The 56,033-nt window shown below is 49.5% G+C and carries 55 protein-coding genes and 3 tRNA genes; 39 read left to right on the top strand and 19 right to left on the bottom strand.

The window, feature by feature from the left end; translation table 11 throughout:
• Nucleotides 1–79 precede the first annotated feature (79 nt).
• Nucleotides 80–154 (top strand) — tRNA-Gln (locus MD588_RS23765).
• A gap of 57 nt (nucleotides 155–211) precedes the next feature.
• Nucleotides 212–296: transfer RNA gene (locus MD588_RS23760), tRNA-Leu, on the top strand.
• A 186-nt stretch (nucleotides 297–482) separates the two neighbouring features.
• On the opposite strand, the gene MD588_RS23755 is transcribed toward MD588_RS23760, so the two are convergent.
• On the bottom strand, nucleotides 483–1,643 hold the full coding sequence (locus MD588_RS23755; RefSeq protein WP_265700334.1) for a 2-octaprenyl-3-methyl-6-methoxy-1,4-benzoquinol hydroxylase: 1,161 nt from the start codon (nucleotides 1,641–1,643) through the stop codon (nucleotides 483–485).
• A gap of 229 nt (nucleotides 1,644–1,872) precedes the next feature.
• Between MD588_RS23755 and mtgA the strand changes: the two genes are divergently transcribed.
• The 7 genes from mtgA (at nucleotide 1,873) to MD588_RS23720 (ending at nucleotide 9,245) form a co-directional block, all read left to right on the top strand.
• On the top strand, nucleotides 1,873–2,559 hold the full coding sequence (gene mtgA / locus MD588_RS23750; protein ID WP_265700333.1) for a monofunctional biosynthetic peptidoglycan transglycosylase: 687 nt from the start codon (nucleotides 1,873–1,875) through the stop codon (nucleotides 2,557–2,559).
• A 237-nt stretch (nucleotides 2,560–2,796) separates the two neighbouring features.
• A complete protein-coding gene (gene miaB / locus MD588_RS23745; protein WP_265700332.1) occupies nucleotides 2,797–4,221 on the top strand; it encodes a tRNA (N6-isopentenyl adenosine(37)-C2)-methylthiotransferase MiaB in 1,425 nt (474 codons plus the stop codon).
• An 81-nt stretch (nucleotides 4,222–4,302) separates the two neighbouring features.
• Nucleotides 4,303–5,385 (top strand): PhoH family protein, encoded by a 1,083-nt coding sequence (locus tag MD588_RS23740; protein ID WP_265700336.1) that lies wholly within the window; start codon nucleotides 4,303–4,305, stop codon nucleotides 5,383–5,385.
• Nucleotides 5,385–5,849, top strand: a complete 465-nt coding sequence (ybeY, locus tag MD588_RS23735) for an rRNA maturation RNase YbeY (RefSeq protein ID WP_265700330.1) — start codon at nucleotides 5,385–5,387, stop codon at nucleotides 5,847–5,849. The genes MD588_RS23740 and ybeY overlap by 1 nt, the downstream gene beginning before the upstream one ends.
• A gap of 134 nt (nucleotides 5,850–5,983) precedes the next feature.
• Nucleotides 5,984–6,856, top strand: coding sequence for a CNNM family magnesium/cobalt transport protein CorC (corC, locus tag MD588_RS23730; protein WP_265700329.1), 873 nt, complete (start codon nucleotides 5,984–5,986; stop codon nucleotides 6,854–6,856).
• Nucleotides 6,857–6,859: 3 nt separating this feature from the next.
• A complete protein-coding gene (lnt, locus tag MD588_RS23725) occupies nucleotides 6,860–8,413 on the top strand; it encodes an apolipoprotein N-acyltransferase (RefSeq protein ID WP_265700328.1) in 1,554 nt (517 codons plus the stop codon).
• A gap of 178 nt (nucleotides 8,414–8,591) precedes the next feature.
• A complete protein-coding gene (locus MD588_RS23720; RefSeq protein ID WP_407676612.1) occupies nucleotides 8,592–9,245 on the top strand; it encodes a lipid-binding SYLF domain-containing protein in 654 nt (217 codons plus the stop codon).
• A 79-nt stretch (nucleotides 9,246–9,324) separates the two neighbouring features.
• On the opposite strand, the gene MD588_RS23715 is transcribed toward MD588_RS23720, so the two are convergent.
• Nucleotides 9,325–9,807 carry a zinc ribbon-containing protein gene (locus tag MD588_RS23715; RefSeq protein WP_265700325.1) on the bottom strand — a complete coding sequence of 161 codons (483 nt, stop codon included), beginning with the start codon at nucleotides 9,805–9,807 and terminating at the stop codon, nucleotides 9,325–9,327.
• 210 nt (nucleotides 9,808–10,017) lie between these two features.
• Between MD588_RS23715 and leuS the strand changes: the two genes are divergently transcribed.
• The 12 genes from leuS (at nucleotide 10,018) to lipA (ending at nucleotide 22,814) form a co-directional block, all read left to right on the top strand.
• Nucleotides 10,018–12,594: a leucine--tRNA ligase gene (leuS, locus tag MD588_RS23710; protein WP_265700324.1), complete on the top strand. Its 2,577-nt coding sequence runs from the start codon at nucleotides 10,018–10,020 to the stop codon at nucleotides 12,592–12,594.
• Between the two features lie 138 nt (nucleotides 12,595–12,732).
• Nucleotides 12,733–13,407 carry an LPS-assembly lipoprotein LptE gene (locus MD588_RS23705; RefSeq protein WP_265700323.1) on the top strand — a complete coding sequence of 225 codons (675 nt, stop codon included), beginning with the start codon at nucleotides 12,733–12,735 and terminating at the stop codon, nucleotides 13,405–13,407.
• Nucleotides 13,404–14,435 (top strand): DNA polymerase III subunit delta, encoded by a 1,032-nt coding sequence (holA, locus tag MD588_RS23700; RefSeq protein WP_265700321.1) that lies wholly within the window; start codon nucleotides 13,404–13,406, stop codon nucleotides 14,433–14,435. Before MD588_RS23705 ends, holA begins: the two co-directional genes overlap by 4 nt.
• Nucleotides 14,436–14,620: 185 nt before the next feature.
• On the top strand, nucleotides 14,621–14,938 hold the full coding sequence (gene rsfS, locus MD588_RS23695; protein WP_160657480.1) for a ribosome silencing factor: 318 nt from the start codon (nucleotides 14,621–14,623) through the stop codon (nucleotides 14,936–14,938).
• Between the two features lie 6 nt (nucleotides 14,939–14,944).
• Entirely contained in the window at nucleotides 14,945–15,415 is a 471-nt protein-coding gene (gene rlmH / locus MD588_RS23690; protein WP_265700320.1) for a 23S rRNA (pseudouridine(1915)-N(3))-methyltransferase RlmH, read from the top strand.
• Nucleotides 15,416–15,421: 6 nt separating this feature from the next.
• The gene (mrdA, locus tag MD588_RS23685; RefSeq protein ID WP_265700319.1) at nucleotides 15,422–17,377 is read left to right on the top strand and encodes a penicillin-binding protein 2; all 1,956 of its coding nucleotides are present in this window, start codon (nucleotides 15,422–15,424) and stop codon (nucleotides 17,375–17,377) included.
• Nucleotides 17,374–18,495, top strand: coding sequence for a rod shape-determining protein RodA (gene rodA, locus MD588_RS23680; protein ID WP_265700318.1), 1,122 nt, complete (start codon nucleotides 17,374–17,376; stop codon nucleotides 18,493–18,495). Before mrdA ends, rodA begins: the two co-directional genes overlap by 4 nt.
• Nucleotides 18,496–19,302, top strand: coding sequence for a septal ring lytic transglycosylase RlpA family protein (locus MD588_RS23675; RefSeq protein ID WP_265700316.1), 807 nt, complete (start codon nucleotides 18,496–18,498; stop codon nucleotides 19,300–19,302).
• Nucleotides 19,303–19,463: 161 nt separating this feature from the next.
• Entirely contained in the window at nucleotides 19,464–20,639 is a 1,176-nt protein-coding gene (locus MD588_RS23670; protein ID WP_265700315.1) for a serine hydrolase, read from the top strand.
• Between the two features lie 161 nt (nucleotides 20,640–20,800).
• Nucleotides 20,801–21,076, top strand: a complete 276-nt coding sequence (gene ybeD / locus MD588_RS23665) for a DUF493 family protein YbeD (protein ID WP_128786360.1) — start codon at nucleotides 20,801–20,803, stop codon at nucleotides 21,074–21,076.
• Between the two features lie 110 nt (nucleotides 21,077–21,186).
• The gene (gene lipB, locus MD588_RS23660; RefSeq protein WP_407676611.1) at nucleotides 21,187–21,846 is read left to right on the top strand and encodes a lipoyl(octanoyl) transferase LipB; all 660 of its coding nucleotides are present in this window, start codon (nucleotides 21,187–21,189) and stop codon (nucleotides 21,844–21,846) included.
• The gene (gene lipA / locus MD588_RS23655) at nucleotides 21,846–22,814 is read left to right on the top strand and encodes a lipoyl synthase (RefSeq protein WP_265700313.1); all 969 of its coding nucleotides are present in this window, start codon (nucleotides 21,846–21,848) and stop codon (nucleotides 22,812–22,814) included. Before lipB ends, lipA begins: the two co-directional genes overlap by 1 nt.
• Before the next feature lie 120 nt (nucleotides 22,815–22,934).
• On the opposite strand, the gene bamC is transcribed toward lipA, so the two are convergent.
• Together bamC and dapA are read right to left on the bottom strand one after the other, a co-directional pair.
• Complete coding sequence (bamC, locus tag MD588_RS23650; protein WP_265700312.1) at nucleotides 22,935–23,963, bottom strand: outer membrane protein assembly factor BamC; 1,029 nt, start codon at nucleotides 23,961–23,963, stop codon at nucleotides 22,935–22,937.
• Nucleotides 23,964–23,993: 30 nt separating this feature from the next.
• The gene (dapA, locus tag MD588_RS23645; protein WP_265700311.1) at nucleotides 23,994–24,875 is read right to left on the bottom strand and encodes a 4-hydroxy-tetrahydrodipicolinate synthase; all 882 of its coding nucleotides are present in this window, start codon (nucleotides 24,873–24,875) and stop codon (nucleotides 23,994–23,996) included.
• A gap of 302 nt (nucleotides 24,876–25,177) precedes the next feature.
• On the opposite strand from dapA, the gene MD588_RS23640 reads away from it, so the two are divergent.
• Nucleotides 25,178–25,717, top strand: coding sequence for an ACT domain-containing protein (locus MD588_RS23640; protein WP_265700310.1), 540 nt, complete (start codon nucleotides 25,178–25,180; stop codon nucleotides 25,715–25,717).
• Between the two features lie 11 nt (nucleotides 25,718–25,728).
• Complete coding sequence (bcp, locus tag MD588_RS23635) at nucleotides 25,729–26,199, top strand: thioredoxin-dependent thiol peroxidase (RefSeq protein WP_265700309.1); 471 nt, start codon at nucleotides 25,729–25,731, stop codon at nucleotides 26,197–26,199.
• Between the two features lie 56 nt (nucleotides 26,200–26,255).
• Here bcp and MD588_RS23630 read toward each other — a convergent pair whose 3' ends face one another.
• Nucleotides 26,256–27,044, bottom strand: coding sequence for a DUF4198 domain-containing protein (locus MD588_RS23630; RefSeq protein ID WP_265700308.1), 789 nt, complete (start codon nucleotides 27,042–27,044; stop codon nucleotides 26,256–26,258).
• A gap of 46 nt (nucleotides 27,045–27,090) precedes the next feature.
• Complete coding sequence (locus tag MD588_RS23625; RefSeq protein WP_265700307.1) at nucleotides 27,091–27,405, bottom strand: hypothetical protein; 315 nt, start codon at nucleotides 27,403–27,405, stop codon at nucleotides 27,091–27,093.
• 259 nt (nucleotides 27,406–27,664) lie between these two features.
• Here MD588_RS23625 and MD588_RS23620 point away from each other — a divergent pair, with 259 nt between their 5' ends.
• Genes MD588_RS23620 through MD588_RS23610 form a run of 3 tightly spaced genes read left to right on the top strand, consistent with a single transcriptional unit; the run spans nucleotide 27,665 to nucleotide 30,736 of the window.
• The gene (locus tag MD588_RS23620; RefSeq protein WP_265700305.1) at nucleotides 27,665–27,907 is read left to right on the top strand and encodes a FeoA family protein; all 243 of its coding nucleotides are present in this window, start codon (nucleotides 27,665–27,667) and stop codon (nucleotides 27,905–27,907) included.
• A 22-nt stretch (nucleotides 27,908–27,929) separates the two neighbouring features.
• Nucleotides 27,930–30,467 (top strand): ferrous iron transport protein B, encoded by a 2,538-nt coding sequence (feoB, locus tag MD588_RS23615; protein ID WP_265700304.1) that lies wholly within the window; start codon nucleotides 27,930–27,932, stop codon nucleotides 30,465–30,467.
• Nucleotides 30,467–30,736, top strand: coding sequence for a hypothetical protein (locus tag MD588_RS23610; RefSeq protein WP_265700303.1), 270 nt, complete (start codon nucleotides 30,467–30,469; stop codon nucleotides 30,734–30,736). The genes feoB and MD588_RS23610 overlap by 1 nt, the downstream gene beginning before the upstream one ends.
• Nucleotides 30,737–30,828: 92 nt before the next feature.
• On the opposite strand, the gene MD588_RS23605 is transcribed toward MD588_RS23610, so the two are convergent.
• Nucleotides 30,829–31,905, bottom strand: coding sequence for an AI-2E family transporter (locus tag MD588_RS23605; protein WP_265700301.1), 1,077 nt, complete (start codon nucleotides 31,903–31,905; stop codon nucleotides 30,829–30,831).
• Between the two features lie 7 nt (nucleotides 31,906–31,912).
• The gene (locus tag MD588_RS23600) at nucleotides 31,913–32,140 is read right to left on the bottom strand and encodes a sulfurtransferase TusA family protein (RefSeq protein WP_265700335.1); all 228 of its coding nucleotides are present in this window, start codon (nucleotides 32,138–32,140) and stop codon (nucleotides 31,913–31,915) included.
• Nucleotides 32,141–32,327: 187 nt separating this feature from the next.
• On the opposite strand from MD588_RS23600, the gene bepA reads away from it, so the two are divergent.
• The 4 genes from bepA (at nucleotide 32,328) to MD588_RS23580 (ending at nucleotide 35,389) form a co-directional block, all read left to right on the top strand.
• On the top strand, nucleotides 32,328–33,782 hold the full coding sequence (gene bepA / locus MD588_RS23595) for a beta-barrel assembly-enhancing protease (RefSeq protein WP_265700300.1): 1,455 nt from the start codon (nucleotides 32,328–32,330) through the stop codon (nucleotides 33,780–33,782).
• A gap of 134 nt (nucleotides 33,783–33,916) precedes the next feature.
• Nucleotides 33,917–34,267, top strand: coding sequence for an arsenate reductase (glutaredoxin) (gene arsC, locus MD588_RS23590; RefSeq protein ID WP_265700299.1), 351 nt, complete (start codon nucleotides 33,917–33,919; stop codon nucleotides 34,265–34,267).
• Nucleotides 34,267–34,872, top strand: a complete 606-nt coding sequence (gene wrbA, locus MD588_RS23585) for an NAD(P)H:quinone oxidoreductase (RefSeq protein ID WP_265700298.1) — start codon at nucleotides 34,267–34,269, stop codon at nucleotides 34,870–34,872. The genes arsC and wrbA overlap by 1 nt, the downstream gene beginning before the upstream one ends.
• Before the next feature lie 70 nt (nucleotides 34,873–34,942).
• Nucleotides 34,943–35,389, top strand: a complete 447-nt coding sequence (locus MD588_RS23580; protein WP_265700297.1) for a DUF2069 domain-containing protein — start codon at nucleotides 34,943–34,945, stop codon at nucleotides 35,387–35,389.
• A 69-nt stretch (nucleotides 35,390–35,458) separates the two neighbouring features.
• Here the strand turns inward: MD588_RS23580 and MD588_RS23575 are convergent, their stop codons facing one another.
• Nucleotides 35,459–36,685 (bottom strand): DUF2066 domain-containing protein, encoded by a 1,227-nt coding sequence (locus MD588_RS23575; RefSeq protein WP_265700296.1) that lies wholly within the window; start codon nucleotides 36,683–36,685, stop codon nucleotides 35,459–35,461.
• Nucleotides 36,686–37,008: 323 nt separating this feature from the next.
• Between MD588_RS23575 and MD588_RS23570 the strand changes: the two genes are divergently transcribed.
• On the top strand, nucleotides 37,009–38,259 hold the full coding sequence (locus MD588_RS23570) for a uracil-xanthine permease family protein (protein ID WP_265700295.1): 1,251 nt from the start codon (nucleotides 37,009–37,011) through the stop codon (nucleotides 38,257–38,259).
• Between the two features lie 135 nt (nucleotides 38,260–38,394).
• On the opposite strand, the gene upp is transcribed toward MD588_RS23570, so the two are convergent.
• Nucleotides 38,395–39,021 carry a uracil phosphoribosyltransferase gene (gene upp, locus MD588_RS23565; RefSeq protein ID WP_265700294.1) on the bottom strand — a complete coding sequence of 209 codons (627 nt, stop codon included), beginning with the start codon at nucleotides 39,019–39,021 and terminating at the stop codon, nucleotides 38,395–38,397.
• A gap of 196 nt (nucleotides 39,022–39,217) precedes the next feature.
• Between upp and purM the strand changes: the two genes are divergently transcribed.
• Both purM and purN read left to right on the top strand, forming a co-directional pair.
• Nucleotides 39,218–40,258 (top strand): phosphoribosylformylglycinamidine cyclo-ligase, encoded by a 1,041-nt coding sequence (purM, locus tag MD588_RS23560; RefSeq protein ID WP_265700293.1) that lies wholly within the window; start codon nucleotides 39,218–39,220, stop codon nucleotides 40,256–40,258.
• A gap of 4 nt (nucleotides 40,259–40,262) precedes the next feature.
• Entirely contained in the window at nucleotides 40,263–40,904 is a 642-nt protein-coding gene (gene purN, locus MD588_RS23555) for a phosphoribosylglycinamide formyltransferase (protein ID WP_265700291.1), read from the top strand.
• 86 nt (nucleotides 40,905–40,990) lie between these two features.
• On the opposite strand, the gene MD588_RS23550 is transcribed toward purN, so the two are convergent.
• From MD588_RS23550 to dauA, 3 genes are all read right to left on the bottom strand, one after another.
• A complete protein-coding gene (locus tag MD588_RS23550; RefSeq protein WP_265700290.1) occupies nucleotides 40,991–41,770 on the bottom strand; it encodes a class II glutamine amidotransferase in 780 nt (259 codons plus the stop codon).
• Between the two features lie 53 nt (nucleotides 41,771–41,823).
• Nucleotides 41,824–42,405 carry a D-sedoheptulose 7-phosphate isomerase gene (lpcA, locus tag MD588_RS23545; RefSeq protein ID WP_265700288.1) on the bottom strand — a complete coding sequence of 194 codons (582 nt, stop codon included), beginning with the start codon at nucleotides 42,403–42,405 and terminating at the stop codon, nucleotides 41,824–41,826.
• Nucleotides 42,406–42,475: 70 nt separating this feature from the next.
• Complete coding sequence (gene dauA / locus MD588_RS23540; protein WP_265700287.1) at nucleotides 42,476–44,194, bottom strand: C4-dicarboxylic acid transporter DauA; 1,719 nt, start codon at nucleotides 44,192–44,194, stop codon at nucleotides 42,476–42,478.
• A gap of 430 nt (nucleotides 44,195–44,624) precedes the next feature.
• Here dauA and fadE point away from each other — a divergent pair, with 430 nt between their 5' ends.
• Entirely contained in the window at nucleotides 44,625–47,075 is a 2,451-nt protein-coding gene (fadE, locus tag MD588_RS23535; RefSeq protein WP_265700285.1) for an acyl-CoA dehydrogenase FadE, read from the top strand.
• Nucleotides 47,076–47,276: 201 nt separating this feature from the next.
• Here fadE and MD588_RS23530 read toward each other — a convergent pair whose 3' ends face one another.
• Together MD588_RS23530 and dnaQ are read right to left on the bottom strand one after the other, a co-directional pair.
• Complete coding sequence (locus tag MD588_RS23530) at nucleotides 47,277–48,518, bottom strand: TIGR03503 family protein (protein ID WP_265700283.1); 1,242 nt, start codon at nucleotides 48,516–48,518, stop codon at nucleotides 47,277–47,279.
• A gap of 7 nt (nucleotides 48,519–48,525) precedes the next feature.
• The gene (gene dnaQ, locus MD588_RS23525) at nucleotides 48,526–49,257 is read right to left on the bottom strand and encodes a DNA polymerase III subunit epsilon (RefSeq protein ID WP_265700282.1); all 732 of its coding nucleotides are present in this window, start codon (nucleotides 49,255–49,257) and stop codon (nucleotides 48,526–48,528) included.
• A 51-nt stretch (nucleotides 49,258–49,308) separates the two neighbouring features.
• On the opposite strand from dnaQ, the gene rnhA reads away from it, so the two are divergent.
• Nucleotides 49,309–49,770 carry a ribonuclease HI gene (rnhA, locus tag MD588_RS23520; RefSeq protein WP_265700281.1) on the top strand — a complete coding sequence of 154 codons (462 nt, stop codon included), beginning with the start codon at nucleotides 49,309–49,311 and terminating at the stop codon, nucleotides 49,768–49,770.
• A gap of 47 nt (nucleotides 49,771–49,817) precedes the next feature.
• Here the strand turns inward: rnhA and MD588_RS23515 are convergent, their stop codons facing one another.
• Nucleotides 49,818–50,552: a class I SAM-dependent methyltransferase gene (locus MD588_RS23515; RefSeq protein ID WP_265700279.1), complete on the bottom strand. Its 735-nt coding sequence runs from the start codon at nucleotides 50,550–50,552 to the stop codon at nucleotides 49,818–49,820.
• 40 nt (nucleotides 50,553–50,592) lie between these two features.
• On the opposite strand from MD588_RS23515, the gene gloB reads away from it, so the two are divergent.
• The 3 genes from gloB to MD588_RS23500 all read left to right on the top strand — a co-directional run bounded on the left by gloB (nucleotide 50,593) and on the right by MD588_RS23500 (nucleotide 53,685).
• Nucleotides 50,593–51,351, top strand: a complete 759-nt coding sequence (gloB, locus tag MD588_RS23510; protein ID WP_265700278.1) for a hydroxyacylglutathione hydrolase — start codon at nucleotides 50,593–50,595, stop codon at nucleotides 51,349–51,351.
• Nucleotides 51,352–51,421: 70 nt separating this feature from the next.
• The gene (locus tag MD588_RS23505) at nucleotides 51,422–52,999 is read left to right on the top strand and encodes a lytic transglycosylase (RefSeq protein WP_265700277.1); all 1,578 of its coding nucleotides are present in this window, start codon (nucleotides 51,422–51,424) and stop codon (nucleotides 52,997–52,999) included.
• On the top strand, nucleotides 52,996–53,685 hold the full coding sequence (locus MD588_RS23500; protein ID WP_265700276.1) for a Yip1 family protein: 690 nt from the start codon (nucleotides 52,996–52,998) through the stop codon (nucleotides 53,683–53,685). Before MD588_RS23505 ends, MD588_RS23500 begins: the two co-directional genes overlap by 4 nt.
• Here MD588_RS23500 and MD588_RS23495 read toward each other — a convergent pair.
• Together MD588_RS23495 and MD588_RS23490 are read right to left on the bottom strand one after the other, a co-directional pair.
• Nucleotides 53,672–54,517: an endonuclease/exonuclease/phosphatase family protein gene (locus tag MD588_RS23495; RefSeq protein WP_265700275.1), complete on the bottom strand. Its 846-nt coding sequence runs from the start codon at nucleotides 54,515–54,517 to the stop codon at nucleotides 53,672–53,674. The two genes, MD588_RS23500 and MD588_RS23495, sit on opposite strands and share 14 nt — an antisense overlap.
• Nucleotides 54,518–54,606: 89 nt before the next feature.
• The gene (locus MD588_RS23490; RefSeq protein WP_265700273.1) at nucleotides 54,607–54,942 is read right to left on the bottom strand and encodes a DUF1904 domain-containing protein; all 336 of its coding nucleotides are present in this window, start codon (nucleotides 54,940–54,942) and stop codon (nucleotides 54,607–54,609) included.
• Between the two features lie 400 nt (nucleotides 54,943–55,342).
• On the opposite strand from MD588_RS23490, the gene MD588_RS23485 reads away from it, so the two are divergent.
• Nucleotides 55,343–55,678, top strand: a complete 336-nt coding sequence (locus MD588_RS23485; RefSeq protein WP_265700271.1) for a hypothetical protein — start codon at nucleotides 55,343–55,345, stop codon at nucleotides 55,676–55,678.
• A gap of 245 nt (nucleotides 55,679–55,923) precedes the next feature.
• Here the strand turns inward: MD588_RS23485 and MD588_RS23480 are convergent.
• Nucleotides 55,924–56,000 (bottom strand) — tRNA-Trp (locus MD588_RS23480).
• Nucleotides 56,001–56,033 lie beyond the last annotated feature (33 nt).

The following is a 56,033-nucleotide window of genomic DNA, read 5'->3' as shown; positions in this document are numbered from 1 at the left end:
TGTGAGAGTTCAAGTCTCTCCTTCCGCACCATTCTCTCTAAAACCTCTTTTCGAGGCAGTCTCTAAGAAAGACACCTGTAGGGCTATCGCCAAGCGGTAAGGCAGCGGCTTTTGATGCCGCCATTCCCTGGTTCGAATCCAGGTAGCCCTGCCACATTTTACTTAGCGTTTTATCTCTTGATGCTATGATCAAGATAAGACGAAAGGTATTGCGGAAGTGGCGGAATTGGTAGACGCACCAGATTTAGGTTCTGGCGCCGCAAGGTGTGAGAGTTCAAGTCTCTCCTTCCGCACCATCGTTTAGAAACCCACCTTTTGGTGGGTTTTCTTTTATCTGCAGCAAATTAACTCTGTTGCATAAAACTGTTTTTACAACCTACTCAATGATCGTATCTCTCTGGTTGTTAAGCCGAATGTTTTTATTAACATTCGGCTTTTTCTTTATTGGTTGGCGCCAAATACAGTTATACCCGTTGGTGCCACTACATACCCATTGCGTATTTTAATGCCTGCTTCTTCAACGGACCGGTGTGCTCGGCCAACTTAAGGCCGACGTTACGCATCAGCTTCACTGGCAGCAAAGAGTTACTGAACGTGGTATAGAAGAAATCCATACCGCTTTGCATTAGCAGGTTATCGGGACGGCGACGGCACTCATAAGCTTTTAATACCGAAGGGACAGCCCACTCTTTGCCGGCTTTCTCAATTTCATGCAATAGCACATCGACATCCTTGAAGCCAAGATTCACGCCCTGTCCAGCAAGAGGGTTTATTGTATGGGCGGCATCACCAAGCAAAACGACTCCAGGTTTATAGTAATTCTGGGCGTGGCGGCGGGTCAGCGGGAAGCTGCCGTGGCTTAATACCTTGAACTCCCCTAGTTCTTTGGGGAAGTTGACACTGATCTGTTCATGCAACTGCTCTGCACTCATAGCACTAAGCTGCTTGATCCTCTGCGGGCTGTCATACCACACCAATGATCCCTGATGTCCCGGCAACGGCAGAAAAGAACGAGGCCCCCGAGGAGTAAACATCTGCCAGGTCATATCCTGCTGTGGCAAGGCCGTTTCTACATTAATGAGCATGCAATGCTGACGATAGTCCCAAGCCGTAATACCAATGCCTGCCTGCTGACGCACCTGAGAGTTCGCCCCGTCGGCACCAACTAATAACCGGGTGCTGATCTGTCGACCATCATCAAGCTCGACCAGGTAGCCCGCTTCAGTCGCCTCTGCTCTTATCATTCTGGTAGGACATAGTAGTGATAAGTTCGGGTAATCATCAAACTGCTGCCATAGGCCCAGCTGGATAATTCGATTCTCCACAATATAGCCCAAGCGATCTAAGTTCATTTCGTCGGCATTAAAGCGAGTACGGCATTCGGGATGCTCCCAGGTTTCAAGTCGCTTGAATGGACACACTCGCATCTGCAAAATACTGGCCCAGGCACCTAGGCGCATCAGAAGAGCTACAGAGTTTGGTGAGATAGCAGAAACCCGCAGATCCATTGGCTGTTCGGATTGGAAGCTCTTCGGCTCCGTCCCTTCCAATACGGCTACAGTTAGTCCCTGCTGTGCTAAACCCAATGCAGTCGCAGCACCAACCATGCCACCACCAGCAACCACTACATCATATTGTTCCATATCTGGTCTCATCTCTGTGCTTATCTATACGCTTATCTATAAGCGCTTGGACATAAACAAATAACTCTCTGATCTGACATCTAATTCGCTGAGCCAGATAAGTATTGTGTTGACCGTATGTTACCTGATTCCCTCTCAGCCATCAGCGATAATTCCCCGAACTCTGCCACTTGGCATATTAATCTATTATGATTGAAGCCAAGATAAACTCTAAGAAGTAACGAGATCCGTGATAGCAACGTTTAAACGCTGGTTATTCAGGTGCATCCTTCTGGTTATGGTTACGCCAATACTGCTAGTCATGACCGGAAAATATATCGACCCTCCGATTTGGGGCTGGAAAATCCACCGCAGTTTATATCCGCCAATCGGTTACCCAGAGCTGTCGACACACCTTTGGGTCGATATACAACACATCTCGCCAAACGCCCAGCTAGCCGTTATAGCCTCAGAAGATCAGCGCTTTGCCAGCCATTACGGGATCGACATCAATGCCATTCTGACCATCCTAAAGCAAACCGGAGCTGATGGTCCGAGCCGTGGGGGAAGTACCATCACCCAACAAACAGCGAAAAATTTGTTCCTCTTCCCTACCCGCTCGTTTCTTCGCAAAGGGGCTGAACTCTACTTTGCCCTACTGATGGAGCTATTGTGGGACAAATCTCGCATTATCGAAGTCTACCTCAACATCATTGAGTTCGGCCCTGGGTTGTACGGTATTGAAGCCGCCAGCCAGAACTATTTCGCTATTCCGGCTCGCCAACTTTCACCTCAGCAAGCCGCCCAACTGGCAGCTGTCCTCCCCAACCCCTATAAAATAAAGGCCAACCCGATGAGCGAGTATGTCCGCCAGCGAAGCCGCTGGATCACCCAACAAATGCGACAGCTCGGCAACCAGACTCTTGACCAGCTCTAAATTGATTATTCACTAATAGCCCCCGTCCAAGCCCCCGGTGAAACATCAATAAATACAACCCGTCATCTCCCAGACTAAAAACCATATTTTATTCGGGGTGGTGATGATCTAGTCAGGCAGGGTTTTAAGCAGTACAATACGCGGCTTGCTACAGCCAACAGTCTCTAAATCATAGTTGTTGGCCGAATGAAGCAATGTTGAATGCAATGAATAAACACTACGAGTGAAGAGTTAGACATGGCTAAGAAACTGCTTATTAAAACCTGGGGCTGCCAGATGAACGAATACGATTCATCAAAAATGGCCGATCTTCTTAATGCAGCCAATGGCTTCGAGTTAACGGAAGAACCAGAAGAAGCAGACGTTCTGCTACTGAACACCTGCTCAATCCGTGAAAAGGCGCAAGAAAAAGTTTTCCACCAGCTAGGCCGCTGGAAAACGCTGAAAGACAAAAAGCCAGACCTGGTGATTGGCGTAGGTGGTTGTGTAGCAACCCAGGAAGGCGACTCGATTCGTCAGCGTGCACCTTACGTTGATGTCATTTTTGGCCCACAGACCCTGCACCGCCTGCCAGAGATGATCAAACAGTCACAATCTGATCACGCTCCGGTCATGGACATCTCCTTCCCGGAAATCGAGAAATTCGACAGCCTGCCAGAGCCTCGTGCCGAAGGTGCAACGGCATTCGTTTCGATCATGGAAGGTTGTTCTAAATACTGTACTTACTGTGTTGTTCCCTACACACGTGGTGAAGAAGTTAGCCGCCCGCTGGATGATGTACTTTTTGAAGTCGCTCAACTGGCAGATCAAGGCGTACGCGAAGTCAACCTACTTGGCCAAAACGTGAATGCCTACCGTGGTGCAACTCACGATGACGAGATTGCCACATTTGCCGAGCTTCTGCGTCTGGTTGCGGCTATCGACGGTATCGACCGTATCCGTTATACCACCAGCCATCCTATCGAGTTCACTGATGACATCATCGAAGTGTACGAAGATACGCCGGAGCTGGTTAGCTTCCTGCACCTGCCGGTACAGAGCGGCTCAGACCGTATTTTGTCGATGATGAAGCGTCCGCACACCGCCATCGAATATAAGTCAAAAATCCGTAAACTACGCAAAGCGCGTCCGGACATCACCATCAGCTCTGACTTTATCGTGGCATTCCCGGGCGAAAGCGATCAGGACTTCCAGGATACCATGAAGCTGATCCGTGAAATCGACTTCGATATGAGCTTCAGCTTTATTTTCTCGGCACGTCCGGGAACACCGGCGGCAGACTATCCATGTGATCTGCCAGAGGAAGTGAAGAAAGAACGCTTGTACGAACTGCAGCAGCAGATCAATACTCAAGCAATGCGTTATTCACGCCAGATGCTGGACACTGAGCAGCGTATTCTGGTTGAAGGCCCATCGAAGAAGAACATCATGGAGCTTCGCGGCCGTACCGAGAACAACCGTGTCGTAAACTTTGAAGGCTCTGCCGAGCTGATTGGCCAATTCGTTGATGTCAAGATCACCGACGTATTCACTAACTCGCTACGCGGTGAACTTGTACGCACCGAAGCCGAAATGGCTCTACGTGTAGCGATGTCACCTACCGAGGTGATGGAAAAAACACGTAAAGAAGATGAATTGGGTGTAGGCGTATATACTCCTTAGTAAGACGCCAGTCTGAAGACTAGTAGGACGCGCCCTAACTAATGGTCGCCCGCCCCCGCGGGCGATCGCAATGAGAGGCAAATCTTGAGCAAAATTATCACTGTAGAATTCAATCTGGAACCCGCCAATAACCAGCGCCTTTCCAGCCTTTGCGGCCCTTTCGACGATAATATCAAACAACTTGAACGCCGTTTGGGTGTAGAAATCAACCACCGCAGCAACGGTTTCAGCGTTGTCGGCCAATCCCACACCGCACAAGCCACCGCTGAAATCATCAAAAACCTTTACGTCGATACGGCACCAGTCCGCAACAATATCCCTGATATTGATCCCGAGCACATTCATCTGGCTATCAAAGAGTCTGGGGTGCTAGAACAAGCTACCGAGTCATCTATCCCCTATGGTAAAGAAGTCACCATCAAAACCAAGAAAGGGGTGATCAAGCCACGTACGCCAAATCAGGCCCAGTACATCACCAACATGGTCACCCACGATATTACCTTCGGTGTGGGCCCTGCAGGTACCGGTAAAACCTATCTCGCGGTTGCCGCTGCCGTCGATGCACTTGAGCGCCAGGAAGTTCGCCGTATTCTACTGACTCGTCCTGCGGTTGAAGCCGGTGAAAAGCTCGGCTTCCTACCGGGGGACTTAAGCCAGAAAGTCGATCCTTATCTTCGCCCGCTCTACGACGCCCTATTTGAAATGCTAGGCTTCGAGCGAGTAGAAAAGCTGATTGAACGTAATGTCATTGAAGTTGCACCGCTGGCCTACATGCGCGGTCGTACCTTAAATGATGCCTTTATCATCTTAGATGAAAGCCAGAATACCACGGTAGAGCAGATGAAAATGTTCCTGACCCGTATTGGCTTCAACTCCCGGGCAGTGATCACCGGTGACGTTACCCAAATAGACTTACCGCGCGGTGCCCGTTCAGGTCTGCGCCATGCCATCGAAGTGCTGTCGGATGTCGACGAGATCAGCTTCAACTTCTTCCAGGCTGATGATGTTGTTCGTCATCCTGTGGTTGCACGCATCGTACAGGCATACGAAGTGTGGGAAAATGAAGATCAAAAGCAACGTAAACTGATGGAGCAACGACGTCGCGACGAACAAGCGGCGCAACAAGTTGTCTCCCCACAAGCTGAACCGGAAAAAAGTAACTAATGGCGATTTATCTTGATCTGCAATATGCCACTGAAAGCCAGGCTGGCATGCCAACCGAAGTCGATTTTCAACACTGGCTAGATGCTGCTATCACCCCGTTTCAGGCTGATGCAGAAGTGACGGTTCGTCTGGTCGACGAAGAAGAAAGCCATGCTCTGAACCATGAGTACCGCGGCAAAGACAAACCAACCAATGTGCTGTCGTTCCCGTTTGAGGCTCCTCCTGGTGTAGAGCTAGATCTTCTGGGCGACTTAATTATCTGTCGCCAGGTTGTCGAAAAAGAAGCCAAAGAACAGAATAAACCGCTAAATGCCCACTGGGCACATATGGTTGTACACGGTAGTCTTCATCTGCTAGGTTATGATCATATTGACGATAATGAAGCAGAAGAAATGGAATCTTTGGAAACGGAAATCATGGTAAACATGGGTTTTGCCGATCCGTATGTCGAAGAGAAGCTGTAACATTATCGAAAAATCGTTGTCGTAGTACTTGATAATACCAATCAGGATAAATCAGTATCCAGAAACTAATGCTGATTGGTATAACATCCCGTGGCATGGCCACTTAATTGAGAGAGAGATTTTTTCTTAAAACAATGAACGAAGATAACTCACAAAATTCTGAAGGTCCGAGTAGAAAGTCCTTCTTTGAACGTATTGGCCAACTGTTTCAAGGTGAACCGCAAAACCGTGAAGAGCTGGTAGAAGTATTCCGTGATTCGGAAGAAAACGATTTAATCGACCACGACACCCGCGACATGCTCGAAGGTGTTATGGAAATCGCTGAAATGCGTGTTCGTGACATCATGATCCCTCGCTCTCAGATGGTTACCATCGAACGTTCTCAGAAGTTAGAAGACCTGATTGATTTAATTGTTGATGCCCAACACTCCCGCTACCCGGTGATCAGTGATGACAAAGATCATGTAGAAGGCATATTGCTGGCTAAAGATCTGCTGCGTTACCTCCTTCCGAATAGCGAGCCATTTGATATGGACAAAGTGCTGCGCCCGGCTGTTGTAGTGCCGGAAAGCAAGCGTGTTGACCGCCTGTTGAAAGAGTTCAGAGAAGAGCGCTATCACATGGCGATCGTTGTCGATGAATTTGGCGGGGTATCAGGTGTTATCACCATTGAGGACATCCTGGAACAGATCGTCGGCGAAATCGAAGATGAATTCGACGACGAAGAAGAGCAGGATATCCGTCAGTTAAGTAAGCATACTTTTTCGGTAAAAGCACTGACAACCATCGAAGACTTTAACGAAATGTTCCAGACCTACTTCAGTGATGAAGAGGTCGACACCGTTGGCGGATTGGTCATGACCAGTTTTGGTCACCTGCCAGCACGCGGTGAGATCGTAGAGCTTGAAGGCTACTCATTCAAAGTGACGTCAGCCGACAACCGCCGGGTTATTCAGTTGCAAGTGACCGTGCCTCACGAAGCACCTCAACCGACAACTACTTCATAGATAATGAAAAAAAAATCATTAATGACGTTGGGACAGCTATTTTTAGCTGTCCCTTCGGGTGCACTCGCCACCCTCTCGTTTGCCCCCTATAACTACTGGTACCTAGCACCAGTTTCCATTTTTGCTTTTCTCTACCTGCTACAGAACCAAACTATCAAGCGCTCTGGCCTGATCGGCTTCCTTTGGGGCCTGGGCCTATTTGGTACTGGGATCAGCTGGGTCCATGTCAGTATTGATACCTTCGGCGGCATGCCGAAAGTTGCCAGTATGTTCCTGATGGGCTTGCTGATCAGCTACCTGGCCTTGTTCCCCGCCGCATTTGGCGCCCTGTTTAACCGCTTCAACCGCGGGCGTCCATTCCACCAGCTATTGCTGAGCGGGCCGGTGATCTGGCTGTTGCTCGACTGGTTCCGTGGCTGGTTTCTAACCGGGTTTCCCTGGCTGTGGATGGGCTATAGCCAGGTTGATAGCCCATTTGCGGCAATTGCACCGATCCTCGGGGTTGAAGGCATTACCCTTGCCCTTATGTTGTGCAGTGGCGCATTCGTTGCAGCATGGTGCGATCGCAACTGGAAACCACTTCTAATCCCGGTCTTGATCATCGGGTTAAGTGGGCTAGCAGGCAGTATCCAGTGGGTTACTCCTGCCCCAGAGAAAAGCGTCGAAGTCGCCCTGATCCAGGGAAATGTGCCACAGGAGCTCAAATGGCTACCGAGCCAACGCTGGCCAACCTTGATGAAATACACCGATCTGACCCGTGAGAACTGGGATGCCGATCTGATCGTCTGGCCGGAAGCGGCAATCCCAGCGCTGGAAACTCAGGTACCAACATTCCTGCAAAACCTCGATAGTGCCGCCCGCAATAACAACAGCACCGTCATCACCGGAGTGCTCGATCAGAAGGAAGACGGCCAGTATTTCAATAATATCCTAACTTTAGGTATGAATACCGACGGTCCCTACAACTATGAGAGTGCCCACCGCTACAGTAAGCATCAATTACTGCCATTTGGTGAGTTCGTGCCTTTTGGCGATTTGCTGCGCCCAATAGCGCCATTCTTCAACCTGCCGATGTCATCATTCAGCCGTGGCGATTTTGTCCAACCCAACCTTGAAGCCAATGGCTATTCGCTGGCTCCTGCACTGTGCTACGAGATCGCCTTCAGCGAACAGGTCCGCCAGAATGTGAACATCGATACCGAGCTATTACTGACACTGTCCAACGATGCCTGGTTTGGCACCTCGATAGGACCATTCCAGCACATGGAAATTGCCCAGATGCGCTCACTTGAGCTCGGCAAACCGCTACTGCGCGCAACCAATAACGGGGTAACAGGTGTTGTCGACCACACCGGAAAAATTACCGACCAGATCCCGCAGTTCGAAACCGCCGTACTGAGAGCGACTGTCGTTCCAACCGAAGGATTAACTCCTTACACAAGCCTGGGAAGCTGGCCACTATACTTCTATATCCTATGGTCCCTGACCCTGTCGTTTATTCTGTTCAGACGCCAGGCGGGCCATTTCCGCGATCATCGGCCGCAGGAAAGTGAGTAATACCAACCAGAATAAGTAACTATTGATGATTTGAACCAGCGAGAATGAACAAATACTTGTCTTGGTTGGTATCCAGCTGAATAGAAACTGAAAAGGCGAAGATAAACTCTTCGCCTTTTTTTTCATATTGCTAGTATAAAAACAATGTGAGTCCCCCTGTTACTACAAGGAAGCGTGAATGAAAACCATCAACCGACTATTCGCCATGCTGAGCACGCTTGCGCTGCTGTGTGTCGCCTCCGGCTCTGTCGCCAAAGAAGACATTGATACCCAGGCCAGCCTGAGCCATTTTCGTGCCGCAGAGCAAACCCGGCCATTCTTCAAGTCGGCATATGGTTACGCGGTATTCCCATCCGTGGGCAAGGGCGGTTTCTGGATCGGCGGGGCCTATGGCAGCGGCACTGTCTATAAAAATCATATTGCTACTGGTTCAAGCAAACTCTACCAGGTGTCGTTTGGCCTCCAGTTCGGTGGCCAGTCCTACAGCGAAATTATTTTCTTCCAGGATAAGCGGGCCTACGAACGTTTCACCAGCGGCAGTTTTGAGCTTGATGCTCAGGCATCGGCGGTAGCCCTGACAGAAGGGGCGCAGGCAAAAGCTGGTACCGCCGGTCTCAGCGCCAGCTCTGGCCAGCAGTTTATCGATGCCAGCTACACCAACGGAATTGCCGTGTTCACCTACGCCAAGGGGGGAATGATGATTGAAGCCTCGCTGGCAGGGCAGACGTTTAGCTTCGAGCCACTTGTTATGTCACAGGCGCAGGAAACCGACACACAGCACAATAACGAACCTGCGTCCGTCGTAGTCAAAACGCTCGAGCGTCCAGAATAACCCACCGGCTCACATGAAAGACGAGTCACTGGCCTACCGCCCGTGACTTGTCGATAAAGATACCGCAGCTAATTCGAAATTAAGGTGACAGCGGTCGGCGGGTAAACTGAGTGTGTCCGCACTTGAGGCACGGCTCAATTTTCTTTACATGAGTGATCATTTCGTGATGACCGCACTTTTCGCACACTAAGTTACCAAGGCCAATGATTTCTCCCGCCTGGTAGACCCCCTGGTGCTGCAGATCGTCCATCACCTCACGCCACTCGATCTGAGTTTTGTCAGTAATTTCGGCCAACCCTTCCCAGATAGTTTCAGCCACAACACGGTAGAACGGGCTCTCGCTGAAGGGCTCTGGGCTCTCTTCGACATTTTGACCGAACTCTTTGAGATCCCGCTTCAGATAAGCAGAAATCAGTGCCCATTCATCCTTGGTCATATCGCTGGCGGCCTCACGGTATTTCGCCATAACTTCCGCCACGTGCTTCAGCTCGTCCGGGCTATGCTTCAAGGTTTCAGTTACCTGCTCCAGTAGCGCTTCATAGTCCTTTTTTTGCTTAGCCATGGATCACCTCCTATTTCTGTGGTGCGATTGGGGCTGATATACCAAACAGGCCAATAATCTGACTGGCATTAACTCCAACAATAGAGACAAGAACTAACAATTACTCTCCGAATTGGCCTCAGCTATTGTTGACACCTCTACCTTTAGTTATTCTATGTCGATTATATTGAATGTGTTTGTACTCAACTCACAAAATCCTGGATGTCATCGATGCAAGAACAATATCGCCCACAGGACATTGAACAGAAAGTTCAAGAACACTGGGACAACAACAAGACCTTTGTTGTAAGTGAAGACCCTAATAAAGAAAAATTCTACTGTCTCTCCATGTTCCCGTACCCAAGCGGTCGACTGCACATGGGCCACGTTCGTAACTACACCATCGGTGATGTTGTTTCTCGTTACCAGCGTCTGCAAGGCAAGAATGTTATGCAACCAATCGGTTGGGATGCATTTGGCCTGCCAGCAGAAAACGCTGCGGTTAAAAACAACACCGCACCAGCGCCATGGACTTATGAAAACATCGAGTACATGAAGAACCAGCTTAAATCACTAGGCTTGGGTTACGACTGGAACCGTGAATTCGCAACATGTACCCCTGAGTACTACCGTTGGGAACAAGAGTTTTTCACTAAGCTGTACAACAAAGGCTTGGTTTACAAGAAAACCTCTTCAGTAAACTGGTGCCCTAACGACCAAACTGTACTGGCTAACGAGCAGGTAGAAGATGGTTGCTGCTGGCGCTGTGATACCCCGGTAGAGCAAAAAGAGATTCCACAGTGGTTCATCAAAATCACTGAATACGCACAAGAGCTACTAGACGATCTAGACAACCTGGACGGCTGGCCTGAAATGGTTAAAACCATGCAGCGCAACTGGATCGGCCGCTCTGAAGGTGTTGAGCTGTCTTTTAACGTTGAAGGTCAAGACGCACCGCTGGAAGTCTACACAACTCGCCCTGATACCCTGATGGGTGTTACGTACGTGGGGATTGCCGCGGGTCATCCTCTGGCTGAACTGGCGGCTCAGAACAACACTGAGCTAGCAGCATTTGTCGAAGAATGTAAGAACACCAAAGTTGCTGAAGCAGAACTCGCAACCATGGAAAAGAAAGGCATGGCAACAGGCCTATACGCGATTCACCCGCTAAACGGCCGTCGCGTTCCTGTCTTCGTGGCTAACTTTGTCCTGATGGATTACGGCACAGGTGCGGTAATGGCGGTACCAGCCCACGATCAGCGTGACTTCGAATTTGCGACCAAATACAGCCTGGACATCGTTCCGGTTATCAAACCAGAAGACGGCAGCGAGCTTGACGTATCAGAAGCGGCTTACACCGAAAAAGGTGTCCTGTTCGATTCTGGCGAATTTGACGGTCTAGACTTCCAAGCGGCGTTCGATGCAATTGCAGCGAAACTAGAAGCAGAAGGCAAAGGTAAGAAGACCGTAAACTTCCGTCTACGTGACTGGGGGGTTTCCCGTCAGCGTTACTGGGGTGCACCAATCCCAATGGTAACAACTGAAGACGGTGAGGTTCACCCGGTACCGGCTGACCAACTACCAGTTATCCTGCCGGAAGACGTGGTAATGGACGGCGTAACAAGTCCAATCAAAGCGGATAAAGAGTGGGCGAAAACTACCTTTAACGGTGAGCCGGCACTACGCGAAACAGATACCTTTGATACTTTCATGGAATCGTCTTGGTACTACGCGCGTTACTGTTCTCCACAAGCGGATGACATCCTAGACCCAGAAAAAGCGAACTACTGGCTACCAGTAGACCAGTACATCGGTGGTATCGAGCACGCTTGTATGCACCTGCTGTACTCGCGCTTCTTCCACAAGTTGCTACGTGACGCAGGTTACGTGACCTCTGACGAGCCGTTTAAGCAACTGCTATGTCAAGGTATGGTACTGGCTGATGCTTTCTACCACACTAACGACAAAGGTACCAAAGAGTGGATTGCGCCGACAGACGTTGAAATCGAGCGCGACAGCAAAGGCCGTATCGAAAAAGCAGTTGATAACCAAGGCCGTGACGTAACGCACTCAGGCATGATCAAAATGTCTAAGTCGAAAAACAACGGTATCGACCCACAAGAGATGGTAGACAAGTACGGTGCTGATACCGTTCGTCTATTCATGATGTTTGCATCACCTGCAGACATGACGCTTGAGTGGCAAGAGTCTGGTGTTGAAGGCGCGAACCGCTTCCTGAAACGTGTATGGAAACTGGTTAACGAGCACGCAACCAAAGGTGCTACAGAAGCTGTAGATGTTGCTGCACTGTCTTCAGATCAGAAAGCACTTCGTCGTGACGTTCACAAAACCATTGCGAAAGTAAGCGATGATATCGGCCGTCGTCAGACGTTCAATACCGCGATTGCTGCTATCATGGAACTGATGAACAAGCTAGCGAAAGCCTCTCAAGAATCTGCACAAGACCGTGCGCTGCTTGATGAAGCACTAAAAGCTATCGTTCGTATGCTTTACCCAATGACTCCACACATCTGTTTCGAAATGTGGGAAGCGCTAGGTGAGAGCAACATCGACCAAGCTGTATGGCCTGAAGCTGATGCAAAAGCATTGGTTGAAGATGAGAAACTGATCATTGTTCAGGTAAACGGCAAGCTACGAGCCAAACTGACCGTTGCGGCTGATGCAACCAAAGAACAAGTTGAAGAACTTGGCTTAAACGATGAGAACGTAACTAAGTTCACCGACGGTAAGACAGTGCGTAAAGTGATCTACGTTCCTGGTAAATTGCTGAACATTGTCGCGAACTAAAGCAGTTTATTAGTGCCTAACCCATGGTTCCCGTTCACGGGGACCATGGCTGGCTCTCTACCGGTCCACCCTATCCTTTAGCCGGCTCAACAACGTTGACCGGTCAGTTTTCACTTACTTTTTCATGGAGCAGACTCGGTGAAAGCTTTCTTTTCCTTAAAAAGCACTATCCGAACCCTCTTTGTTGCAGTAATGGCCTTGGCCACTGCTTCTTGTGGTTTCCACCTCCGCGGTAACTACATGTTACCTGACGATATCGCCAAACTCTCCCTGACCAGCTTTGACCGCTACGGCCAGTTGACCCGTCTGGTTGAGTCCCAGTTCAAAATGCACGGTATCGAGTCCGTACCGCCATCAGCCAAAGTACCTAACCTGCACCTGATCAGTGAATCAACAGGGAAGCGTACCCTATCACTTTACCAAAATAGCCGGGCAGCCGAGTATGAACTAACATACTCAGTGCGCTACAGCATTGTGGTACCAGATAAAGGCGCCCAGACCTATACCACCAAAGTAAACCGCACCTTTCTCGATAACCCATTAACCGCGCTAGCAAAGTCGGTTGAACGCGACATGATCGAAGATGAGATGCGCCAGCAGGCCTCCCGCCAGATCATGCGCCAGCTAGCTCGCCTAACGGCAGTCTTCGACAAAATGGAAGAGGAAAAGCTAGAGGCCGAATTAGATGCCATGATGGAAGATAGTGCGAATGCCCTATCTGAAACGACTGTTACCACCGAGGCCGAAGGTGATACGCAGGCAGGGAATGCCCTGTTTGCAGACGAGACAACCCCGAGTAACAAAACAGAATGAGAATCTACCCGGAACAACTGGCGCAGCAGTTAAACAAGGGGCTGCGTCAAGCCTACCTTCTGTTTGGCAACGAACCGCTGCTAAAGCAAGAATGCAGCACTCAAATCAGGCAAGCCGCCGAAAAAGCCGGGTTTGATGAACGCCACGCCTTTACCATTGACGCCCAGCTAGAATGGAACCAGGTACTTGACTGCTGCCAGGCCATGAGCCTGTTCTCCTCGCGCCAGCTCATCGAGCTTGAAGTACCGGAATCAGGCCTCAATGCCAACCAGGCAAAAGCCCTGCAAGAAGTGATAGCGATCCTGCACAGTGACATTTTGCTGCTGATTCACGGACCGCGTCTGAACAAGAAGCAAGAAAGTACCAAATGGTTTAAGGCCCTTGCCGATCTCGGACTGTATGTCCCTTGTAACACCCCAGATGCCCGTCATTTACCACGCTTTATCCAAGGCCGTTGCCAGCAGCTGGGCCTCCAGCCCGATCATGAATCGGTGCTAATGCTGGCCCAGTGGCATGAAGGCAACTTACTGGCTCTGGCGCAGAGCCTGCAAAAGCTCACCCTGCTCTATCCAGACGGCACACTGACCGTGGTCCGTCTCGAAGAAGCCCTGAGCCGCCATAACCATTACACCCCGTTCCAGCTGGTCGATGCGGTACTTGCCGGGCAAAGCAAACGTAGCCAACGGGTATTGCGCCAACTAGAAGGGGAAGGCATCGAAGCCGTTATCCTGCTGCGTACCCTGCAGCGCGAGCTGAGCCAACTGTACAAAATGCAGGAGATGGGCAGCAAGGGCACGCCGCTGAACATTATCTTTGAACAGTTCAGGGTCTGGCAGAGCCGTCGAGAAATCTATATCGGCGCGCTACACCGCCTGCCTCTCAGTACGTTAATCCAGCTGTTGCAGCAACTAGCAGCCCTCGAAATCAGGGTAAAAACAGACTTTGACTATCAGCCCTGGCCGGCGCTCTCTGCCCTGTGTGCTGAAATGTGTGGCGTACAAACCCATACCATGGCGCAACATTTTTAGGCAACCGCGCCTCACGGAACGAGGCAGATTGAATAGCTGGTCATTATTCAGATTGCTATTGATGTAAAATTACTGCCAACTTGTATCGAACAAGGTTGAGCATGGTATACTGCGCCGCTAAATTGTGACTCAGGTCGATCTGAGACTGAAACTATTACACCAATCACTCAAATGAGGGGATTCCTTTGCAGGTTCAAGAACTACACGATTTTATTGTTGATAAAGTTGACGATATTAAAGCCCAAGACATTGTGACTCTAGACGTACGCGGTAAGTCGAGCATCACAGAGTTTATGGTTGTGTGTACCGGCACATCTAACCGCCATGTAGCCTCGATTGCGGATCACGTAAACAAAGAATCAAAGCTGATCGATTTCCCTCCGTTTGGGATCAGCGGTGAAGACGACGGCGAGTGGGTTGTAGTGGATATGGGTAGCGTAATGCTGCATATCATGCAGGAAGACGCTCGCAACCTGTATCAACTGGAGAAGCTTTGGGGCTAATTGACGATGAAGCTTCAACTGATTGCTGTTGGCAACAAAATGCCCAAATGGATTGAGGAAGGTTATAAAGAATATAGCCGCCGCTTTCCGAAAGACATGCCGCTGGAACTGATTGAAATCCCGGCAGGTAAACGCGGTAAGAATGCCGATATTGCCCGTATTCTACAAAAAGAAGGCGAAGCAATGCTGGCAGCCGTGCCGAAAGGTAACCGTATTGTCACTCTGGATATTCCGGGCAAACGCTGGGATACCGAGCAACTGGCTGAACAACTGGAAAGCTGGAAGCTGGACGGGCGTGATGTATCGATCCTGATCGGTGGCCCGGAAGGGCTGGCTCCGGCCTGTAAAGCAGCAGCAGATCAAAGCTGGTCGTTGTCTCCCCTGACGCTACCCCATCCTCTGGTACGGGTGGTGATGGCTGAAAGCCTTTACCGCGCCTGGAGCATTACGGCTAACCACCCTTATCACAGAGAATAATTGCCAATGAGACAAAAGCGAACCCAGATCCGCGACCATCGCGCTGAGTCGGCGCTGTTTTTCCGCCGGGCTCTTGTCTCATTTATCGGCATTATCGTGCTGGTAGGCTTGCTGTTGACTAACCTGTATCACATTCAGGTTAGCCAGCACGAAGACTACCAGACACGATCCAACGATAACCGGATCAAAGTTGTTCCTGTCGCCCCGAACCGCGGCCTGATCTATGATCGTAACGGCATCTTGCTGGCCGAAAACCGTCCGGTTTATTCACTCGAGATCACCACCGAAAAAGTCGCCGATCTTGAGGACACCTTTGTCCGGCTAAAAGACTTGATGGGGGTCTCGGACGAGAATATCGACAGATTCCGTAAAGAGCGCCGTCGTACCCGCAGGTTCAAATCAGTCCCAATCCTGAATCAGCTGTCTGAACAGCAAGTTGCGCTGTTTTCGGTCAACCAGCATCAATTTCCGGGTGTCGAGGTCAAAGCCTACCTAAAACGCTATTATCCCTACGGCGAAGCCTTAACCCACGTATTAGGCTATGTGGCAAAAATTAATGACCGCGATCTCCAGCGTCTAGAGCGCGAAGAAAAAATCAATAACTACAAAGCGACTCGCGATATCGGAAAGCTGGGAATCGAAAAATATTACGAGGATTTACTGCACGGAACCTCCGGCTACCAGGAGGTCGAGGTCAACAGCCGCGGCCGGATCATTCGTACCCTGAAGTATGTTCCGCCGATCCCGGGCAAGGATATCCGCCTAAACCTGGATATCGAGCTACAGTTGTATGTCAAAGAGTTACTGACCGTACGCGAGCAGGACCCTGAAACCGGAGAGGAACTCATCAAGCATAAACGCGGTTCAGTCGTCGTGCTCGATCCTCGGGACTCTTCGGTACTCGCGATGGTTTCCAGCCCGAGCTATGATCCCAACCTCTTTGTGCATGGTATTTCCGGTAAAAAATACCGCGAGCTACTGAACGACAAAGACCGCCCATTGGTTAACCGTGTCACACTCGGTATCTACCCGCCCGCGTCTACCGTAAAACCGATGATCGCCGTTGCGGCACTAAGCGAAGGGGTGATCACTCCTCGTACAACCCGTAACGATCCGGGGTACTGGAAGATCCCGAACTCCAATAGCCGTCCTTTCCGTGACTGGAAACGATGGGGACATGGCAAGGTCAATATCCATAAGGCGATTGAAGAGTCCGTCGATACCTTCTTCTATCAGGTTGCCTATGATCTTGGCATCGACCGGCTGTCTGACTGGATGACTCGTTTTGGCTACGGTGATTATACCGGTATTGATATCCATGAAGAGAGCAAGGCCAATATGCCGACCCGGGAATGGAAGCAGGCGCGTTTCCGCCAGCCGTGGTATCAGGGCGATACCATACCGGTCGGGATCGGCCAGGGATACTGGACAGCCACGCCACTCCAAATCGCCAAAGCGACAACAGTACTGGTCAATAACGGCGTTGTTCGTCCACCACACCTGCTCAAAGACATCTTGGATGACGAAACCGCAGTACCGGCCAAATTTGACGAATACCCGCCAATAGTCGGCGTTGATCAAAATGATTGGGACATTGCCAAAGACGGTATGTACCGGGTACTGTTCGGTACTCTTGGTACGGCCCGCCGTGCCTTCTATGGTGCCCAGTACAAAGCCGGTGGTAAATCTGGTTCGGCTCAGGTCTTCGGGCTGGCAGAAGACCAGAAATACAATGCGGAAGAGCTGGAAGAACATCTGCGTGACCACGCGTTATTTACCGCCTTCGCTCCATATGAGAAACCGGAAGTGGTGGTATCAATGGTATTGGAGAATGCCGGTGGTGGCTCTTCTAACGGTGGCCCGGTCGCCAGAAAGATCTTTGACCATATGTTGCTCAAACCCAAGCAGCCGGATCAATCGAAAACAACCACCAATGCCAAGTTAGCCGAGGTAAGCCGATGAGTGTCATGGCCGCAACAGGGAAAAAAAGAACCCTCAGTGATCGCCTACATCTCGATATGCCGCTATTGCTGGGTATTTTAACACTGATGGGCTTTGCCCTGATGGTGATGTACAGTGCCAGCGGCCAGAGCCTGCCGATGATGGAGCGCCAAGCCGTACGCATGTGCCTGTCGCTGGGTGTCATGTTTATACTGGCACAAATAGCCCCTCGCCACTACGAGAACTGGGCACCTTACCTGTTCGGGATTGGTCTGTTGCTACTGCTCGGGGTATTGTTTTTCGGCGAGGCCTCCAAAGGGGCGCAGCGCTGGCTGAATTTCGGCTTTGTCCGTTTCCAACCCTCGGAGCTGATCAAGCTGGCGGTCCCCTTGATGGTCGCCCGCTTCATCGGAAACCAGCCACTACCACCTAGTTTCCGTAATATTGTTATTGCGCTGGTCATGATTTTTGTTCCGACCATCCTGATCGCCAAGCAACCGGATCTCGGTACCTCGATCCTGATTGCTGCTTCTGGGGTATTTGTGCTGTTTCTGTCCGGGATCAGCTGGCGGATCATCGGAGCCGCCGGGGTTCTGGTGGGTGCCTTCATACCTGTTTTATGGCTGTTCCTGATGCGCGATTACCAGCGCACCCGGGTACTGACTCTGTTCAACCCCGAATCTGATCCACTCGGTGCCGGCTACCATATTATTCAGTCCAAGATTGCCATTGGCTCTGGCGGCATGATGGGTAAAGGCTGGATGCAGGGTACCCAGTCACAGCTGGAGTTTTTGCCGGAGCGTCATACCGACTTTATCTTCGCAGTCATTGCGGAAGAATGGGGGCTGATCGGCGTGATCTGCCTGCTGGCTATCTACTTGTTTATCATTGGGCGAGGCTTGTTGCTCGCCAGTCGTGCCCAGACCGCCTTCGGCCGCATGATGGCAGGCAGTATTGTCCTGAGCTTCTTTGTTTATATCTTTGTAAATATCGGTATGGTGAGCGGCCTGTTACCGGTAGTAGGAGTCCCCCTACCTCTGGTAAGTTACGGCGGTACTTCCATGGTCACCCTAATGGCTGGCTTCGGGATCCTGATGTCTATTCACACTCACAGAAAAATGTTGTCTAAGGCGACCTAAATGCGCGTATACCCTATTGCACTTTTGTTATTACTGGCTGGCTGTAGCTCAACACCGAGCAATGAGCGATACGATATTGCCGACGATGTCGCCCCCGAATCATCGCCAACCCTGGATCATATTGAAGACGCCCAGCCTCGCTATGAATCCAAAAGCCTGGCAGGCAACAAAGATTACACGCTGCGCGGCCAGGACTATACCATCGTTGACGGCAAGGCCGAGTTCAGTGAAGAAGGCTACGCCTCTTGGTACGGCAAGAAATTTCACGGCCATAAAACCTCAAACGGTGAAATTTACGATATGTACTCCATGACGGCAGCTCACAAGACCCTGCCACTCCCGAGCTATGTCAGAGTGACCAATACCAATAATGGCAAGACGGCAATTGTCCGGGTCAACGATCGAGGGCCGTTTCACGAAGGTCGTATCATCGATCTGAGCATGGCGGCGGCAACAAAACTGGATGTGATCAAGCACGGCACAGCCCCGGTAAAAATCGAACTCATCCGTGTCCCTAAGCCGGATTCTCTCGACGAGTGGCAAAGTGCCAACCCGCACTACTACTTCGTTCAGTTGGCTGCCGTCACCAATGAGGAAAAAGCCCAGCAGATCGCCAAGCAGCTGGAGCAAGACTTTGCCACCCAGGTTGATCTGAAAAAAGCAGAGTCTGCCGAAGTTTACCGCCTGCGCCTGGGGCCTTATCTAGACCGAGACGAGGCAATTATCCAGCGCGATAAGGCCAAAACCAGGCTTTATCCGCAGGCATTTATCATCACCTCGCAACGCGAGTTGGAACCAAAGCAATAATATAGACTCTATCTAACTCTGGCTTACGCATACTTTATGTCAAAAAATATCAAGAATCCCAAACAAGCCCTGCTTCGGCTGCGGCAAAACTGGTTCTAAGTTTTCAATCTGATATAGTGTGTGAAGTTTTTTTGCAATCGACAAATTAAGTTACAACTATCATGAAGAAATCTGCTGCACTTATTCGTTCTGTAGCTGTATCAGCGACTATGCTAGCTTCAGCTTCTGTCGCAGCTGCACCAGCTGTAGTACCTGAAGCCCCTCAGATTGCTGCTAAGGGCTACGTATTAATGGATTACCATTCCGGCAAAATCTTGGCCGGAAACAAAGAATACGATCAAATCCCGCCAGCTAGCCTGACCAAGATGATGACCAGCTACGTTATTGGTCAAGAAGTCAACCGCGGCAATATCTCGATGGATGACACGGTCGTGATCAGTAAAAATGCCTGGGCAAAGAACTTCCCTGGCTCATCGAAAATGTTCATTGAAGTCGGTAGCGAGGTAAAAGTTGCTGATCTGAATCGCGGTATCATTATTCAGTCTGGTAACGATGCCTGTGTGGCAATGGCAGAACACGTGGCAGGTTCGGAAGAGTCTTTTGTCGATCTCATGAATGCCTGGGCAAAGACACTGGGCATGGATTCTACCCACTTTGCCAACGTGCATGGCCTGGACAACCCGCGCCTGCTAACAACGCCTTACGATATGGCGCTTCTGGCACAGGGCCTGATCCGCGATGTTCCTGATGAGTTCGCAATCTACAAAGAGAAGTCGTTTACCTACAACGGTATCACTCAGTACAACCGTAACAGCCTACTTTGGGATAAAAGCCTCAACGTTGACGGCCTGAAAACAGGGCATACCAACAATGCCGGTTACAGCCTGGTAAGTACTGCAACGGAAGGCAAAATGCGCCTGATCTCGGTTGTTATGGGTACCAAGAACCCGAACGCCCGTAAAGCTGAAAGCAAGAAGCTGCTGAACTACGGCTTCCGCTTCTTCGAAACAGTCTCGCCACACAAAGCCAATGAAACCTTTGTCACCGAAAAGGTATGGATGGGTGACACCGATGAAGTCTCTCTAGGTGTGAGCGAAGATACCTTTGTTACCCTGCCTCGCGGCCAGACCAAAGATCTGAAAGCCAGCTTTGTGCTAGAAAAAGAGCTGAAGGCGCCTATCGCCAAAGGTGATGTAGTCGGTAAGCTTTACTACCGTGTCGGCGAAGAAGACATCGCCGAGTACCCGTTGCTGGCATTGAACGATGTTAATGAAGGTGGTCTGTTCAGTCGCTTAATTGATTACATTATGTTGCTATTTAAAGGCTGGTTAAGCTAATCCAGCTTACTGAAAACCAATAAAAAGAGGCAACCTGTGTTGCCTCTTTTTTTATCGGCCAACAACCGACACTACCGTCACATGCTTGTTTTATAGCGGATGACACATTAATATGCTCTGCAAAACACAGTAATACTGAATGCAAAACACTGGAGTTCAGAATGCAACAGCAAGAACAACCAAAACTAAAAGATCTACTAGAGTTCCCTTGTAAATTCGCTTACAAGGTGATGGGTTACAATAAACCTGAACTACCGGATCTGGTTGTTGAAGTCATTCAGCGTCACGCCCCTGGCGATTACACGCCGACGGTCAAACCGAGCGGTAAAGGGACTTACAGTGCTGTTTCTGTTTCTATTACAGCAACATCAATTGAACAGGTAGAGACGCTTTATAAAGAGTTGGGCGAAATTGATATTGTTCGCGTGGTACTTTAATTCCACTCGCGTTAATTCCCCTACAAAATGGCGGCTGAAAATTCAGCCGCCGAGTTTTATAATGCACCCATAGCGTGGTGTCATTAATTCAGGCTTAGCCTGGTGACAATATGGGTGTTAAGTTGCAAAAGAAAATTATCATTCGAAACCTTGGCCGCCGGGACTACGAACCGACCTGGCAGGCCATGCACGAATTCACAGATCAACGCTGTTCAGAAACCACAGACGAAGTCTGGTTGGTTGAACACAATCCCGTGTTTACCCAAGGTCAGGCAGGTAAAGCCGAGCACCTGCTCAATACTGGCGATATACCTGTGGTACAAAGCGACCGTGGCGGCCAGGTGACCTATCATGGTCCCGGTCAACAGGTAGCATACATTCTGATTGATCTGCGACGTATTAAGCTTGGTGTGCGTGAACTGGTCACCCACATCGAAAATACGGTAATAAACACTCTTTCCCAGTTTGGGATCGAGTCCAATGCCCGCCCAGATGCACCGGGTGTGTATGTCGACGGTCAGAAGATATGCTCACTAGGTCTACGTATCAGGCGTGGTTGCTCTTTTCATGGTCTGGCACTCAATATCAACATGGACCTGGCGCCATTTTTGCGCATTAACCCATGCGGCTATCAGGGGATGGAAATGACCCAGTTAGCATCAATTAATGGCCCATCTGAACTGGCAGAAGTTCAGCCTGTACTTATAGAAGAGCTAGTCAAACTGCTCGATTATCAGAGCGTTGAGTGGATAACGGAAAGCAATTCATAATGAGCAAACCAATTAAAATCGAACAAGGTGTCAAATACCGTGATGCCGATAAAATGGCGCTGATCCCTGTCCGTAGCGTGACAGAAGAAGCACCGAAGGAAGTATTACGTAAGCCAGAATGGATGAAAATCAAACTTCCATCTGACAGTAAGCGCATCCAGGACATTAAGTCAGCGATGCGCAAAAACAAGCTTCATTCTGTGTGCGAGGAAGCATCTTGCCCTAACCTGGCAGAGTGTTTTAACCACGGTACTGCAACCTTTATGATTCTGGGTGCTATCTGTACTCGCCGTTGCCCATTCTGCGACGTTGCCCACGGTCGTCCTCTGCCACCGAATGCCGAGGAGCCAACTCAGCTGGCCAAGACTATCGCAGATATGAAACTACGCTATGTTGTAGTGACCTCTGTGGACCGTGATGATCTTCGCGACGGCGGTGCTCAGCACTTTGCGGATTGTACCCGCGAAATCCGAGCAAAAAGCCCGGAGATCAAGATTGAAACACTGGTACCGGACTTCCGCGGTCGTATGGACCGTGCGCTAGAAATCCTACGTGATAGTCCGCCAGATGTGTTCAACCACAACCTTGAAACGGCCCCTCGCCTGTACCGTAAGGCGCGCCCGGGAGCAAATTACCAGTGGTCACTCGACCTGCTGAAAAAATTCAAGGAAATGCATCCTGAAGTACCGACTAAATCGGGCTTAATGATGGGTCTGGGTGAAACCAAAGAAGAAATTATCGAAGTACTGAAAGATCTGCGTGCCCATGGTGTCACCATGCTGACCCTAGGCCAGTACCTAGCCCCAAGCCGACACCACCTGCCGGTTGAGCGCTACGTACCGCCTGCAGAGTTTGATGAACTGAAGGAAATCGCACTGGAGCTGGGCTTCACCCATGCTGCCTGTGGCCCGTTTGTCCGCTCTTCCTACCACGCCGATATGCAGGCGCAAGGTGAAGAAGTGAAATAAGCTTATTGCTGAAGCGAGAGCATTCAATGACTCTCGCTTTTTGCAAAGCTGAGATAGAAAAAACCGCTGCGGCCTGGCCGGAGCGGTTTTTTTATAACTGCGAGTTCGACACCAATGGGCTTAGCTGTTATTGGCGCGATCAATCGCCGCAGCAAATACCGGAGCCAGACTCTTCAGCGCATCTTCGGTTACAGGCTTACCGTCAGTATCTGTCACGTTGATCGACGTGCGGTTGCCCAGATCGCCCAGCTGCAGATTATAGGTACGGTTATCAAGTTGAATTGGTTTGGTACCCAGCTCAGTCCAAAATTCATCATCCGGTGACTTAAACTTCACCTCAACAACACCTTGTGAGCGATTACGCCCTTCAACGCTAAAGCCAAGCTGACCCAGCAGACTCGGTAAGCGTTCCCAGAATATATTGTAAGGTGCGCGGGCAATAATTACCGGTAGGCCGCTACGATCCTGTCCCATAGAAATCGGGATCTGCTTAACCAGCTCTTGGGCACGTAGTCTCGCTTGCTCACGCTCTTGCTGATCATAACGTGCCGTGACCAGGTTGGTCATCAAAATACTGTAACGCTCTTTGTTAATCGCCGTGACAGGTTTTTCTACCCCGCCTTCACGCCAATCAATCAAAGTGATCTGATAAGTGTTACGGCTTGGATCGGATGACTTTTCGATGCGATAGCGGTTGCTAATCTCGCTTTCCTCATCCTCATTCGTCCAACTGATCCAGTCGGTCTCAATGGCATCGGCAGATTGTGTTTGAATCTGAATATTACGTTCAGCGATTAAGCGCTGAGTAAGAAGCCATACTTTGGTCAACTCTTCTGGCTTCGCCAGTACCAATGTGACGCCATCGCTACTTTTCACCGAACGCGCGCCCGGGATCAAGGCCAGAACCTGCTGGGGCGGACGAATGTCCACAGCGGAACCTAACTCACCAGAAAAAGCCTGGTCAGGAATCACATAGTCATTCACCTGAGAGGCCTGTGCGCCACTTGGTAAAGTCCATGACTCCAATGGCTTGGTTTCAAGATAAGTAAAGTCCTGATTTGCCTGGCGGCGACGCTCTGCACCACCAGAACAACCAGCCAATGTGGCAACCATGACAGCTGTTACCACCAGCCTGTATTTATAATTCATTAAGCTTCCGCGCTCCTACGCTCTAGCAAATTACAGCAGCACATTGGCATCCTTAAGAGCCTCTGCTACCACTGGTTGTGCAGACTCACTCAACTCAGTCAGTGGCAGGCGCAACTGTCCACACTTAATCAGACCAAGTTGATGTGCGGCCCACTTAACCGGAATTGGATTTGATTCAACAAACAATTTCTTATGCAGCGGCATCAATCGTTCGTTAATTTCTTTTGCCGCTTCGAACTGACCAGCAAGTGCCAGCTTAAACATGGTTGCCATATCCGCCGCAGCCACATTAGCCGTTACCGAAATAACCCCATGACCTCCAGCGGCAACAAAATCTAGCCCGCTAGCATCATCACCGCTTAGTTGGATGAAGTCTTCGCCACAAAGTTCCCGCGTTTTTTGTACTCGTGACAAATCAGCGGTTGCATCTTTAATACCGACAATATTGTCAATCTTAGCAAGACGGGCAACAGTTTCCGGCAACAAGTCAACGGCTGTGCGCCCTGGTACATTATAAAGAATCTGAGGCAAATCCGTCGCTTCGGCAATCGCTTTATAATGCTGGTATAAACCTTCCTGAGTCGGCTTATTGTAGTAAGGCGTTACACTCAAACAACCCGCAACACCTGTGCCCGAGAAAAGTTTACTGAAGGTGATGGCTTCATGGGTTGCATTCGCACCGGTTCCAGCAATAACCGGAACACGGCCCTTGGCAAATTCTAAGGTCTTCAGAACCACCTTCACATGCTCATCAACTGTTAATGTTGCCGATTCACCCGTGGTTCCTACTGCCACAATTGCATCAGTCCCTGCCGCAATGTGGTATTCCACTAATGATGCCAGACTTGCATAATCAACTTCTCCGGCTTCATCTAGCGGTGTAACTAGCGCTACCATGCTTCCTGAAAACATGTCCATCTCCCCTTAAAAATGAATACCAAGCAGTGCCATTATCTATGCAGATAGTGATGCTGCTTGGAATATCCATGGTACTTTTCAGTTACAGTAAACTCAAGACAGGAGTATGTAAATCAGTGAAGTAAAACCAATCAGATAGTTGGTACTAATCGATTATTTATTCCCTTTTCATAGAATATCATTCTAAAACCTATCCGCGGTCCTATTTTGATACTGCAATGACCGTCCATAAATAGCTTGGTTTACAATGACTGTGCTACCATGCAAATGATAATAACAATCCGATGTGTGTAAATATGGAACATTATCTAGTAATCACAGCCGTAGGAACGGACCGACCTGGCATCTCTGACGAGCTTACGCGCCTGATCAGTCAGTGTGACTGTAATATCGTTGATAGCCGTCTTGCAATTTTCGGCAAAGAATTCACCCTAATCATGCTGCTTTCTGGTAATGCTAATGCCATTTCCCGAGTGGAATCAACATTACCACTGAAGGCACAAGAGCATGATCTGCTGACGGTTATGAAACGTACCTCTAAACATGAGTACCGCTTTTTCCCTTACACCGCTGACTTTCATATCGAAGCCGACGACAGCCCGGGGCTCATAGAGCAATTCACCCACTTTTTTGCCACTCGGCAAATCGATATTGCTTCGTTAAGTGCTCACACCCACGAAGCAGACAATGGTAACAGCCCAAACCGTTTTCAGTTACAGATCAGTACCAACCTGCCTGAAGGCTGTAACTTAATGACTTTACAAGAAGAATATGAGGCACTGTGCCAGGATTTACTGGTCTCTGGCAACGTGACCTTCATCGGCCATAATCAATAAGGAAACTCCATATGAAGACTTTGACCGCCGGTACGCCAGCGCCAGCCTTCACCTTACTCAACCAAGACAACCAGCCGGTCAGCCTGGCAGACTTCAAAGGTAAGAAGGTACTTGCTTACTTTTATCCGAAGGCCATGACGCCGGGTTGTACGGTTCAGGCCTGTGGCCTGCGTGACAGCAAAGCAGAATTAGATGATCTCAATGTCGAAGTACTCGGTATCAGTATCGATGCAGTAAAACGCCTGCCTAAATTTATCGAGCGTGACAACCTGAATTTCACGCTGCTTTCTGATGAGGACCATGCTGTCGCCGAGCAGTTCGGCGTATGGGGCGAGAAGAAGTTTATGGGTAAGATCTATGACGGCCTACACCGCATCAGCTTTTTAATCAATGAAGAAGGTGTGATTGAGCATGTCTTCAATAAGTTCAAAACCAAGGATCATCATGATGTTGTTTTGAGCTACCTTAAAGAAAACTCGTAGCCTCTAGAGTTACCCCCCTGTATCTTTTACACAGGGGGGATTTATAGTCAGAAGAACTACAGTTCCTGAGCATTCACCCAGATAACGGCATCTTGAGACAACTCTTTACCTTTATGCTCGGTTACCGGGCCTGACCCCAAACAAGCAAAGCCCCAAACCCCGGCTTTAGGGATACCGAAAGTAAATTCGCCATCCTGATCGGTGATTGCCACAATCGCAGTTTCAGGCGCTTCACGGTACGTTTTTTTACCAAACCCGTTACCTTTCATATCAATATCTGTATTGATGTATTCAATCTCACACTCGACACCTGGTGCGGGCTTGCCTTCACTCAATAACTGACCGCTAAACGTGCCGCCAGCAAAAACCTGGTAGGGCTTATTCAGCGGTACAATTTCGGTAGCAAGATCCAACGGCTGCTCCCAACCTGTTGGTAGGCCGCCTTTATTAACATATGACTTAGTGATCTGCTGGATATAAATGTCTTCACCTTTTTCATAATAAGGTGCCGGGACAACAGCAAAGACATAATCGCCGTTACGCTTCACTTTGTAGTCTGCCTGGTAAGCTTTTGCCGTATTCTCCGGGCCTGCCCAGCTAATTGACTTAAGCTTGTCCATCAAATCAATACGCTTATCTTTAAACTGAACAAAAAACTGCTCTGGTTTTTCCATGTCCATCACATGGCCATTCTCCATCGGATGACCGAATACCAGCTTCATGTCCATGTTCGTCGGTTTTTCCACAATCACATCTGGTGTATACACCAGCTGGAAGTGAGCATTTGCCGCACCAGATACCGCCAAAGCAGCAACACCAATGGATGTAAGAAGTGTTTTTTTCATTAATTTCAATCCTTTATACTTAGAGGTTTTACCTCATGACAGCGTATTATTCGGTAATATCTTCACTTGAAATTTCAACCAAGTGGCCCGGGCCAGCATTGAACTGTACCTTGTAGTCACCTTCTGGCTTGTTAAATTCGAACTCACTATCCCCGTTCATCTTGCCGTCTAGCAATTTATTGCCATTTGCATCAACAACAGCAAGCTCAACCCCTGCGGCAGAAGAGCCATCAGAGAAGCCCCCTTCACATAAAACGGTGCCATCACCATTGTCATAACAAGAACACAGTGGAGTATGAGCCAAACTTGTCAGCGGCATCATGGATAACATGAGTGCGAACGAAAGCTGTTTTTTATTCATGTAGTAACCTGACCTTCTATTGTTATCGGTGCTTATTGCCACCAATAAAGTAAGGATGAATAAGCAGCACAGTGAATACAAAAAGCAAGATACCATTCATGGAAATGAGAATCCTTCGTATTCACATGTTTATTGAGCCAAATCAAAAATAATGATAACAGTTATCATTTAACTTGAAAGTCATTGAATTACAAGGGTAATATTTTTCAGTATTCCACTCTGTATATATTCCTTTTTAGCATTTTATGAGTATCCATCTATGACGCTGAACGATATCCCACCCAATCAAACCGTTGTTGTTCACCGTCATCTCGCAACCGGTATGATCAGACAACGCCTGATGGATTTAGGCATCATGCCGCAAGCCGTCGTCACGATGGTCAGAAGCGCACCGCTCGGTGATCCAATCGAAATCAAAATTGATAACACACATGTCTCACTGCGCCGTACCGAAGCCGCTGGTATTGAAGTAACAACAATCGCTTCCCCAGAAGTGCGTTAATGCCGGAGAAAGGACCGTAAAAATGACAGACAAAACGCCATTGGTTGCCCTTTGTGGTCAACAAAATGCTGGTAAATCCACACTTTTCAACCTACTTACTGGTGCCAGGCAGCACATTGCTAACTACCCGGGTGTCACCGTTGACAAAAAATATGGCTATTTTCGTTACCAGAGCCAGTCTTATCAGGCGGTTGATCTACCGGGCACCTACAGCCTGTCGTCTTTTTCTCTCGAAGAGCGGGTAGCCCGTGATTTCCTCAGCGCGGAACACCCCGATCTGGTTATCAATGTGGTTGATGCAGTGAACCTGAAGCGCTCACTGCACTTAACGGTGCAGTTACTGGAAATGGAATGCCCGACGGTACTGGCATTAAACATGAAAGATGTGGCTGACAAACAAGGGATTGTGATAGATATCGAAGAACTCAGCCAGTGCCTGTCGATCCCGGTTGTTACTACGGTTGGACGCAAGGGGGAAGGACGCCGGGCGCTGTGTGACATTATTGAAGCCAATACGATCAAGGCAGCATCGAAACCAACGGTCCGGAGCGATAAACTGCCACACTACCCAGCCTTGTCAGGTGCCATGGCTGTCCTTGAGTCAGCGCTGACACCCTTGGCGACCAAGCTTACCGAGCCACCACTGCACTGGTTCCAGTTCAAGTTACTTGAAAATGATAAGCAAATTTTCGGCAAGCTTGCAGATCTCCTGTCCAAAGACGAGCTGGCAACCTTGCGTGAAGTCGTAAGCAAGCAACGCAGCGACTTCGAACAGCAAAACAACACCAGTATCAATGACTATATTGCGGCGCAACGGGAGGCCTTTATTCAGTCACTGATCTGTACTACAGTAACCACCACACCAAGGCAGGGGCCAACCCTATCGCAGCGCATTGACAGGCTCGTTCTGAACCGATTCTTGGCCCCGATATTTCTGGTTCTGACGGTCTTTATGATTTACCAGCTAGCAATCGTCCAGGGCTATGAGCTAACCAACTACACCTGGCCATATCTGGCAAGCTTACGGGAATGGGTTGCCGGGCTATTGCCGGAAGCCGGTTTTTTGTTTGATCCGTACACCCGCTCTCTGGGTCTTTGGATTGTCGATTCTGCCAATACCTTGCTGAATTATGTCCCGATCTTCATGATCCTATTCGCCCTGATCGCCATTTTGGAAGACTCCGGCTATATGGCACGCATCGCCTTTGTGGTAGACAAAGTGCTGAACCGTTTCGGGCTGCATGGCCAGAGCACCCTGCCGTTGATCCTCAGCGGCGTCTTCGCCGGTGGCTGTGCCGTTCCGGGGATTATGGCAACCAAAGGTATTCCGGATCACCGGGCCAGAATGGCCACGATCCTCACCGTGCCGTTTATGAACTGCCTGGCAAAAGTGCCACTCTATACCCTACTGGTCGGAATCTTCTTCGAGCAAGACAAGGCGCTGATGATGTTCTACATCTCAACCATGACCATCATCGCCGCCTTGCTTGTCGCCAAGCTGCTATCAGTCACCGTGCTGCGCGGTGAGGAAAATGCACCGTTTGTCATCGAGTTGCCACGCTATAACCTGCCTACCGTACGGGCGGTACTGACACGTTCTATTGAACGCACTTGGATCTATATCAAGAAGGTGGGCACCATTGTGGTTGCCGTCTCTGTTGTGATTTTCACCCTGCTGCAATACCCCGGCTTGCCACAAGAGCGAGTGGCGTTCTACCAACAGCAATCTGAACAGGCGATCCATAAATTCAATAATACGATGAAAAACAACCCTTACCTTGAAATTGCCCAAGGTGAGCAATTAGTTTCACTAATGAATTACTACAATGACTACAAACGGGCCAAGCTAAACGCCAAAGGAGCCACCGCTTCCAAAGCCGTAGGCGAAATGTTTAAGCAGCGAAACCCGGAATACTTCCCGTTTGTTAAAGCACCGAAGGGGGATAAGCAGGCGAAAAAAGCCAATCGAGCATTGCGTAAATTGGCCAGTGCGCGTAAGTCGATCCGTAGAGAAATCAAGCAAGAACGCCTAAGCCACTCTTTCCTTGGCTCTATCGGTCGCTCGATGGAACCAGCCACCCGCTTTGCCGGCTTTGACTGGAAAATTAATGTCGCCCTGTTGTCATCATTTGCCGCACGAGAAAGTAGTGTGGCAACCCTTGGGGTGCTGTTTCAACAGGAAGATGACCAAAACAACAGCCTGGAACAGCGAATGGGCGATCAAAGCAACAACATCACCTCCCTGACTGCAGTCGCTATGATCCTGTTCTTCGCCCTATACCCGCCTTGCCTGGCAACCACCATCATGGTTAAGGTCCAGACCGGCCAATACCGCTGGATGCTATTGGCCCTATTGTTCCCAACCGCACTTGGCCTGGGCGTCGCCAGTACCACTTACACCCTTGGTATGATTTTGGGTATCTCCGGCATCGCCATGATGAGCGGAGTGTACTTTACCGGCTTGGCCCTATTGTTGATCGTCGGGCTATTCCCGGCTCTTAAGCGCAAAGCAGCGCCGGTAACAAACACCACCGCGCTGGGTAACCACGGAGCACACTGATGACAACCAAGACTGCAACGACTTTGCCGGCGATGCCGAACTTAACTCCAACTACCGACTGGATAGATATCGTCGTTGTCAGTCTGGTGATCTTTGCTGCCCTGGCCTATCTCTACCTGAAATGGTGGAAGAACAAAGGACGCTGCGGTGATTGCAACCGCTGCGGCAAAACCCTGCGCCAAACTCGATGCCAACAAATTGGGACAATAGCAACCCTCCGCCCACTCGATGATGAGGACAAGCAAGATCCCCATTCTCTGGAAAAATAGTCAACAGACCCTAGCAACGTAATACCTGAAACAAAAAATGCCAGTCGACTAACCGACTGGCATTTTTTCAAAAAGCTTAAAAGCCTGATTGATTACTCTGTAATTTGCTCTTCATCATCAGGTCCGCTGGATGGTAAGGCATTCCAAACGGCCTTAACCAGAGTAGCCAATGGAATAGCAAAGAACACGCCCCAGAATCCCCATAGGCCACCGAATACCAGCACCGCAACAATGATTGCTACCGGATGAAGATTAACGGCCTCAGAGAACAGGATCGGAACCAATACGTTACCGTCCAGAGCCTGGATAATGCCGTATGCAACCAGCAGCCACCAGAAATCAGGGCTGATCCCCCACTGGAACAGACCGACCATCGCCACCGGCAGAGTCACCGCCGCCGCCCCGATATACGGGATCAGAACCGAGAAGCCCACCAGTACCCCGAGCAATACGGCATAGCGCAAATCCATCACCGCAAAGGTAATATAGCTAACAATACCGACAATGAAGATCTCAGTAACCTTGCCACGAATATAATTTGAAATCTGCTGATTCATCTCAACGCCGACTTTGCTGGTCAGACGACGGTTCTTTGGCATCAGGCCACTCAGGGTCGCCAGCATTTCCTCTTTATCCTTGAGCAGGAAGAACACCAATAAAGGCACCAGGATCAAGTACACGCCCAGTGTTGCCAGGCTTACCAGCGACGCCAGAGATCCTTTGACCACACTTTCTCCCATCCCCAGCACATTCTCCCGTAGGGTATTCATAAAGGTGCCAACCTGATGTGGCTGAACAAAGTCGGGATAACGTTCCGGCAGGCTGGAGACAAACTGCTGCAAGCCATTAAACATATTCGGTACATCGGCAATCAGGTTCCCGATCTGGTGCCAGATAGTCGGTACCAGGCCAAAGACCGCCATAACCATCAATCCGACAAAGAGCAACAGCACCAGCATCACCGATATTGAACGCGGCAGCCCTAGCTTGGTCAGCCTCATCACCGGCCACTCCAGTAGGTATGCCAGGACAATCGCTACCAGCAGCGGTGCGATCAGGTTGCCAAAAAAGTAAATGGTCAAGAAGCCGACTAACAGGATGGCAACAAGGCTCACGGCATGAGGGTCTGAAAATCTTCGCTGATACCAGCGATTTAGCATGTCCAGCATAAAATCTTTACTGCCTTTTGGTCACGGTAATTACGAGCTCAAGCTGACTATCAGCCTGCTCTTCAATATTAAACCCATTGTTTAACAGGTAGCGGGGAATATCTTGTCGGGCACCGGCATCAGAGATATGAATTCTCAGATACTGACCGAAACCGAGCTCTCTGGTCGCTCGTTTGGCCAATAAAAGTGCCATGGGGCAACGTTCTGAAGTCAAATTTAGCGATGTGATTTCCATTCCGGTATGCTGACAGTTAGTATCCATCAGAGTATTGTAAAGGACATCGGTGCGACAAAAAAGAAACCAGTTATTGGTTTCGTTGTCTTACTCTCTGTATGTTATACCTGTTCAGCAATGATTTAGCTAATCAGGCAGGTTCAAACAGGACAAAAACGAATATTTGAAAGGCGGTTGTATTATTAACATGTTTCGATTTGCTAAAGCGCCAACCTATCTCTTAATCAGTGCCTTATTAGGTTCGAGCTTTACCACTCAGGCTGATAACTTCAACACCCTGCCAGAAATAGGGACCACGGCAGCGTCAACATTGACGATTGAAAAGGAAATGGAATACGGCGATGCTTATATGCGGATGCTGCGTGCCAGTATGCCTGTGATTAGCGATCCGCTGCTATCGGAGTATGTCCAGGATCTTGGTCACCGACTGGTGGCCAATGCTGAGGATGTTCGCACCCCATTTAACTTTTTCATGATCCAAAACCGTGAAATCAATGCATTTGCTTTCTTTGGCGGTCATGTAGCTATTCACAGCGGGTTGTTTTTACACGCTAAAACAGAAAGTGAACTCGCCTCGGTTGTCGCTCACGAAATCGCCCACATCACCCAGCGCCACCTGGCGCGGAGTATGGAAGATCAAGCCAAGAAATCACCCGCGACCATGGCGGCTCTGATCGGCTCGTTAATGCTGGCGATTGCCTCTCCAGAGGCTGGCATGGCAGCAATCCATGCCACCACCGCGGCATCAGCACAAGGTCAGATCAACTACACCCGCAGCAACGAGAAAGAAGCAGACCGCATCGGTATCGCTACCCTGGCCAAGTCCGGCTTCGAAGTTCAGGCCATGCCGCGCTTCTTCGGCCGCCTTGCTGATCAGTACCGCTATGCCAGCACGCCACCCGCGATGCTGCTGACCCACCCCTTGCCGGAATCACGCATTGCAGATACCCGCAACCGCGCCAACCAGTTTCCTGCCAAACGGGTAAACACCTCTGAACGCTATCAATTAGCTCGAGCTCGCATTATTGCCCGTTATGCCGGTATCGAAAGCGAAGCAGCACTAGACTGGTTCAATCGCCAACTCAAAAAAGCCAATGCCAGCCAAAAAAGTGCTCTCAATTACGGTAAAGCACTGGTTTTCATTGACTCCGGTAAATACCAGCAAGCCCATGAACTGCTGGATCCGTTGCTAGTAGCTGAACCGAAAAACCGCTTCTATATCGATTCAGCCACCGATCTGGATCTGTATGAAAAAAATTATGACAAGGCCATCAAACGCCTTGAACAGGCTTTAACCGCCAACCCTAACCATAAGGTGCTTCGCTTGAACCTTGCGCATGCCCTTCAGGAGGCAGGCCGTAATGAAGAGAGTATCTCAATCCTAACGCGCTACACCTATGATAATCAAAATGATACCAACGGCTGGCATTTGCTGGCTCAGGCTTATGCCGATATTGGTCGTCGTGATGCCGAGCTGGCAGCCCGTGCCGAGCTAATGGCATTACGTGGGTTATGGGACAAAGCCATCCAGCATTACATCCAGGCCAGCCAACTGGTCGAGGTAGATTCACTGGATCAGGCACGTTACGATGCCCGGATTGACCAGCTGCGCCTTGCTCGCGCCCGCTTCGCAAATCTCTGATTCAGTTACTGACTTTCCTTTTCTTCCAGGTTGCAGTTCCTCTACAATAGGACTGCAACATTTATCCCCCCATTTTTTAACCTGGCAGCTCACCCAGGCAAGAGGAAATGGGCATAACATTATTTGGAGAAACCATGTCAGTTACTATCTATCACAACCCTCGCTGTTCAAAAAGCCGCCAGACCCTGGCTCTACTTGAAGAAAAAGGGATCACCCCAGACGTGATTAAATACCTCGAGCAAACACCGAATATCGAACAGCTTAAAACCCTGTTAAGCCAACTTGGTTATAGCTCTGCCCGCCAGATGATGCGTACCAAAGAAACCCTCTACAAAGAACTGGCACTAGGCGATGAGGCTGTTACCGAGCAACAGTTGTTTGAGGCAATGGCCGCCAACCCTAAGCTGATCGAGCGCCCAATCGTGGTGAAGGATGACAAGGCCGCTATGGGCCGTCCACCGGAGCAAGTGCTGGATATCCTGTAATGCATAAACTCCTGGTGCTCTACTACAGCCGTCACGGTAATACCCGCCAGCTTGCAAGGCATATTGCCCGCGGGATCGCACAAGTTACTGGCTGCGAAGCCTTGCTCCGAACGGTGGCGGATATCGGCCACCAGGGGGAGCAGGCCGAACTGCCTGCCGGTAGTGATCCCTGCGTGACCCATGAGGATCTGAAAAGTTGCTGCGGATTAGCAATGGGCAGCCCGGTTCGGTTTGGCAATATGGCCGCCCCGCTGAAGCACTTTATCGACAGTACCAGCGCCCAATGGCTCTCCGGTACCCTGATCGGCAAGCCGGCTTGCGTATTTACCTCTTCATCTTCCATGCACGGCGGCCAGGAAACCACCCTGCAGTCAATGATGTTGCCCCTATTGCACCACGGCATGCTGATTGTCGGCCTGCCATATTCTGAACCCCTGCTGCATACCACCCGCTCGGGCGGTACCCCATACGGGGCCTCGCACTTAAATCAAGGCCAGCATAAACAGCTAGATAGTGATGAGGCGGCACTGGCTCAGGCATTAGGAAAACGACTGGCTGAAACAGCGATAAAGCTTTCATTAAAGAGTAGCGATGGCCTTCGGTGAGTGGCTAGGTAGCCTCCAGCAACAGGGATAAGACATTTAGTTAAACGGGTAATCAGGTAAGGATAACCATATGACAGAGATGAGTAAGTCGACTCAGAATCTTCGTTACTCCGCATTAATTGCCAACCTATCTTTAATTTTTTGGGTTGGCTTATGGCAAAGCACCCTTTCCCCTCACCCTCACCTCAATAATCTTGTGGTCGCCGGGATGTGGGTTTTACCCATGCTATTACCGTTAAAAGGGATCCTCGAAGCTAAACCTTATACCCATGCATGGGCTAACTTCATTCTGATGTTCTACTTCCTTCACGCCCTAACCATCCTCTGGGTTGATGGCGGTGAGCGTCTATTGGCGTTGGTTGAACTGGGATTGGCATCCAGCGCATTTGTCGCCAATATTCTCTTTGCTCGAAAAAGAGGCAGAGAATTAGGTATCAAGCTGAAAAAGCTGTCTCAGGTCGAGAAAGAAGAAAGGGAAGCACACGAGAAAGACAGGAAAGAGAAAGGCGGGAAATAGTGAAGTAAACAAAAAATGCGGTGGAGGGATCCACCGCATTCTCTCAATATCCAGCTGTTACCAAAGTGATTAAGGATGCCAGCTATACTGGTTGCTTTGGCTCTGGGCCGGTTCGATAGTTGCGCTCACATCGACGGCCTGCTGTTCCTGCAGCCCTGACAGCTGCTCCGGAGCCTGTTCAGGAACCTGTCCAGAAACTTGCTCAGTCGTCATTTCCTGTCCTTCAGCCTGATACAGCCCCTCATTCACCGCACCACTGTCAGCAGAAGCCAAAACAGAATAATCGGTAACAGTATTCTGCGACAGACGGCGATCCTGGCCCAATTCACGTTTAAAAGCCGATTCAGAGCTTAGCAAGTTGATACCAAAAAACACTTTATTGCCCTGTAGCTTACTCGCATTAGCAGAAGCAACCGACGTCATGTTGGTCAGCATTCGCTCAAGAGCAAAGAAATCTTCTGTCGACTGGATGTTGTCAACCTGGATAGCAAAATGACCTTCACTGGCACCGCCTAACTGCACGGCATATTTTTCGGCAAGAAAATCAGCAACCTGGTTCATCATATCAGTGAGCGCCTGGGCAGATCCCCCAGCAGAGCGGCCTTCCGCAGGTGCGGTTCGGGAGGTGGTCAGATACTCTGGTTTATCCGCAAATAACTGCCAACCCAGCTGGACAGTTTCATCTGCCTGTTGGCGAACCCGTACCACAAGAATGGCATCAGGCTGATAACGTGCACTGGCACTTGCAATCGGCTGAACAAATCCACCCCACAAATCCGGAATATTTATTGCCGTGACATCTTCAAAATCACCAATAGGCATTAATACCGGCACCCCACGGGAGTCTGCAGCACTCTTTAGCTGCGGGTCAAAGGCATTACCGGACTGATCCCAGACAATATCACGGCTTCGGTTGGCTTCATTCACCATCCACACCAGTACGTTCGGACGCTGCTCCCCCCATAAGGTGGAGCTAGCCTGAGTCAATAGATTGCGAATCCTCGCACGGTCAAAGGTGAGCTCCAGCGTCTGCTGTCCATCCAGGCTACCGTAGCCAAACTGGCTGATGTACGGGCTGTTATTCGCCACAGCCTTACGTATAACTTCATTTTGAGTAATCGCGCTCTGACCCGATACTTTAATCAATACCTGCTCAAGCGCTTCCTCTCGGGCTTTTTTTTCCGACTGTTTATCCGTATCTGGCAGTACCACCTGTGCCTGATACAAGTTGGTTACGGTTGCAGCTTTTAGCGGCAAAGCTAATAAAGCAAAAATTAGTAGAGCAAAACGCAACATAGAAAACTCATTCATCACTTAGTTAATGCCCGATCATAAAATGATCAAGCCAGTATCGGCAACAGCTACTGCCACAAAAATCCAGACTATCTGAAATTTGTCCATTTAACTATTGCTTCCTTACCACAAGGTTGGCCGCGCTTTCTCTATCCCTCCTTTCGAGAGAAGCCCAAAAATGTAAGCGTTACAAAATAAATCGATACAGATCACAAAAAACAAACCAATTTATTGCAAATTTGTTTTTCAACAGAATCGAGTTAGGCAACCGATTACATCCATGCTAGGATTGCGCGATTTTTTTTCAGACAGGGTGGAATACAATAATGATGCAGGTACTGCAAGGCGCACAGATGCTATTCGTCGCATTTGGTGCGTTGGTTCTGGTTCCTTTACTGACAGGGCTAGATCCTAGCGTTGCGCTCTTCGGAGCAGGTATTGGTACTCTCCTCTTTCAAGTCATCACCAAACGTTCCGTTCCTATCTTCCTCGCTTCCTCATTCGCCTTTATTGCTCCAATCATGTACGGCGTCCAAACCTGGGGCATTGCTGCCACTATGGGTGGTCTAATGATGGCGGGTGTCGTTTATGTCTGCATGGGGGCTGTCATCAAGGTACGTGGTGTGGGCATTATCCACAAACTGCTTCCTCCTGTTGTGGTCGGCCCTGTGATTATGGTGATTGGCCTAGGCCTTGCGCCTGCCGCGGTTAATATGGCTTTGGGTAAAACCGGGGATGGTGCGGTTCAGTTGGTTAATGGTGATGCCGCACTTTGGATTTCAAGCATCTCTCTGCTTGTGACGATTGCACTGAGCGTATTTGCCAAAGGCTTCCTGAAGCTAGTTCCTATTATGGGCGGTATAGTTGCTGGTTATTCCGTAAGCCTGGGTTTTGGTGTTGTCGACTTCACTCCGGTTGCCCAAGCGAGTTGGCTTGCTATACCAAACTTCACATTCCCAGAGTTCAATATCAACGCGGTTCTGTTCATGATCCCTGTTGCGATTGCTCCGGCGGTCGAGCATGTGGGGGATATGCTGGCAATCTCGAACGTAACTGGTAAGGACTACCTGAAAAAGCCTGGCCTACACCGTACAATGGCCGGTGACGGGGTAGCGACCATTGCGGCTTCTATGTTCGGTGCGCCACCTAATACCACCTACTCAGAGGTAACAGGTGCCGTCATGCTAACCAAGGCATTTAACCCTGTCATTATGACTTGGGGGGCGATCACTGCGCTAGTATTGGCTTTCGTTGGTAAGCTTGGTGCAATGCTACAGACCATCCCGGTACCAGTGATGGGCGGGATCATGATCCTGCTGTTCGGCTCTATCGCGACCGTCGGCCTCAATACTCTTATCAAAAACCAAGTTGACCTTCACAAAGCCCGTAACCTGGTCATTGTTGCCGTTACGCTGGTATTCGGTATTGGCGGTATGGCATTCGGCATCGGTGAATTCAGCCTACAGGGCGTCAGCCTATGTGGTATTGTTGCCATCCTGCTGAACCTGATCCTGCCTGACGACCTCGGTGAGAACCATGTTGTCGATAATGCTCAGATGGAAGACACAGCTAACTAATTAGACCTATCAAAAGTCGCGATCCCCAAAAACGCCGAGGACCATCCAGTCCTCGGCGTTTTTTTCACTACTTTATTTTATGCAGGAATAAAAAAGCCGGACTGAGTCCGGCTTTTTATCAAGAAGGTGAATGACTTACTTCGTACCGAAGATCTTGTCACCAGCATCGCCCAGACCTGGAACGATGTAGCCTTTGTCATTTAGTTTCTCATCGATAGCAGCTGTGTATAGCTCTACATCTGGGTGTGCTTTTTCCAGGGCTTCAATACCTTCCGGTGCAGCAACAAGTACCAATACCTTAAATTGCTTACAACCCTGCTCTTTTAGCAGATCCAGTGTCGCGATCATTGAGCCACCAGTCGCCAGCATCGGGTCAACAACCAAAGCAATACGCTCATCGATGTTTGATGCCAGTTTGTTGAAGTATGGAACTGGCTCTAGCGTTTCTTCGTCACGGTAGATACCCACAACGCTGATACGTGCACTTGGCATATGCTCAAGAACACCGTCCATCATACCAAGGCCAGCACGCAGAATTGGCACAACGGTAACTTTCTTACCTTTGACTTGGTCAATTTCAACTGGACCATTCCAGCCTTCAATGGTAACTTTTTCTGTTTCGAAGTCTGAAGTCGCTTCATATGTCAGCAGGCTACCTACTTCCGTTGCCAACTCACGGAAGCGCTTAGTGCTGATGTCGCCTTCACGCATAAGACCGATCTTATGTTTAACCAGTGGGTGTTTAACCTCAACGACTTTCATTTCTGACTCCTAAGCAAACAAAATTTAAAAAAATCGCATCATTATACACTAGACCATTACGCCTCTGATAGAGGGATAGGTATCGTTTGCTCAGGAAATATTCAGCAAGAATTATTGACGCAAACGTTTTCCTTTCCGCCCTGACTGCTGTTATCATACCCCCGCTTTTTTACTTTAATGCGGTGAGGGATCTCTTGTGAGCGGCAATAACTCTTCTCTTAGTTACAAAGATGCAGGTGTTGATATTGATGCGGGTAATGCATTGGTTGATCGTATTAAAGGGGTGGTAAAACGCACCCACCGCCCGGAAGTGATGGGCGGTATTGGTGGTTTCGGGGCGCTTTGCTCGCTACCAACCAAGTATAAAGAGCCAGTATTAGTTTCTGGTACAGACGGCGTGGGCACCAAACTGCGTTTAGCAATGGATTTGAACAAGCACGATACCATTGGTATCGATCTTGTCGCGATGTGTGTGAACGATTTGATTGTTCAAGGTGGAGAGCCTTTGTTCTTCCTCGACTACTACGCGACAGGAAAGCTGGAGGTTGACACCGCTGCCGCTGTTGTCGCGGGGATCGGTGAAGGCTGTGTCCAATCAGGCTGTGCCCTGATTGGCGGTGAAACCGCTGAAATGCCAGGGATGTACCACGGCGAAGACTATGACGTTGCAGGCTTCTGTGTCGGTGTTGTAGAAAAAGCTGACATCATTGACGGCAGCAAAGTTAAAGCTGGTGACGCGCTTGTGGCTGTAGGGTCAAGCGGACCGCACTCAAACGGTTTCTCTCTGATCCGTAAGATCCTCGAAGTCTCTCAAGCAGACCTAAACCAGGAGCTTGAAGGCAAGCCATTGGCCGATCACTTGCTTGAGCCAACCAAAATTTATGTCAAATCCACTCTGAAGATGATGGAAAGCTGTGATGTTCACGCTATTTCGCATATCACCGGCGGTGGTTTCTGGGAAAATATTCCTCGTGTACTACCAGAAGGGGCAAAAGCAATCGTTGACGGTAGCAGCTGGGAGTGGCCTATTGTCTTCAACTGGCTGCAAGAAGCGGGCAATGTTGAGACATATGAAATGTACCGTACCTTCAACTGTGGCGTAGGCCTGGTTATTGCCCTGCCGCAAGAACAGGCAGCACAAGCGATTGAAATCCTAAAAGCCGAGGGCGAAAACGCCTGGCTGCTAGGTGAAATTGCGACGGCCGAAACGGGTGAAGAGCAGGTGGAGATTAAGTGAGTCGATGAAAAACATCGTAGTCCTGATTTCTGGCAGCGGCTCTAACCTTCAAGCCATGATTGATGCCTGCCAAGACGGCACCGTCGCTAATGCAAGAATTGCAGCTGTCGTGTCAAACAAAGCTGATGCCTATGGGCTTGAACGAGCTCGCCAGGCCGGTATTGATACCGTACACCTTGCAGCCGCTGGTTACAGTGATCGTGACACTTACGACCGAGCCATGGCTGAGTGCATCGATGCCTATCAGCCGGATCTTGTTATCCTCGCCGGTTTCATGCGTATCCTCAGTGGCGAGTTCGTGCGCCACTATCAGGGACGCATGCTCAATGTACACCCGTCGCTGCTGCCTAAGTATACAGGTTTACATACCCACCAGCGTGCTATCGACGCTGGCGATAAGGAGCACGGCACCAGTGTTCACTTTGTAACTGAAGAACTAGATGGTGGCCCGGTGATCCTGCAGGCGAAGGTACCTATCTTTGATAGTGATACTGTTGAAGACGTCACGGCACGTGTGCAGCAACAGGAGCACCGTATCTACCCACTGGTAGCAAACTGGTTCTTGCAGGGGAGGCTAAACATGGCAGATGAAAATGCGATCTTTGATGGCAAGGAGCTTCCACCTCACGGCTATGCGGCTGAATAAACAAAGCTCAACTAAAAAACGCGACCAACAGGTCGCGTTTTTTATTCTCAACACAGAAATGCAGAACCGTTGAGGTAGATACCAATTTACAAGATGCGGTTATGAATTAACTCACCGAAATGAAATACCCCAAACTCACCCTGTTGCATTTTGTGCCAGTTCTCATCATTGGTCAGCGGCTGAGTCGCAATCACCGTCACCACATCATTGGGCGTCGTTTCCTTCTGGAAATCAATCGTCACATCTTCGTCTATCAAAGATGCCTGCCCAAACGGCGCACGACGGGTGATCCAATGCAAGTTATTGGTACAGTAGGTCAACACATACTCACCATTACTCAGCAGCATATTGTATACACCTAGCTGACGTAACTTATCACAGCAACTGGCTACATAATCATACACTGGTGCTAAATCATCAGGTAATACCGGGAATTTAGCTTCAAGCTGGTTGAGCAGCCAACAAAAAGCCATTTCGCTATCGGTATCACCGACGGGTTTAAAGCGACCGGTATCTAATGCTTCATAGTCAGTCAGCTGGCCGTTATGAGCGAAGGTCCAATAGCGTCCCCACAGCTCACGGGTAAACGGGTGGGTATTTTCCAGACTGACCCCACCACGATTGGCCTGCCGGATATGGCTAACGACCGCACAGCTTTTGATCGGGTATTCCTGCACCAGCTCGGCAATACGCGATCGGCAGCTCGGGTTAGGATCTTTAAAGGTCCGAAAGCCCCGTCCTTCATAAAAGGTGATCCCCCAGCCGTCGCTATGCGGACCGGTCTTTCCACCCCGCTGCATCAGGCCAGTAAAACTAAAACAAATATCGGTTGGCACATTGGCACTCATGCCAAGCAATTCACACATAGTCCTTTATGCCCTCTGTTACTGTATTGAAGTACTTACTAACAATAATAGTGTTAGCTCGAGGCCATCTCTTTCTCAACCAGCATAATTAAAATATGGATAATTTTAATATGCACTTCCTGGATACGGTCGGCAAAGCCAAAATGCGGAACGCGAATTTCGACATCAGCCAAACCAGCCATCTTACCGCCGTCCTTACCTGTCAGGGCAATAGTTTTCATACCTTTGGCTTTTGCAGCATCGATTGCTTTCAGAATATTGCCTGAGTTACCCGAAGTCGACAGGCCGAACAAAACATCACCCTGCGCACCAACAGCTTCCAGATAGCGCGAGAATACATGGTCATAGCCGAAGTCATTACTCACACATGAAAGGTGGCTCGGATCTGAAATAGCAATACCAGGGTAGCCCGGACGGTTTTCGCGGTAGCGTCCTGTCAGCTCTTCGGCAAAATGCATCGCATCACAGTGTGAGCCACCGTTACCACATGACAGTACCTTGCCGCCCTGCTTAAACGACTCTGCCAGTACTTTGGCAGCAGCTTCAATATCTGCAATGTTTTTTTCATCACTCAAAAAACGGTTCAGTACTTCTGCAGCTTCATTTAGTTCTGCGCGAATCAAATCTTGGTACATAGGCTAATCTCTGGTTATTCATACAATATTATCGCCTAGCCGGGCATACCCGGCTAAGCATTTATGCGCCTTAGCTTGCAGTGTACAAAGAAACAGTCGAGGGTGTCGACTCCTGAGGTAGCACATTGTGATGGTTTATTGCTAAATGCTCACGTAATGACTGCGCTGATGGATAAAGGGCGATATTGTCAGCCTCTAATACCCCGGCAGTTGACAGTTTTTTCTCGACATGTTCGGCAACGCCAAGTAGGTAAACCGGATACTGACGTATACGGTCTAGCGCACTCTCGAAGGCATGAATCGCTGTGATATCAATGGTCGATACGTCACTGAAGTCCAGCACTACCGCCCGGGTATCAACAGCCGAGTGCTCAATTACATTGAAGGCCTTTTCGCTGGCGGCAAAAAACAACGGGCCGTTGATATCATACACCACCACGTCATCACCGAAGTCCTGATGCTGGTGTTCACGATTTACCACAGTCACGCTGGTTAGCGTCGCGATACGCTGGATAAACAACACTCCGGCCAGTAGCAGGCCAACCACGACGGCAATTACCATGTCAAACACGACAGTCAGCGTAAAGCATGTCAGCAAAACTGCCACATCGCGGCGCGGTGCGATCTTTAGCGTACGGACAAAGTGCGGCGCTTCCGACATATTCCAGGCTACCATGATTAACAACCCGGCCAATGCACTCATCGGAATATAGGACAGCATCGGTGCCAGCACGATCATTGCTGCCAGCACGAACAAGGCATGGGTGATCGCAGAAATTGGCGAGAAGCCACCGGCACGAATATTGGTTGCGGTACGGGCAATTGCCGCCGTGGCAGGGATTCCGCCAAAGAACGGTACCACCATATTAGCCAGCCCCTGCCCAACCAGTTCGGCATTCGGATTATGCTTGCTCCCCGTCATACCATCGGCAACCACGGCACAGAGCAAAGACTCAATACAGCCCAGCATTGCAATAGTAAAGGCCGCCGGCAACAACTCAACCACCAGCGCCCAGCTGAAGTCTGCATTTTGCCACGGCATCACCAGTTGCGGTAACACCTGCGGGATCCCCTGGCCAATCAAGTCGCCAATTTGATAGTGGAACTTCTCGCCCAGCAAACCGACGTGGGTTGCTCCCCACTGGTTCATCAAAAATGCCAACAATGTACCAGTCACCAAAGCAACCACATGAGCTGGAATGCGGTTCTTTAACCTTGCCCACAGAATAAACGTGGCGATTGTGCCAAATCCAACCATGGCATCGGCATAATTTATCGTCGGCAACGCACTGGCATAAGCCATGACTTTTTCCGGGAAATGGATCGGGCTACCTACCACTGCAAGCCCCAGCAGATCTTTGAGCTGCAAAAAGGCAATCACCAGGCCAATACCCGCCGTAAAACCGGTGGTCACCGGGTAAGGCACATAGGCAACCAATTGACCTAGCCGTAGTAGCCCCATCAACAACAAGATCACTCCCGACATCAACGTCGCCAGCATCAGCCCTGACAAACCATACTGCTGGGTAATTGGCAACAAAATGACCACAAATGCCGCTGTCGGCCCGGTGATATTAAACCGTGAACCACCAAACAACGCCGCCAGCAAACCAGCAACAATAACGGTGTACAAGCCATGCTGCGGCGGTACGCCCACAGCAATCGCCAAGGCCATCCCCAACGGGATCGCGACAACACCAACAGTAACCCCGGCAACAATATCAGAACGCAGTTTCGAGAAAGAATAACCTTCCCGCCACGCTTGCTTCAAAGCATGAAATAACAACACGACAAACCCCTGCACTTGCGTGCAAAAGAAAAATTTTAAGGAAAAAGCTGTCATCCCGAGAAAGGGATCCGGCGGGCATGTGTCAGTCGGAGTTCGGGAAAGGCAACAGGTGGCTCCATGAGCCATCCACATAATAAATAGACGCTATTGTCAACGTCAAAATAGCGTGAACAGCATCACAACAAACACAATCTTAATTGTATGACATTTTTTCGCAAGCACATTTTTTCAACTCGCTGATCTTGATCAATCCCTTCTGTAACAAGGGGTAAACCGACATTTCTGCGTAACCCGGCCCTTTCAGAAGGGAAAATTATTTTACATTTTGTTAAAAAACAAATTACACTTATCACAAGTGGTAAGACCTCTTACCTTGCATAAAACGTACCCAAACAATAAAAAAATCAACGCCCCGATAAGGAGAATCGTCATGGTTACACTTGTGTACCTACTAGGGCTAATTGGTATAACCGGTGTGCTCGCCTATCACCGAGCCAACCTCAAAACGATTACCGCAACGCTTGTTGCAGTACTCGCACTAGGGTCTGTACTGGATATCGTAGGCCAATATAGCTGGCTTGCTTTCCTACTAATCGCCATCCCGCTAAACGTGATTTCACTGCGTAAAAACCTACTTAGCAAGCCGGCACTGAAAGCCTTCAAAGGCGTAATGCCGGAAATGTCGCGCACAGAGAAAGAAGCGATTGACGCCGGTACGGTATGGTGGGAAGCCGATCTATTTCGTGGGGCACCTGACTGGAACAAGCTGCATGACATTCCGGCGCCACGTCTGAGCGCAGAAGAAAAAGCCTTCCTTGACGGGCCTGTCAACGAAGTCTGCCGTATGGTCAATGACTTCCAGGTTACCCATGAACTGGCAGATCTTCCTCCGGAAGTCTGGCAGTATCTAAAAGATCACAAATTCTTTGCCATGATCATCAAGAAAAAATACGGTGGTCTGGAATTTTCGGCCTATGCGCAATCACTGGTACTGCAAAAGCTAACTGGTGTCTCTGGCGTCCTGTCTTCAACGGTCGGCGTACCTAATTCTCTCGGCCCGGGAGAGCTGTTGCAACACTACGGTACCCAAGCACAAAAAGACCATTACCTACCTCGCCTTGCCGAAGGCAAGGAAATTCCCTGCTTCGCACTAACCAGCCCTGAAGCCGGCTCTGATGCAGGCTCAATCCCTGATTTCGGTATCGTGAAAAAAGGCATGTGGCAAGGGGAAGAAGTACTAGGGATGGAGCTGACCTGGAACAAGCGATACATCACCCTCGCCCCCATTGCTACCGTACTGGGAATGGCATTTAAACTGTTCGACCCCGACCACCTCCTCAGTGACGAAGAGGAACTTGGCATTACCTGTGCGTTGATCCCAACCGATACCGACGGTGTTGATATCGGCCGTCGCCACTTCCCGCTCAACGTCCCATTCCAGAACGGCCCGACCCAGGGTGAAAAAGTCTTTGTCCCTATCGATTTCATCATCGGGGGCAAGGAAATGGCAGGCCAAGGCTGGCGTATGCTGGTTGAGTGTCTATCGGTCGGCCGTGGTATCACCCTGCCCTCAAACTCAACCGGCGGCCTGAAAACTGCCGCAATGGCAACCGGCGCCTACGCTCGTATCCGTCGCCAGTTCAAATTACCTATCGGTAAGATGGAAGGGATTGAAGAACCATTGGCTCGTATTGCAGGTAACGCCTATGTCTTGGATTCGGCCAGCAACCTAACCGTTTCTGGTATCGATTTAGGCGAAAAGCCATCGGTCATCTCGGCTATCGTCAAATACCACTGTACCCACCGCGGCCAGCGCAGTGTCATTGATGCCATGGACATTGTCGGCGGCAAGGGAATCTGCATGGGGCCAAGCAACTTCTTGGCAAGGGGTTACCAGGGAGCGCCAATTGCCGTTACGGTGGAAGGGGCAAACATACTGACCCGCTCTATGATCATCTTTGGCCAGGGTGCCATCCGCTGTCATCCTTATGTACTAGAAGAAATGGATGCTGCCTATAACGACGATGCCGAGAAAGCACTAAACGGCTTCGACAATGCTCTGTTCGGCCACGTAGGCTTTGTGATCAGCAATATGGTTCGCTCCTTCTGGCTGGGCCTAACCGACGGTCGAGGCTCTTCAGCTCCGCGCAAAGATCCGACAGTCCGCTACTACCAGCAACTGAATCGCTATAGTGCAAACCTCGCGTTACTTGCCGATATCTCAATGGCAGTACTGGGAGGCTCACTAAAACGAAAAGAGCGTCTATCGGCCCGTCTCGGTGACGTACTCAGCCAACTTTACCTCTCTTCGGCAACCCTTAAACGTTACACCGATGATGGCTGTAAACAGGAAGACTTACCGTTGGTTCATTGGGGACTGCAAGATTCGCTATATCAAACGCAGGAAGCCCTGGATGAGTTCCTACGCAACTTCCCGAACCGCCCTATCGCGGCTCTGCTGCGTACCCTGGTTTTCCCTCTGGGCCTAGGCCGGGTGAAGCCGACCGACAAGCTGGATCATAAAGTTGCCCGTATTATGCAGACACCTTGTGAAACCCGTAGCCGTATTGGCCGTGGCCAGTTCCTGGAAGCATGTGAAAACAATGCGGTTGGGATGATTGAACTGGCACTGAAAGATATTTTAGCCGCCGAGCCAATCTATGATCGCGTCTGCCAGGCTGCAGGCAAGAAGTTCCCGTTTATGCAGCTAGACCAAGTGGCCGCAGCGGGCCTTGAGCTCAATGCAATTAATGAAGACGAGGCCGAGCTGCTACGCCGTGCTGAAGAGGGACGCTTGCGCACTATCAACGTGGATGATTTTGACTCTGAAGAGCTGGCAGCCAAACCTTACCAGCCAGCAGAGAAAGATATCGCCGCCTAAAGACTGCATAGCCTTAACGGCCAATATGCACATAAGAAAAAGGGAAGCCCGTTGGCTTCCCTTTTATCTTTCTCTTGTAACAGTCATACCAAGCTGAATCATTCTCTGGTCTATCAGCCATGGTTGAAAAGGCTCAGAGACAAGACGCTTGATTGTAGTGTATTCATATCCATCAAAATCAAGCAACAATACCTATTCACGCTATGGCGTTGGTGCAATCAGCGTTTCTTCTTCCAACGCCTTCTTCATTTTTCGTTTGCGCCACAAGAAAGCCCCCACTACCACCAAGATAACCACCAGCCCATTAGCCCCCAGTATCACTTTTAGGGCCTTGGAGCGGGCAGCCTCCCTTTCAGCAGCCAGCCTTTCCATCTCTGCAAGTTGTGCTTTCGCTTCCTGCTGGGCTCTGAAATCTGCGAGGTTAAGATCCAACTGCAGCTCGGCCATGACAGCAAAATGGTTCTTAGGTAGCCTAAATATAAGCTCCCTTTCACTGAAGTTATCTGTCGCATACAACCAGCCAGACCATGCATAGCGCCCAGGCGCCTTCGCATTAGGTAACCGGACTTTCAAACCATCTTCATCTGAAAACGCATGTTGCTGGCTAATAATGACTTTTTCTTCAGGGGTTTCCTGCTCAATGTGAGCAGCCAGAGAACCTGGTAATAACGCCCCTTCTTCTGTCTCGACCACCACCTGATGAGGCTCGTTTTGTCCCCGTCCCTGAATAAAGCTGGCTCTCAATGGTGGCGGGTAAACCAATACCTGCTGCTCGACAGTACGCAAAAAGATACCGTTGCTAGAGCTTATCTTTACCCGGTATTTTCCTGGTTGAATATCAACCGGCAAGGCAACGGTGAAGACCCCGTCGCCCGGCACTTCATCAAATGCCATCCCGTCATCGGCAAACTCACCGAGCACAATCGGCCCCGGTCGGGCTTCTTTCGGCAAGCTGTCGATATCTTCGATAAATTCGTAAAAAATCACAGACAACTTTACGCGATCCAGAAAATCGCGCATTGTCAGCAACTCACCATTTTGGGTGAGGCGAGCTGTAAACTTGAGGGTTTCCGACTGGTAAAGCCTCGCCGGCAGATTATCAACGCTCAGTTTAAGATCCGATAACACCGTCACCTGATTTTTCGGTGTTACATTACCGATCGCCTGCCAGGGGCCTGGCATGGGTTTTTCGATCGAGATAATATCCATTCCCGGCTCATCGTACCAAGCCACATTCTCCGGATGACGCCAGGAATAGTATTTCTCGCCGTCAGGACGTACCAAGACAATCGCCCGACTATTTTCTTCCCGCTGCACGACAAACGAGACCTGCTCGACGGTCGGATCAACACGGAAGCGGTTATCCAGCCACGACATAGCCGTACTGTCTTGGGCAAAAGACAGTACCGGTAGCAACATCACCAGGAATAATAACCGCTGCATAGCACCTCTACTGACGCCACATAGAGACGTCACCTTTTTTCTCGATAATATCCAAGCGCGATTCATGCGCTTGTATTTCATCGGCCGATGCCCTGATGATCTTTAGCGCTTTTCTCCCCGAAGCAAGGCGCCGGATCGCACTTTCGGCATCAGTATCACTTTCTCCGCTACCTGCGCTAAGCGCCAGCGATGTCTGACCGCCGGTCATCATCAGATAGACGTCTGCCAGGATCTCGGCATCGAGCAAAGCGCCGTGCAGGGTACGGTGGGAGTTATCTATACCATATCGGGAGCAAAGCACATCAAGGTTGTTCCTTTTGCCCGGGAAAAGCCGCTTGGCCATATCCAGGGTATCGGTTACCTTGCAGAAGTCTTCCGTCTTGCCTATCGACGGATCAAGCTTTCTGAACTCGTAATCCATAAAGCCGATATCAAAGGGCGCGTTGTGAGCGACCAGTTCAGCCCCACGGATGAATTCCATGAACTCTTCGTGTATATCTTTATAGCTCGGCTTATCAAGTAGGAATTCGTCAGTAATACCATGAACATCAACAGCTTCCGCGTCGATTTCTCGATCCGGCTTGATGTAAACGTGAAAACTGTTACCCGTCAGTTTGCGATTGATAATTTCAACCGCACCGATTTCAATAATACGATGGCCTTCATAATGGGGGCCGGTCATATTCATACCGGTTGTTTCGGTATCGAATACGATAATGCGTTCGTTAGTGGCTTTCATAGTAGCGATTGTGTCAGACTAAAGTTTTTCCTAAAGCGAATACTACCAAATATGACGAAGCAGGTAGAAATTTTCACCGACGGTTCTTGCCTCGGTAACCCGGGGCCTGGTGGTTACGGTACTGTCATGCGCTACAAACAGCATGAAAAAGAGCTGAGTGATGGCTTTTTCATGACCACCAATAACAGAATGGAGCTACTGGCAGCCATTGTTGGTTTATCAAGCCTTAAAGAATCCTGCCACGTTGATCTCACCACTGATAGCCAGTATGTCCGCCAAGGGATCACCCAGTGGATCCATAACTGGAAAAAACGGGGCTGGAAAACGGCAGATAAAAAGCCTGTTAAAAATGCCGACCTGTGGCAGCGTCTCGATGAAGAAACCCAACGCCACCAAGTCGCTTGGCACTGGGTTAAAGGCCATGCTGGTCATCCAGAAAATGAACGTTGTGACGATCTAGCACGAACGGCAGCAGAATCTCCAAGCAAAGAAGATACTGGCTATAAAGCCTAATCCAGTAGCGATACCAAGGCACCAGATACCAATGGTGCCCTAACTTTTTACTTTTGGTTAGCTTTGGTGCGGTAATTTACCCCAAGCGGTGTTAGCTGGCGCCGTAACTTCCATGTTGGCTTAATTGGTTTGAGAGGAAAAGTCCGCTTGCGCGCAACAATCAAATACATACTGCCGACTGGCGCGCAGCAGTCAGACAGAACGCTCTCTGCCCACGCAGAGCAAGCCTGATGCCGTGTCGCCGGCAATACGGCAAAATTCTCGTGATAGACCACTTCGTAGTTCAGCACCCCCAGCCAGTCTTTCACCCGCATCGGCATAAACATCCGGCCTTTCCAGGGGTAGCGCTTATGGTTCCAGGGCAACAAGCCCCTTAATCCCAGCAGGCTTACCGGGTTATATCCACTCAGTAAGATATAACCATCATCAACCATCACCCGGTCAACTTCCCGTAGCAAACCGTGGGGATCAGGGCAATAATCAAGTTGATGGGCAAGCACACAGGCATCAAAAGACTTTTCAACAAAGGGAAGAGCCAAAGGATCAGCAATCACATTATGCAGCGGATTGAACTTATCAATGCAAATCTGATGCTGGATGTTACAATGGCCACTGGCTAACTCACAACTTAAACCACCCAGCTTTAGCATATGGTAGCCAAATAACTTCGGCCACCATTCATCAAGCTGTGCCTGTAGCAGCTCGGCTGCCCATTCACCATTGACGACTTGTGACCAGGAATGTGGTGGATCAATATGTTTTAATGTGCGGGCTGGCTTCATAAGTTATTGCTCAACACCTCAAAGGCTGGAGACAAATTACATGCTTACAGTAAAAAGCATACCTGCATTTAATGACAATTACATCTGGCTGATTCACAGTCCAGATAATCATTGCGTCGTTGTTGATCCCGGAGATGCTGCACCAGTAATCAAGGTGTTAGAAGAGCAACAGCTCACACTTGATGCAATCTTGATTACTCATCACCACCATGATCATATTGGTGGGATTAGTGAGCTCAAGCGCGCCTACCCAAACATCAATATTGTTGCTCCTTCCGCCGAACCCATTCCCGGTGTCTCCCAATCTGTCGAGGATGGCGATCAGGTCGAAATTTTTGGTGAACGTTTTATGGTATTGAGTGTTCCTGGCCATACCGCTGGGCATGTCGCCTATGTGGGTGATGAGAAGCTCTTTTGCGGCGACACCCTGTTCTCTGGAGGCTGTGGGCGCCTGTTTGAAGGCACTGCCGCACAAATGTTTGCCTCCCTACAAAAGCTTGCCGCCCTACCGGACGAGACAGAAGTCTACTGTGCCCATGAGTACACCAGCGGCAATATTGCCTTTGCACTTGTTGCCGAGCAAGATAATCCGCACCTGCAACGCTACCGCGAAGACGTCAGTAGAATGCGCGCCCAGGGTATCAGCACGATCCCGTCGACATTAAGGCAAGAAAAATTAATAAATCCGTTCTTACGCTGTGATCAGGCAAGTATCAAAAAATCTGTTGCAGATAAGGCATTTGACGACAGCGATCTAGAGACCTTCGCGGCACTACGCCGTTGGAAAGACGAATTTTGACCTGCGTCACTTGTGTCTAAGGTGGTTGGACAAGTATTATCACCAACTATTTTGGCTTTAGGCAGGTTCCATGAAATCCCGATTTTTTTTAGCGAGCGCGCTATTACTGGCTGGTTGCCAAATTACAAATACGACAAATACAGTAGAAGAACAAGCAAACACTAATAACAAAGAAAAAGGGACTCCCGCTCAGGTGCAGGCACCAACTACGCCCGCACCGAAGGAAGCGATGGAACCTGTCGTTATTGAAAAAGTGAAGGTACCTACCCCTCAGGAGCAAGAAGACGTCTGGCAACGCATCAGCATGCAGTTGACCGCCGATATTCCAGACAATAAACGGGTTAAGTACTACCGCAACTGGTACCTGCGCTATCCGGGCCACTTAAAAACAGTCGCCGAACGCGCAGAGCCGTTCCTGTTTTTCATCACTGAAGAACTTGAGAAGCGAGAGCTTCCTCTTGAGCTTGCCCTGCTTCCAATTGTAGAAAGTTCATTTGATCAGTTTGCCTACTCGCACGGGCGTGCGGCTGGCTTATGGCAAATTACGCCGCCAACAGGCCGCAGCTTTGGGTTAGAGCAAAACTGGTGGTATGACGGCCGCCGTGACGTTGTCGAGTCAACTCGCGCAGCCCTAGACTTACTTGAATACTTAAACCGTAAATTCGATGGTGACTGGTTGCATGCCCTTGCCGCCTATAACACCGGTGAAGGACGCGTTTTCCGCGCAATCCGCAATAACAAAGCCGCCGGTAAACCAACCGATTTTTGGTCACTTGATCTTCCCAAAGAAACCAGCGGCTACGTACCTAAGCTCCTTGCTGTCGCTGACGTCATCAAGAACCAGGAAAAATACGGTATCTCGATCCCAGCAATTGCCAACAAGCCGGCTGTTAAGCTAGTCGATCCTGGTACACAGATGGATCTGGCTATGGCCGCCAGTTATGCGGGTATAAAGCTAAAAGACCTTCAAAGCCTCAACCCAGCCTATAACCATTGGGCAACAGCACCTGACGGTCCGAGTCACCTGCTGCTGCCTATCGACAAAGTAGCACGCTTCAACACAAAGTTTGCTGGCAATGGCCGTCAGGGAATGAAAGTGGTCCGCTACAAGGTGAAATCAGGCGACACCTTAAGTGTATTGGCCAAAAATCATAAGACAACAACCAAGCAGATCCAGCGTGCGAACAATATGACAGGAACCAACATTCGTGTTGGCCGCCATATTCTGATCCCTGTCGCAATGAAAAATAGCGATACCATCTCTGCTCAGTTAGCGGCAAAAACCCAAAAGAGCCATGGCAGCGGCTACCGGACAACCTACGAGGTTAGATCGGGTGACAGCTTGTGGACGATTGCCCGCAGCCAAAAAGTATCTATTGATCAGATTACAAAATGGAACGGGATCAGTAAGAACAAAACCCTGCGCGTTGGGCAAAAGCTGACGCTGTGGAAGGACAGTCAAACTGGTGGGGTTATTCGCACTGTCTACTACGAAGTTCGCTCTGGCGATAACCTGAGTTCAATTGCTCAACGTTATAAAGTGAAAGTGTCGGATGTTGTGAAATGGAATCAAATCAACGGTCAGAAGTATCTGAAACCTGGCCAGAAACTGAAATTATATGTTGATGTCACTAAGGTAAGTGTATGACGCCTTCTAAAAATCCGTTCGTTGCGGTACTCGATGCTTTCCGCTCCCCAATAGACTGCTTCGCAGCAGTCCATGAGCGTCCCAAGTGGGCGATCCTGCCCTATCTCATCGCTATTCTGGGGCCATTTTTCCTCTGGGGGGCTTACTTTAACAATGTCGATATGGCCTGGCTTCAGCAGGAACTGATGGTCCAGTTTACCAATGTCGACCAGCAGGTACAGGAGTCCTGGCTGACCAAGGAAGTTCTCCTTGCCGGTGAAGTGTTCAGCGATATTACCGGGCGTACCGTGTGTATTTTTGTGCTGGCATTATGGCTAAACCTCGCCACCAAGAGCAACCAGTACAAACACAGCTTTGGCAAATGGTTGGCAGCGTCCTGTTTTATTATGCTACCAACGATGATTGGTGACTTTGCCAGCTATGTTAATCCCATGTTTAACGACAGCAATATCCTGCCTAATGCCGCTGACCTAAACAGCTTGAATGGCCTGCTGAAACTGCCACTGAATCACACATGGTCACCATTCGCCACCACAATTCCTCTGCTGGCACCATGGTATATTGCCCTGACCTATGCAGCCGTTAGTGCATGGACTGACTATGACCGAGCCAAGTCAATCATTGTTGCCGGCCTACCGTGGCTACTGACTTTGCTTGTTTGGCCAATCATGATCATTGCAGCTTAAAGCTAGCAATAATCGGGTTATGATCTGAGGCATCGGTTTTCGGTGCCTCAGCATTGATCAATTGAAGATCTCGATAATATAAGTGATCTAAAGGCTTACCCAATATTTTGACGCGCTGATCGGTTGTCAAATGTGCATCACGTAACCCCAGGCTCTCCGCAAAACTCTTCACCACTTCAATACGTGCCTGACGCCAGGTATTAAAGTCACCCGCCAAGATAATCGGCCCTGAGTGCGCATCAAGAACCACTCGTAAACTATCAAGCTGCTCCTGGTATTCCTCCAGCCCGACAGCAAAATTCACGCCATGCAAGTTGACCACGATCAGCGTACTACCATCAGATAACGCAAATTCAGATAACAATGCCGATTTAGGTAGACGTAACCAAGGTTCCATTGCCAGGTAGGCACATGTTTTCTTGGCGTTGACACTCGATAAGTTCATCACTCCCGCGGGGGTATTCATAAACTTAAAAGCATTGGCCATTCGGACTTTCCATGCCGTATCATCTAAATAATCCCGTAGATCCTCCGTCAAGCTGGCCTCTTGCAATAATACCAACTCACTGTCCTGGGAGAATGACTCCAGCGCTTCACGCCAGTTTTCTCTTTGCTGCTTATAAATGTTCCATACCGATACCGTAAATTGACCGTCCGTATCCAAAGGGTGCGCAATCGCATTTTCCAAGCAACGATAAGAAAACTGTGGCGCCAGTACATTTGCACTGACCTCGGGGGTTTCAGAAACATCAAACGACCAGTTAAATGCACTGATCCCCAACGCTCCTGCGACTACTCCCAATCCTGCAACAACTTTTGCATAGCGCGTCATCATAACTACCTTTATGGAACATTTTTTGGAACAAGAAAGCCCCTGACAACAGGGGCTGTCATAAATCAAAGAAATAATTGTTAGCGGATTTAGTAATGCTCGCCGTTATCGTAATAAGCCGTTGGTGTCAGCGCGGTAAAAATAACGGCGACATCCTGCTCGGGCTCTTCCAGCGCATTGCGAACGGCATCGGTAATATGTTGCGCTACCTGATCTTGGACTTCTTGACCGCGGTCAAACCAAAGCACCTCGACAAAAGGGTATGCAAAAGAAACCTCACCATCAAAAATGAAGGTTGTTGAAATATGCTCTAAAGTGAAATCTTCGCGAGGGCAGGCCATCAGAGGCTGAAGTTCATCCACTAATGCTGTTGATAGAGCCTTTACGGTATCAAATTCTACATCACGGAAACGAAGATGCGGCATGTTTTCTCCCAATCGATCACTCTCGAAAGCCAACAAGATACCACTGATATTATGTGCTGCGCACCTATTTATAGGATTTTATTTCCATATTCAATAGCCATTTTTGACAAAAAAAACGCTAATATTTTGAAGATAAAAAAGAATTTTGACACCTTTGCAGAGTTCACAAATCAGCCAATAACAGTGTGTTTGAGTCTATTTTCCCCTATTATCAGCGTTAAAAAACTGACAATGCTCTTTCTCATCCAGCTTCTTCAGCACCTGTACCCAAGTCGCTCCTTCTAGTCAGCAAGCTAATATATGGCAAATTACCAAGGAAAGTCTTCAACTCGATTATGTTGGCGTTTAGAGGTCTTTTTGGTAAACTATCCGACAATAAAACACCATTCAATTGAAGGCAATGAAAAGATTAATCATTATTACAGCCCTAGTGTTGTCAATGCCAAGCTGGGCATACAGTCAGAATAGCGATGAAGCAAGAATCACCAAGCTTGAACAACAAGTCCGCTTGCTCACAAAAAAAGTCAAACGTCTGGAGCAACAAATCGCTAATGACAACGACTTTAGTGACAGTGGCAAGCATATGTATCAATGTAAACTGCGTGTATTCGGCGAGCAATATACTGGACGATCAGCAAGCCGAGGTAGTGCGATTGCCAAAGTGGTCGATGAATGTACGGATAGCCAAGACGAGATGTTCTGCCGCCCAGATAGCGTGCAGTGTCATAAGTATTAATACCAATCAGCATAAGTGTTTGATCATTCTTACTTACCCTGATTGGTATAAGGACAGAGAACACCTCGATATTTTTACCGAGGCTTTCGAAGGTGGCATGGGTGAAGAGGGCCAGCCCCGGAGATTCGATGGGACTTGCCACCAAGCGGGCTGGCGAACCATGGGGACGCCTAGTTCTCCCAACATTGTTTTGCAAAAGCAACAGACGTAAAAAAGCCCCAGTCTTTCGACTGAGGCTTAGTATGTGGCAGGGGTGGAGAGATTCGAACTCCCAACACGCGGATTTGGAATCCGCTGCTCTGCCAATTGGAGCTACACCCCTGTAGTTCGTGTTTACTGAGACGACTCTCTAATA

The organism is Photobacterium obscurum (assembly GCF_026191635.1).
GTDB classification, from domain to species: domain Bacteria; phylum Pseudomonadota; class Gammaproteobacteria; order Enterobacterales; family Vibrionaceae; genus Photobacterium; species Photobacterium obscurum.
This window is presented reverse-complemented; position numbering and strand designations above follow the sequence as displayed.

Excerpts from the sequence above, each read along its gene's own strand:
- MD588_RS23755 (WP_265700334.1), bottom strand. The coding sequence starts at position 1,643 with ATGGAACAATATGATGTAGTGGTTGCTGGTGGTGGCATGGTTGGTGCT.
- miaB (WP_265700332.1), top strand. The coding sequence starts at position 2,797 with ATGGCTAAGAAACTGCTTATTAAAACCTGGGGCTGCCAGATGAACGAA.
- ybeY (WP_265700330.1), top strand. The coding sequence starts at position 5,385 with ATGGCGATTTATCTTGATCTGCAATATGCCACTGAAAGCCAGGCTGGC.
- corC (WP_265700329.1), top strand. The coding sequence starts at position 5,984 with ATGAACGAAGATAACTCACAAAATTCTGAAGGTCCGAGTAGAAAGTCC.
- lnt (WP_265700328.1), top strand. The coding sequence starts at position 6,860 with ATGAAAAAAAAATCATTAATGACGTTGGGACAGCTATTTTTAGCTGTC.
- MD588_RS23720 (WP_407676612.1), top strand. The coding sequence starts at position 8,592 with ATGAAAACCATCAACCGACTATTCGCCATGCTGAGCACGCTTGCGCTG.
- MD588_RS23715 (WP_265700325.1), bottom strand. The coding sequence starts at position 9,807 with ATGGCTAAGCAAAAAAAGGACTATGAAGCGCTACTGGAGCAGGTAACT.
- leuS (WP_265700324.1), top strand. The coding sequence starts at position 10,018 with ATGCAAGAACAATATCGCCCACAGGACATTGAACAGAAAGTTCAAGAA.
- holA (WP_265700321.1), top strand. The coding sequence starts at position 13,404 with ATGAGAATCTACCCGGAACAACTGGCGCAGCAGTTAAACAAGGGGCTG.
- rlmH (WP_265700320.1), top strand. The coding sequence starts at position 14,945 with ATGAAGCTTCAACTGATTGCTGTTGGCAACAAAATGCCCAAATGGATT.
- mrdA (WP_265700319.1), top strand. The coding sequence starts at position 15,422 with ATGAGACAAAAGCGAACCCAGATCCGCGACCATCGCGCTGAGTCGGCG.
- rodA (WP_265700318.1), top strand. The coding sequence starts at position 17,374 with ATGAGTGTCATGGCCGCAACAGGGAAAAAAAGAACCCTCAGTGATCGC.
- MD588_RS23675 (WP_265700316.1), top strand. The coding sequence starts at position 18,496 with ATGCGCGTATACCCTATTGCACTTTTGTTATTACTGGCTGGCTGTAGC.
- MD588_RS23670 (WP_265700315.1), top strand. The coding sequence starts at position 19,464 with ATGAAGAAATCTGCTGCACTTATTCGTTCTGTAGCTGTATCAGCGACT.
- ybeD (WP_128786360.1), top strand. The coding sequence starts at position 20,801 with ATGCAACAGCAAGAACAACCAAAACTAAAAGATCTACTAGAGTTCCCT.
- lipB (WP_407676611.1), top strand. The coding sequence starts at position 21,187 with ATGGGTGTTAAGTTGCAAAAGAAAATTATCATTCGAAACCTTGGCCGC.
- lipA (WP_265700313.1), top strand. The coding sequence starts at position 21,846 with ATGAGCAAACCAATTAAAATCGAACAAGGTGTCAAATACCGTGATGCC.
- bamC (WP_265700312.1), bottom strand. The coding sequence starts at position 23,963 with ATGAATTATAAATACAGGCTGGTGGTAACAGCTGTCATGGTTGCCACA.
- dapA (WP_265700311.1), bottom strand. The coding sequence starts at position 24,875 with ATGTTTTCAGGAAGCATGGTAGCGCTAGTTACACCGCTAGATGAAGCC.
- MD588_RS23640 (WP_265700310.1), top strand. The coding sequence starts at position 25,178 with ATGGAACATTATCTAGTAATCACAGCCGTAGGAACGGACCGACCTGGC.
- bcp (WP_265700309.1), top strand. The coding sequence starts at position 25,729 with ATGAAGACTTTGACCGCCGGTACGCCAGCGCCAGCCTTCACCTTACTC.
- MD588_RS23630 (WP_265700308.1), bottom strand. The coding sequence starts at position 27,044 with ATGAAAAAAACACTTCTTACATCCATTGGTGTTGCTGCTTTGGCGGTA.
- MD588_RS23625 (WP_265700307.1), bottom strand. The coding sequence starts at position 27,405 with ATGAATAAAAAACAGCTTTCGTTCGCACTCATGTTATCCATGATGCCG.
- MD588_RS23620 (WP_265700305.1), top strand. The coding sequence starts at position 27,665 with ATGACGCTGAACGATATCCCACCCAATCAAACCGTTGTTGTTCACCGT.
- feoB (WP_265700304.1), top strand. The coding sequence starts at position 27,930 with ATGACAGACAAAACGCCATTGGTTGCCCTTTGTGGTCAACAAAATGCT.
- MD588_RS23610 (WP_265700303.1), top strand. The coding sequence starts at position 30,467 with ATGACAACCAAGACTGCAACGACTTTGCCGGCGATGCCGAACTTAACT.
- MD588_RS23605 (WP_265700301.1), bottom strand. The coding sequence starts at position 31,905 with ATGCTGGACATGCTAAATCGCTGGTATCAGCGAAGATTTTCAGACCCT.
- MD588_RS23600 (WP_265700335.1), bottom strand. The coding sequence starts at position 32,140 with ATGGAAATCACATCGCTAAATTTGACTTCAGAACGTTGCCCCATGGCA.
- bepA (WP_265700300.1), top strand. The coding sequence starts at position 32,328 with ATGTTTCGATTTGCTAAAGCGCCAACCTATCTCTTAATCAGTGCCTTA.
- arsC (WP_265700299.1), top strand. The coding sequence starts at position 33,917 with ATGTCAGTTACTATCTATCACAACCCTCGCTGTTCAAAAAGCCGCCAG.
- wrbA (WP_265700298.1), top strand. The coding sequence starts at position 34,267 with ATGCATAAACTCCTGGTGCTCTACTACAGCCGTCACGGTAATACCCGC.
- MD588_RS23580 (WP_265700297.1), top strand. The coding sequence starts at position 34,943 with ATGACAGAGATGAGTAAGTCGACTCAGAATCTTCGTTACTCCGCATTA.
- MD588_RS23575 (WP_265700296.1), bottom strand. The coding sequence starts at position 36,685 with ATGTTGCGTTTTGCTCTACTAATTTTTGCTTTATTAGCTTTGCCGCTA.
- MD588_RS23570 (WP_265700295.1), top strand. The coding sequence starts at position 37,009 with ATGATGCAGGTACTGCAAGGCGCACAGATGCTATTCGTCGCATTTGGT.
- upp (WP_265700294.1), bottom strand. The coding sequence starts at position 39,021 with ATGAAAGTCGTTGAGGTTAAACACCCACTGGTTAAACATAAGATCGGT.
- purN (WP_265700291.1), top strand. The coding sequence starts at position 40,263 with ATGAAAAACATCGTAGTCCTGATTTCTGGCAGCGGCTCTAACCTTCAA.
- MD588_RS23550 (WP_265700290.1), bottom strand. The coding sequence starts at position 41,770 with ATGTGTGAATTGCTTGGCATGAGTGCCAATGTGCCAACCGATATTTGT.
- lpcA (WP_265700288.1), bottom strand. The coding sequence starts at position 42,405 with ATGTACCAAGATTTGATTCGCGCAGAACTAAATGAAGCTGCAGAAGTA.
- fadE (WP_265700285.1), top strand. The coding sequence starts at position 44,625 with ATGGTTACACTTGTGTACCTACTAGGGCTAATTGGTATAACCGGTGTG.
- MD588_RS23530 (WP_265700283.1), bottom strand. The coding sequence starts at position 48,518 with ATGCAGCGGTTATTATTCCTGGTGATGTTGCTACCGGTACTGTCTTTT.
- dnaQ (WP_265700282.1), bottom strand. The coding sequence starts at position 49,257 with ATGAAAGCCACTAACGAACGCATTATCGTATTCGATACCGAAACAACC.
- rnhA (WP_265700281.1), top strand. The coding sequence starts at position 49,309 with ATGACGAAGCAGGTAGAAATTTTCACCGACGGTTCTTGCCTCGGTAAC.
- MD588_RS23515 (WP_265700279.1), bottom strand. The coding sequence starts at position 50,552 with ATGAAGCCAGCCCGCACATTAAAACATATTGATCCACCACATTCCTGG.
- gloB (WP_265700278.1), top strand. The coding sequence starts at position 50,593 with ATGCTTACAGTAAAAAGCATACCTGCATTTAATGACAATTACATCTGG.
- MD588_RS23505 (WP_265700277.1), top strand. The coding sequence starts at position 51,422 with ATGAAATCCCGATTTTTTTTAGCGAGCGCGCTATTACTGGCTGGTTGC.
- MD588_RS23500 (WP_265700276.1), top strand. The coding sequence starts at position 52,996 with ATGACGCCTTCTAAAAATCCGTTCGTTGCGGTACTCGATGCTTTCCGC.
- MD588_RS23495 (WP_265700275.1), bottom strand. The coding sequence starts at position 54,517 with ATGACGCGCTATGCAAAAGTTGTTGCAGGATTGGGAGTAGTCGCAGGA.
- MD588_RS23490 (WP_265700273.1), bottom strand. The coding sequence starts at position 54,942 with ATGCCGCATCTTCGTTTCCGTGATGTAGAATTTGATACCGTAAAGGCT.
- MD588_RS23485 (WP_265700271.1), top strand. The coding sequence starts at position 55,343 with ATGAAAAGATTAATCATTATTACAGCCCTAGTGTTGTCAATGCCAAGC.